Genomic DNA, 56479 nt, shown 5'->3' with positions numbered 1-56479 from the left:
CAACACCCCTCGCGGTCCACCGAGTCGCGCTCCGTCGCCAGCACAAAGAGCGTGGAGTTCGTTCCGCCCCGTCGTCGCCGAGGGGACAAGGCCCGGGAGAACAGCCCTCAGCGCGTCTCGTTGCCGCATCGCGCTGTCGATAGCGGTTCGGGAGGGACACACCATCACCGAGTTATAAACTGCTATCCGCGATATAGAATCAGACATCGTTCGGCCACCCCGTCCTGCGAACCGGCGCGAGCAGAAGGCGTTTGGCCGTCCCGCCCGTACGACCGGTCGATGGACGCAGGTCGGCGAGTCGTGCTGGCGATACTCGGCGTCGCGTCGCTCGTCCTGTACGTCGCGGCTGCGGTGGTCGGCTATCGATTTCTCAGAGCGGTGTGGGCGTCCCGGCCGTCGCCGGTGGTACTGGCAGGGGCGCTCGTCGGGACGATGCTCGTCCTCGGGGTGGTGAGCTACTGGGTCGGGACGGCGCGGCTGAAACGGTCGCTGGACGCGGTGGTGCTGCCGCGTTCGCGTGCCCCCGAGACGTACCGACGGTTCGACGCGCTCACGGCGCGGATGAGCGCCGGAACGCCCACGTTACTGGTCGCTCGGCTGCCGGTTCCCAACGCCTTCGCCGTCGGCGGGTTCGGGGCGGCCATCGTCGTCGACCGGCGGCTGTTCGGGTACCTCTCGACCGACGAGATGGAGACGCTGTTGGCCCACGAACTCGCCCACCTGGAGCGGCGGGACGCGCTGGTCCAGACGCTGGCCTACACCCTCACACAGGGACTCGTCGGCGTCGTCAGCGGGGTGCTGTTCCCCGTCGTCGTCCTGATCGGCGGCATCGCTCGGGCGTGGGCGCTGATACGCGGACGCCCCGAAGACTGGTCCCGCTCGTGGCTCGCTCGCACCCAGCGCACCGCCTTCCGACTGGTCGCACTGCTGGGACTGGCCGTGACGCTGAGCGTGCTGGCGTACGCCAGACGGCGGGAGTGGGCGGCCGACGACCGTGCCGTCGAGGTGACCGGGAAGCCACTGGCGCTTGCGCGGGCGCTCCGGACGATAGAGCGCGTCTCCACGCCGGATATGGGCCCGCTGACGCCGCTGTACGTCCACGGCGACGACGACGGCCCGCTGTCGAACCTCCTGTCGACGCACCCGCCGATGGACGACCGGGTGAAGCGACTGCGCGAACGCGCCCGACAACGGCAGCCACCCGGGCCGCGGCGGTCCTGATCACTCCGCGAGGAGGTCCGACAGCGTCCGTCGGAGGTCCGCGCTCCCCGGACTCTGGGGGACCTGTGCGAGGATGTCTGTCCGGAGGCCCGACAGCGCCTCGTCGACGCCGAGACGGTCCAGGCGATGGCCGTGTTTCAGCGCGACCCGCGGCGAGACGTCGAACAGGAGGTCCTGCTTCCCGATCGTCGAGTGCGTGATAGCGAGCGTCTCGACGGCGCTCTCGACGAATCGGTCGCGAGCGTCGGGCGCTCCGACGCCGTCGAGTGATGCGGCCAGCAGGCGTTCGAGGCGCTCGGTTCGGTCCTGCAGTGCGGGCGGCGCGTCGAGGACGGTGGTCCCGTCTGGCTGTTCCGGGGTCATGCTGTCGCGGGGGGCGTACGAGAGGACGGCGCCGCTGACCGGTTCCGTGGCGTCGGGAAGCGGCGACGTCAGGCGCTTCGAGGGACGCGTGTCCGTGAACACGACGAGGGCGTTGGCCGGGTCGCCCGACACCGGGTCGCCGTCGCCTGCCGACTGGGGTGGCTGGTCGTACCCCCGCCGGAGTGCCTCGCGGAGCGTCCCCGGAATCGGGCCGGTGTCGCCCCGGAGTTCGACGTGGACGACGACCGGGCCGTCGGCGCTCCCGTCGAGGACGCGCCACAGCGTCGCCACGCCGTCGCGGGCGAGCGCGGACAGTCGGAAACACGGACAGTCGCGGTCGGCGGCGAGCAGTCTGGCGAGCGTGATGCCGCGCCAGCCGGTGAGGTCAGGGACGTAGAACCAGGGAACGGCGTGAACGGGGCCGACGGTCGGGTCGCCGGCACCGGGGCCGAAGCGGTCGGGGACCAGATCGAGGTACGCGTCGAGCGTCCGGCGTTCGCGGGCGAAGTAGTCGGCGACGGCGGCCGGAAGCGTCGTATCGAGGCGGTCGTGCTGTGGAACCGGAGCCATGTGTCCACGCGTTGGATCGACGGGTGGAAAACAGTGGCTCTAGTGAACCTGCCGCGTCTCAGGGTCGTACTCGACGATATCGGAGGCGGCCAATCGAGGGAGGTGGTTGTGATGGAGTGCGATAGCCGCGCGTTCGACGGCGGACGGGTCAGCCATCGCCGTATCGGATTCCCGTGTCGCGACTTCCGTCGCTAGTTCGTCGAGGTGGACCGGGCCGGGCCGGTCAGAAAGCACGTCGAGAGCGATGCGGCGACGCTCGTCGGTCAGGAGTCGGTGGCGGTCGCTGTCGGTCAGTTCGACCGCACCCACGAGTGTACCGTCGGTGTCGCTGTGTATCTGAGTCATGAGTCTCTCGCCAATCCAGTCGGATTGTGGGCGTACGCTGTCCAACGCACTACGCGGGGGTAAGGATGGTCTAGAAGATTTTAGGGCGGTACTGTGGACACCGCGCGGTTTTGGCGGCGGACCACACCGCTCCGCCCACGGACTGTCGCGCACGCCGACACGAATCGGTCGACCGCCGACGCACCGCGGTATGACTCCGCCGGCGGAGTCTATAACGGGCTGGCGTCGCTACCCGAGAACATGACTCGACACTCGTTGACCGAGGCCCTCCGAGAGACGCTCGCACTGTTCGACGGAGCGGGGACGCCCGTGACGACCACGGAGGCCGCCGAGCGACTCGGCCTCGGTCGGCGGAGTACCTACGACCGCCTCGACAGACTCGTCGACCGCGGTCGTCTCGATACGAAGAAAGTCGGCGCGAGCGCCCGCGTCTGGTGGCGACCGCCGTCGGACGACCCCGCCGGAGAGGCGGACGCCGACAGAGTGTTCGAGACGGCCCCCGTCGAACTGGTGGCCGTCGCCGCCGACGGGACCGTCGACCGCGCCAACGCGCGAGCGAGGCGCGCGCTGGGCCTCGACGGGTCGGCGGGGTCGGCGACGACGGCGTTGGAGTTCTACGACGAGGGCGGCGACTCGCTCCCGCCGGCTGATCATCCCATCCGGACTGTCCTCGAAGACGACGCGACCGTCACCGATCGGCTACTCGGACACGAGACGCCGAACGGGGACCGTCGGTGGGTACGGCTCACCGCGTCGCCGGTCGCGGCCGGGGACAGCGACGGAGCGGTCCTCGCCTGTACGGACGTCACGTCGCTGCGGCGGACCCAGGCCGAACTCGAACGCCACCGCGAACGGGTCGAAGACGAACTGCGAGAGGTGTTCGAGCGAATCGACGACGCCTTCTTCGCGCTCGACGAGGAGTGGCGGTTCACCCACGTCAACGACCGGGCCGCGACGCTACTCGACCGTTCGGCCGACGAACTGGTCGACGAGAGCGTCTGGGACGCGTTCCCGGAGGCGGTCAATTCCCAGTTCCAGACGGAGTACGAGCGGGCCTTCGAGACGCAGGAGTCCCGGTCGTTCGAGGCGTACTACCCGCCGCTCGCGACGTGGTTCGAGGTCACCGCCTACCCCTCCGAAACCGGGCTCTCGGTGTACTTCCGGGACGTGACCGACCGCGTCGAGCGCGAGCGGGAACTCGAACGGTACGAGACCATCGTCGAGACCGTCGAGGACGGCATCTACGTCGCTGACGACGACGGCCACTTCACCCACGTCAACGAGAGCTACGCCTCGATGGTCGGGTACGACCCGTCGGAACTCGTCGGGAAACACGTCTCGGCGGTCGTCGACGACGACGGCGTCCTCGCGGAGGCCAAGCGCCTCGAACAGGAACTTGCGACGGGCGAACGGACGCAGGCCGTCCTCGAAGCGGAGTTGGAGACGGCGGACGGCGATACGTTCGCCGGCGAAGCGACGTTCGCGCTGTTCGAGACGGAGGACGGGTACGAACGCGTCGGCGTCGTCCGCGACGTCACCGACCGCACGGAACGCGAGCGGGAGCTAGAACTGTACGAGAGTATCGTCGAGACCGTCGACGACGGTATCTACGCGGTCGATACCGACGGCGAGTTCGTCCTCGTCAACGAGCAGTTCTGTGAACTGACGGGCTACGAGGAGGCGGAACTCCTCGGGGCAGACGCGACGACAGTCCACGGCGAAGTGGTGTCGGCGACGGCCGAGTCGATAGCCGACGAAGTCGTCTCGGGCGGCCGGGGCGTCGCGGGGTTCGAACTCGACGTCCAGACGAGTGACGGGGACACCGTCCCCTGTGAGAGTCGCTTCTCGCCGTTTCCGCTCGACGATGGGTTCGGCCGCTGTGGTGTCGTCCGGGACATCTCCGACCGCCTCGACCGGGAGGACGAACTCAAGCGTCGGGTCCACCAGCAAGAGGTCGTGACGGACCTCGGCCAGCGAGCGCTCGCAGACCGGGACGTAGACGCACTGATGGCGGAAGCCACCGAACTCGTCGCCGAGACGCTCGACAACGAGTACTGCAAGGTCCTCGATCTCGACGCCGAGGCCGAGGAACTGTCGCTCAGAGAGGGCGTCGGCTGGGACGACGGACTCGTCGGGTCGGCGACGGTGTCCGCCGTGGCCGACGACTCGCAGGCGTCCTACACGCTGGCGTCGTCCGCTCCGGTCGTCGTCGAGGACCTGACGACGGAACGGCGCTTCAGCGGTCCCGACCTGCTGACCGACCACGACGTCCGGAGCGGTATCAGCGTCATCGTCGGGCCGCAGGACGACCCGTGGGGGATTCTCGGGACCCACGACACCGCCCGCAGGGAGTTCACCGACCACGACGTCAACTTCGTCCAGTCGATCGCAGCCATCCTCGCCTCGGCAATCGCCAGACACGACGACGAACAGGAACTGGTTCGCCAGCGCGAGCGCCTCGACGCGCTGAACAACCTCAACGAGGTCGTTCGCGAGATCACCGAGGCGGTCGCCACCCAGTCGACCCGCGAGGAGATAGAGCAGACGGTCTGTGAACACCTCGCCGACGCCGACTCCTACCAGTTCGCGTGGATAGGAGAGGGCGAGAGCACCTCACAGCGCGTGGTCTCGCGGACCGAGGCCGGCGTCGACGGGTACCTCGACGGCATCGAACTCTCCGTCGACCCGGACGACGACCGGATCGAAGGCCCGACTGGCGAGGCGTTACGCACGGGCGAGGTCCGGACCCGACAGGACATCACGACCGCCAAGCGCTGGGCGGACCACGCCGACGCCCACGGTTTCCGTGCCTCGGCCGCCGTCCCGATTACCCACGAGGACACGATGTTCGGCGTCCTGAACGTCTACACGGCCCGCTCGAACGCGTTCGAGGGCGAGGAGCGAGTGGTCATCGGACAACTGGGCGACATCGTCGGACACGCCATCGCCGCCACCCAGCGAAAGCAGGCGCTGATGAGCGACGAAGTCGTCGAACTGGAGTTTCACGTCCCGGATATCTTCGAGACGCTCGACATCGGCACCGGGACGTGTGGGACCATCAGTCTCGACCACGCGATTCCCGTCGCCGACGACGAGTACGTCGTCTACGGGTCGGCGACACCTGACGCCACCGAAAGCGTCCGTACAATCACCGACGCCGTGCCACACTGGGAGTCGGTGACGTTCCGGGAGAACGGGGACGAGTTCGAGGCCCGTCTCTCGGAACCGCCGGTGCTGTCGGTGGTCGCCTCAGTCGGGGGGTTCGTCGAGTCGGCGGTCATCGAGGACGGCGACTACCGGATGACGATTCGCGTCTCGCCGACGGTCGACGCACGCCAGATCATCGACGTCGTCACGGACGCGTATCCCGCGGCGCAACTCCTCAAGCGTCGACAGCGAACGCGGGACAGCGACGACCGCCTCCAACGAGAACTGACCGAGGCGCTCACCGACAGGCAGCGAACGGCCCTCGAAGCGGCCTACCACGCCGGGTTCTTCGAGTGGCCGCGGGACGCCTCCGGACAGGACGTGGCGGACTCGCTCGGCATCGCCGCGTCGACGTTCCACCAGCACCTCCGCAAGGCCGAGCGCAAGGTCCTCGACCGGTGTCTCACCACCGCGATACCGACCACGGCGTAGGCCGTCGGCGGCGGGCAGGTCGGAGGTCCGTGGTCGACCCTCACAAAATAGGCGCGTTCCACTTCCACGATGAACCCAAATGGATAATACATGAGTATCAATCAGGGACAATCTGCGCGCCGTGTCCTCTACGTCGGCGCCGAGTCACTGTGGGCCGACGGGTTGCGGTCCGCGGTGGGCGACGCCGGCGAGGCGCGCGCCGAACGTACCGTCAGGACGGCCGCGGACGCCCTCGAGGCCGTCGAGAGCGAGTCGGTAGCGGCCGTCGTCGCACAGTACGACCTGCCCGACGGAGACGGACTCTCGATGCTCTCTCGCTGTCTCGATGCACACTCCGGCGTCCTCACGATACTGGTCGCCGAGGAGTGCTCCCGGTCGCTGCTCGAGCGGGCCTACGAGGCCGGCATCGACGAAGTCGTCCACTACACCGGGCCCGAGAAGCGGCGCCTCCTCAGCCACCACCTCCAGAACTACCTCGGGACCGACGAGTCCGCCACGTGGCAACCGCGGTTGAGCGAGCACATGACGTCGCTCGCCACGACGATGTCCGACGCGATACTCTCGGTCGACGAAGAGAGCGTCGTCCGCTATGCCAACCCCGCCGTCGAGGACGTGTTCGGCTACGAACCGGAGGCGCTGCTCGGCGAACCGCTGACGGTACTGATGTCCGACGAACTCGCGGCGCGACACGTCGCGGGGATGCAACGCTACCTCGCGACGGACGAGCGAACCATCGACTGGGACGACGTCGAACTGGTCGGCCAGCACAAGGACGGCCACAGTATCCCGCTCAGCATCTCGTTTTCGGAGTTCCGCGTCGGGTCCGACCGGTACTTTACGGGCGTCATGCGTGACATCACCGACCGCAAACGGCTACGGGCAGAGCGGGAACTGTACCACGATACCACTCAGCGAATCCTCCAGGCCGATTCCTTCGAGGACGGCCTGCACGTCGGCCTCGAGGCGGTCGGGTCGGCGATGGACTGGCAGTACGGGGAAGCGTGGGTCCGGTCTGCGGAGGACCACCTCGAACGCGTTCCCGGATGGTACGTCGCGAGCGAGTCGGCCGAGGCGTTCGCAAACGCCACGTCACCCATCTCCTTCGAACCGGGGTCCGGCCTCGTCGGCCACGTCTGGGAGTCCGGGTCGCCCGAGTGGGTGACCGACATCACCACCGACGAGGCGCCGTTCGTACGGGCGTCGGCCGCCGACGACGCCGGTCTGCGGGCGGCCCTCGGCGTCCCGATACTGAGCGACCACACTGTCGTCGCGGTGATGGCGTTCTTCCTGGACGAGACTCGGGAACCCGACGAGGCGATGATCGAAGCGACGACGACCGTCGCCGCGGACCTCGGTCGATTGCTGCGGCGCCTCAAGACGGAGACGGCCCTTCGGGAGGAGCGAGAGCTGAAAGACCGCATCCTAGAGACGAGTCCGGTCGGTATCGTCATCGTCGACGAGGACGACACCTTCCGGTACATCAACGACCGGGCGGCCGACATCATGGGCATCGACGCCTACGAGGGGCCGGTCACGGAGGCGGCGCTGGACGCCGAACTGTTGGGCTTCGAGGGCGTCCCCGTAGACGAACACCGGCGGCCGCACGACCGGATCATACAGGACGGCGAGACGATCGGCGGCGAAGCGCTGCTCAGAATCGACGGCGAGACGCGGTGGCTGTCGGTCCGCGGGGCACCGTTACGCGGCGAGGAGGCCGCGGTGACTTCCGCGGTGTACTCCCTGCAGGACGTAACCGACCGGAAAGAGCGAGAGCGCCGCCTCCAGCGACAGCAGGCGGTGATGCAGACGGTCCGTGACGGCCTGTACGCAGTCGACGCCGAGGGGACGTTCGTCGCCGTCAACGACGCCTACACCGAACTCACCGGGTACGACCGCGAGGAACTCGTCGGAAGCCACGCCAGCGAGTTCGTCGATGCGCGAGTCACCGACGAGGCGCGTTCCCTGCAGGCAGACACCGATGCCAACGGACACGAGAGCGCCACGTTCGAAGCGGTGTTGACCACGGCAGACGGCGGGCAGGTCCCTATCGAGACCCACATCTCGCCGTTCGAGTTCGACGACGAGGGCGACGGATGGGTCGCCGTCGTCCGGGACATCACGGACCGAAAGCGCCGCGAGGAGCGACTCGCCAGCCTCAACGAGATCGGACAGGCCCTGACCGCCGCCGAGACGGCGGGCGAAGTGGCCGACATCGTCGTCGGCGGGGCCAGAGAGATACTCGACCTCCCGCTGACGACCGTCCAGTACTACGACGAGGCGGCCGGACGGCTTCGTTCGGCCGCCCAGACGGCGGCACTCGAAACGCTCGTCGGCGACGGGCCGGTGTTCAGTTCGGACTGGGGCGTCCCGTCGCAGGTGTACGCGGAGAGTGAGGGGCGGGTCGTCGCCGACCTCGAACAGGACGACAGCCTCGACGAGGACGAGACGCCCCTAGAGAGCGCCATCATCCTCCCGGTCGGGACCCACGGCGTCTTCATCGCTGGAGCGACGGAGACTGACGCGTTCACCGACGCCGACGTGATGGTCGCGAAGATCCTCGTGGCGAACGCCGTCGCCGCCCTCGACCGGGTCGACCGCGAGCGGGAACTGCGGGAGAAGACCGCCCGACTGGCGGAACACAACGAGTCGCTCCATCGCATCAACCGACTCAACGACATCATCCGCGGGTTGACCCAGGAACTCACACAGGCCGCGACGCGTGACGACATCGAGCGGGCCGTCTGTGAGAACCTCACCGACGCCGATCCGTACGTCTTCGGGTGGATAGCCGAGCAGCGAGCGAGCGGCACCGACGTGGTCCCGCGTGCGAGTTCGGGCGACGACGAGGGGTACCTCGAGTGGTTCGTCGACGCGGACGCGCCGGCGAGCGACGAGACGCCGACCGAAACCGCCATCAGAACCCACGAACCCGTCGTCGAGAACAACCTGCACGCAGACCCGCCCCTAGAGCCGTGGCAGACACAGGCGCTCAAGAGCGGCTATCACGCCAGCATCGCCGTGCCGCTGATGTTCCGTGAGACGGTCTACGGTGTTCTGAACCTCTATGCGGACGAAACCGGCACCTTCGACGGGATGGAGACGGCGGTACTCGCCGAACTGGGCACGATGATAGGGTACGCCATCAACGCGATAGAGCGCAAGAAGGCCCTCGTCAGCGACGGCGCCGTCGAACTCAGGTTCACTGTCGACGACGAGACGATCCCTCCACTCCAACTTTGCAAAGCGACCGACAGCGAGTTCGAGTTCGACGAACTGGTCCAACACAGTGACGGCAGCATCCGGGTGTTCTTCACCGTCACCGGGTCCGATCCCGAGGCCGTCTACCGGTACAGCGACGAGATACCGTCGGTCCACGAGGTCAACTTGCTCACGAAACACGACGACACGTGTCGGTACGAGGCCATGGTCGGCGATTCGGGGTTCCTCGCGGAACTCGTCGCGTACGGCGCGCACCCGACGGCGGTGACCGCCAGCGCCGACGGCGGAGAGGTGTGTGTCGAGCTACCACAGAGTGGCGACGTGCAGTCGTTCGTCCGGATGTTCCTAGAGCGCTACGAGGGGAGCGAACTGGCCGCGCGAACCGAACGAGACACCCCCGTCCAGACGCTCGCGGAGTTCGAGGCGAACTTCCGGGACCGACTGACAGAGCGACAGCGAGAAGTGCTGGAGACGGCGTACTTCAGCGGGTTCTTCGAGTGGCCGCGGGAGACGACCGGACAGGAGTTGGCGGAGATGCTCGACATCTCGCAACCGACAGTCAGCCGACACATCCGAACCGGGGAGCGAGAGCTGTTCGAGTTGGTTTTCGACGGCGACGATTAACCGAGGCTAGGTATCTAGCACCCGGATTCGGCTCGGCGGTATATCCTTATCGAGAGCGGCTATGTAAGTAGGGACAGTACACTGTAGTATGATCGGAACCACCCCCGAACCGAACGAGAACGTCGTCGCCGACGACCCGGATTCCCTGGTCGTCACCATCAGCGAGAAACTCGCTGCCGAACGTGGGGTGTCACCCCGAGAACTGCCGCCGCTGAACGACTACGTCAACGTCGACGCGCTCGCGTCCCTGTTCAACTCGCCCGGAAGCGCCCACCTGACGACGTCCGGGCGCGTCCGTTTTCAGGTCGAGTACAACGAGATACAGGTAGACCACGACGGGACCGTCTCGGTCAGGACGCTCGGTGCCGAACCGTCGCCCGTAGAGACCGTACAGGACTGAACGGCAACCGATGCGAGAACACCACGACCGAGATTCGACCATGATTGCGAACGAAGACGACCAAGAAGAGACGACCCTAGAGCGATACCGTGCCATCGAATACCGCGGCGAGAACGGCCTCGTGACGATCATCCAGGACACCGAGAACGAGGGTGCCTGGATACAGTCCGACGTCAGACGGGACGTCCTGCCGTAGCGACCGCCGCTGGCAGTCCTGCCGACTCTCGATTGCTGCCGAGTGCCCCCACGACCGCCGTGGCGGGATTCTGTATAGCGGTATGTGATTTAATCATAGGGTCAGCGTAGCCTAGCGGAGAGCGACAGTCGCACACTCTCAGCGGCCAGCGACGGCCGCATCGACGTGTCGAGCGACGGCGTCGGGATTCTCCCGGGGCGCCCAGTGGGCGCAGTCGTCGAGGACGTGGAGTTCGGCGTCGGGAATCCCCTCGGCGGCACGTTCGGCCCACGCGACCGGGAACAACTCGTCGTGGGCGCCATGGAGCAACCGGGTCGGAGCCACGAGGTCGTCGTAGCGGTCGGTGAACGTCGTCCGGTAGCCGTGTCGGCTCACCTCCGCGTCGCGGAACCGCCGGAACGCCGCACCGGCGGCCGGTCGCTTGACCTCCTCGTAGACGGCGTCGACGGCGGCCGCGGGGAGCGCATCGAGGTCGTGGACGAGACCACCCAGACTCGCACGCGTGAGACGGCGACTCCGGCGGAAGGCCGCGATAGCGATGCGGTTGAACACCTGCACCCGCGCGAGGAACAGCGAGAGGCGGCCGTTCGGCAGGTCGCGTCCGAGACCGAACGGATCGATGGGCACCAGCGTCTCGACGAGGTCCGGTCTGTCGAGGGCGAGTTGGATGGCGACACCGCCCCCGAGCGAGAGGCCCACCAGCGTCACCGGCCCGCAGTCGAGAGTGTCGAGGACGCCCGCGACTATCTCGGCGTGTCGCGGAATCGAGTAGGTGTCGTCGATCAGGTCACTCTCGCCGTAGCCGAGCAAGTCCGGCGCGAGGACGTAGTACTCGGGAGTGAGACGGTCGAACACCGGCGGCCACGAGACGCGGGCCGCGTCGATGATACCCCCGTGTAAGAGGACGACAGGGTGGCCGTCACCGGCCGCTCTGTAGTGGATGCGCGCGCCCTCGACCGTGACCGCTCCCTCGTCGACCATGGCGGACGCTCGTCGGCCATCCACTGAAGCGTTTCGTCGTCTGAACCGAATTCGACTCGTTTGGGACTGTTCGGGCGATCTCGTCGCCGATTCTGTGCGCCGGACCGTCGATCTGATAAATCGTATTACGCGATATCAAAGTTCGTTGCGAACGCCACCTTCCTTCTCCGGTCGTCGACGGGATAGCGGTATCCCGCTATTTCGAGATGGACTGCTGATTCAACGGCCGTCTCTTCGCCGTCCGCGGCCACCTTTTCCGGAGCCTCCCGCTCGTTGGGGCCGATTCGTGTTGGGTGCAGAGAATTCGTGCCGAGGTTCGAGAGCGTCTGGAACACTCGTTTGGAATCGGACTCCCGATCGATCGGAGTCGATCGTATCGTCGGTTTTTCATCGCGTGAAAACAATCAGATGTGTTTTCGTCGTGGCCGAAAATATCGAAGCATGACGCTGGTTGTTCCGTTCGATGGGTCAGAGCTAGCTGAAGCAGCACTCGTCCGCGCCACGGAGTTCGGGAACGTGTTCGACGAAGACGTGTTAGCTGTAAGCGTAATCCCGGCGGGAAAGGCGGACTATGCCAGAGAACACGGCTGGATCGAGCAGGACGAAGCGTTTGATATGGCGTCTGTCGTTGCCACGTTACACGAGCAAGTGACAGAGTTATGCCCAAGTGCCGATTTCCGACACAAAGTCGTAGATCGGTACGCTCCATCCGGCACTATAGCGAAACAGCTGCGGAGAGTGGCGCGGGAAGAAGACGCATCGATGGTCTTCATCGGCAGTGAAAACGCCGGGCATCTCGTTACAGGAGTGAGCAGCGTAGGGGGAACCGTTGCAGCAGACGAGTCCTACGACGTCGTCATCGTCCGACATCGAAGTCCGGCCAAGATCGCCAAACTCAAAAACGCCTCGCCGTACAAAAAGTCGAAGTCTGATTTTTACATCCCCGAGTGAGGAGAGCACCTGTCGGCGTTGGCGGGTTTCGACGAATCGGCAACGTTGCGTGGGTCAGTGGCGGCTGGAATCTCGTTGGCGAGCAATGAGACCAGACGTCGTCGCCGCAAACGGCACACACGCTGCGGCGGGTGAGAGCCGACATCGTCGCTCGACAGACGCTGGCTAGAGCGCTAGCCGGCGGACCCCGCCGGAGAGAAACGCGGTTAGCTAGCTCGGTCGCCGCCCGTCACCGACAGGACGGCGTCGGTGATGCCGTCGGCCCGGTCGACGAGGACGCTCCCGACGACGCTCATCACGAGGACGTAGCCGACGGCGAACGCGGGGATGACGGAGCCGAGTCGGCCGGTGCCGATGCTGGCCGCGAGTGCGACGAGGACCAGCGAGAACTCGCCGCGGGGAACCAGTCCCAGTCCGACCCGGAGCGAGCGCCGCTGGTTCAGACCGTACACCCGGCCCGAGAGGGTCCCGCTGAAGAGTTTCCCGGCCGTCGTCGCCACCACCGCCACCGCGAGGAGGCCGGCGACGCCCGCGAGCAGCGTCACGTCCGTCGAGAGACCGATGGCGAAGAAGAAGACGGCCGCAAAGAGGTCCCGGGCCGGCGCGACGATGTGTTCGATGCGCTCTACGTGGGTCGTCTGGCTGAGGCCGGTGCCGAGGAAGAAGGCGGCGACGGCCTCGCTGACGCCCAGTGCCAGCGCCGCCCCCGCGACGACGGTGGTCAGTCCGACGACCCGCAGGACGAACTGTTCGTCGGAGCCAGTCGCAAAGAACCGCTCGAACCACCCGGCGCCGTACCACGCGGCGACCGAGAGGCCGCCGAGAAAGAGGAAGGCCACGCCGACGGAGGTGGCCGCCGACCGCAAGCCCCCGCCGCCGGTGATGGCCGCCAGCAGGGCGAGGTAGACGGCGATGAGGATGTCCTCGAACACGAGGGTTCCGAGGATGGGACTGGACTCCGCGTTGGCTATCCACCCCGTCTCGATGAGCGATTTCGTGACGACGGCCGACGAGGAGATGTAGACGATACCCGCCAGAAACAGCGTCTCGACGAGCGTCCACCCGAAGGCGAGGCCGATGACCGCGCCGATGCCGAAGTTGACGACGAAGTCCAGCGCGCCGACGGCGGATATCTTCCGGCGGTCCCGGAGCAACTGGTCGACGCTGAACTCCAACCCGAGGAAGAACAGCAGGAAGACGACGCCCAGTTCCGCCAGCACGTCGATGACCTCCCCCTCGTTCACGAGGGCGACGGGGACGCCCAACAGCGCCGTCGGCTCGTTGGGACCCAGTAGGACGCCGACGAGGATGTACGCCGGGATGACCGAGAGGCCGATACGCCCCGCCAGCATGCCCGCGAGGGCGACCCCGAGGACGGCGATACCGACTTCGAGAAGGAGTTCAGCCATCGTCGTCGGGGGTGATCAGGTCTTCGAGCGCCGACTGTTCGTCGCGGGTCCCCAGCGTCACGAGGATGTCGCCAGCGGTGATGGTGTCGTTGGGGTCGGGATTCGGGAGCGTCTCCTCGTCGCGCTGGATAGCGATGATGGACGCCCCGGTCTGCTGGCGGACCTTCGCGTCGGCCAGCGTCTGGCCCGCGAGCGGCGAGTCGGCCTCGACGTCGACCCACTCGATGATGGCGTCGCCCAGCGGGACGTCCACCGAGTCCGTCTCGACCGGCTGAAAATACGCGCCCTGCAGGATAGCACCTATCTCGCGGGCCTGCCGACCGGAGAGCGTGAACAGGCGGTCGGCGTCGACGTCCGGCCCGTCCTTGTGGAACACTTCGCGTTTCCCGTCGTGGTGGATGACGATGACGAGTCGCTCGTCCCCGTCGAGTTCCACCTCGAACTTCTTGCCCACGCCGGGAACGTCTGTCTCGTAGACGGTCATACCGGGGTAACCACCGCGAGGGAAATAAGCGTCGGGCCGCGAGGCAGGTGACCACAAGCTATTAGTGCCCGCGTTCCATCGTCAAGGCAACAATAGTTTGGCTAAATCAATCTGACTTGATTTAGTCCGCAGAGAACCCATGCCTCACGAAACACTCCTGCTCATCGGTCGAGAGACTGCCCGCGCGACGACCGCGTTCGAGACGCACGCCCGGCGGCTCCGGGACCGGGACCTCGTGGACGACGTTCGGTTGCTGACCTACGGCGAGGAGCCACGTCGGACGCTGACCGATGCCGTCGCCGACCTCGACACGGACCGGGTCGTCGCGGTGCCGCTGACGGTCGCACACGATCACACGACGCTCCGGACGGTGCCGACGCTGCTGGACGACCTCGACGCGACGGTGCGGTACTGTGAGCCCGTCGGTCGGAACGCGCTCGTGACCGCCGCCATCGAAGCCCGGGCGGCAGCAGCCGCCCCGACCGACCCCGGAACGTCGGTGGCACTGGTCGCGGCGGGGTCGAGCAGGCGACCGTACCAGCGACAGGTCACGGAGTACCACGCCGAGCGACTCCGTCGACGGTCCGCGTTCGGCGAAGTCGTCCCCTGCTACCTGCGGCAGAACCCCGCGGTAGAGTGTGTCCGCTACAACCTCACCGGCGACCACGCCGTCGCGGTGCCGCTCTTTCTCAGCGAGTGTCCCGCCACAGCCGACTACATCCCGGAGAAGCTCCAGCTCGGCCGTGGTGGGCTGACATACGCTGCCCCGCTCGGCGACCACGAACACGTCACCGAAGCCATCGTCTCGACCGTCGAGACCGAACGCGCCCTCGATACGGGTCCGACGCCACAGACCTTCGAGGAGACGTTGACCGCGACGGCACGCGCGATGGCGACCGACGGCGAGGGCCGGTAGTCAGTCCCGCCGGACCACGAGCACCGAGAGGTCGGAGAAGGGCGTCCCGTCGGCGCCGTCACCGCCGGCGTGGTCGGCGAGACCCGCGAGTGTCGTCGCGGTTCTGGCCTCGTCGTCGTGTGTCAGTCGCTCGTAGACGATGGCCGTGAGGTCGGGGGCCGCGCCCGACTCCAGGAGGTCGGCGGCGGCGTCGCCGGGCATCACGTCGTAGGGACGGGGTAACACCAGCAGGTGGCGCTCGCCGACGGCGCGGCGGAGTCGCTCGCGGTCGGCCGAGAGGTCGCCGCTCTTGTGGAGCGTGACGAACGTCGTGTCTTCCATCGGCGTCCGGGCGCGACTCGCCGCGACCTGCAGCGAGGAGATGCCGGGGACGACCCGGACCGGCGCGTCGACGGTGCGCTGGACCTTCCCGACGAACTGATAGCCCGAGTGGTTCGGGTCGCCCATCAGGACCGCCGCCCCGCGCTCGCCCGACGCCACCCGCTCGGCGAACGTCGCCAGCGTCTCGCTCTCGTCTCGATACCCGCAGGTCAGCAGGTCGGCGTCGGTGCGGTCGGCGACGAACTCGACGACCGTCTCGAAGCCGACGACCACGTCGGCCTCGCGGATGGCTCGTTCGCCCCGCGGCGTGAGGTAGTCGAGGTTCCCCGGGCCGATGCCGACAGCGTAGACCGGGCGGGCGGCGTCGGGGTCCTCAGGGGCCGCGGCCGCGAGGGTCGCCGGGTCCGGTCCCGAATCGAGGTCGTAGTCGTCAGCCATCGAGGTCGACCGCCCCCTCGCGGCTCGCGGGTCCATCCTCCCCGCTCGTTCTTCCCGAGGGAGCGGTCACAGATCGACCGCCCCCTCGCGAGCGTCCGAAGCCACGTGAATCAACTCGTTCGTGAGTCCCGCCGCGAGTCCGGACCCGCCGCGACGCCCGACGTTCGTGATGGCCGGGACGCCGTGATCGGCGGCGACCTCGCGGAGGCGTTTGCGGCTCTCAGCGGCCTTCACGAATCCGACCGGCGTGGCGACGACGACGGCGGGACGGGTCCCGTCCTCGATGCAGTCTGCGAGTGCGAGCGCCGCCGTCGGAGCGTTACCTACGACGGCAATAGATCCGTCGTAGACGCCCTCCCTGTCGAGTTCGAGGACCGAGGCGGCGGTCCGGGTCATCCCCGTCTCGGCCGCGAGGTCGGCGCCGTTACCGATTGCCTTCCGGACCGGACAGTCGTGGCCTCGGCCGGTGATACCGGCTTTCACCATCGTGATGTCGGTGACGACGGGGGCCGTATCGAGGACCGCACGCGCGCCCGCCCTGACCGGTTCGTCGTCGTCGACGCCGGTGAACCGGACCAGATGCTGGAACTCGGGGTCGCCGGTCGCGTGGACCGACTTCTGTCGAATCCGGTCGGCCAGCGTCTCGTCTGGGACCAGTTCGCGCACGCGGTCCATCGACGTCTCCGCGATGTCCATCGCGTTCTCCGTAGTCGCGCCGAGGTCGGCGTAGTCCTCGAAGTCGTCGGCGGCGGCTTCGCCGCCTCCGTCTCGCGAATCCTCCTGATTCGCGCTATCAGTCGTCATCGCTCGTCACCTCCGTGGGGTCGCCGCCGGGACCACTCCCGGCACGCGCCTCCAGGTCACCGTCGACGTCGAGATGCAGGTCGCGCAACCGCTCCTCGGTCTCGGCGTCGGCGTCCCAGAGGCCGCGGTCAATGGCCTCCAGCAAGGTGTCCGTAATCGAGTCCAGCGCCCACGGGTTCACGTCCCGGAGCCACTCCTGTCTGTCCTCGTCGAAGGCGTAGCGTTCGGCAACGTCCGCCCAGAGCGTGTCGCTGACGACGCCGGTGGTCGCGTCCCACCCCAACACCACGTCGACCGTCGTCGAGAGGTCGCCAGCACCCTTGTAGTCGTGTTCCTCCATGGAGTCGAGCCACGACGGGTTGAGGACGCGGGCGCGCATCGCCTTCCGGACCTTCTCCTCGTTCGTGTAGACGTCGACGTTATCTGGGTCCGACGAGTCGCCCACGTAGGAATCTGGTTCCTCGCCGGCTATCTCGGTCACGGCGGAGATGAACCCGCCGTGGAAGGCGTACCAATCAGAGGAGTCGAACTCGTCCTGTTCCGCGGTGTCCTCTATCTTGACCGTCGCCTCGACGGAGGAGAGGCGGCGCTCGAAGGCGTCGTGGGCGTCGCTGACGCGGCCCCGCGACCCCATCGCGTAGCCGCCCCACTGGACGTACACGTCGGCGAGGTCCGATCGGTCCTCCCAGTTGCCCTCGTCGACGGCCTTGTTCGTCCCGGCACCGTAGCCGCCGGGTCGGGTCGTGAACACGCGGTGCGTCGCGGCGTCGCGGGCGTCGCCTTCGGCCATCCCGTCGGCCACGAGGTCGTCGGTCTCTTCCTCGACGTGCTTCTTGACGTAGTTCATCTCCGGTGGTTCGTCGAGGTCCACGACGGCCTCGACGGCGTCGTGAACGACGCTCGCGGCGGCGGGGAACGCGTCACGGAACAGACCGGAGACCCGCGTCGTCACGTCGATTCGCGGCCGACCGAGTTCGTCCAGCGGAATCGGGTCGACGTCCTCGACGCGGCCGGCGTCGGACCAGACCGGTTCGACCCCCATCAGCGCGAGGACCTGTGCGATGGTCTCCCCGCGGGTGCGGACCGTCGGCGTGCCCCAGACGACGACGCCTATCTCTTCGGGGTAGTCGCCTTCGTCGGTCTCGTCTCGCGGTTCGTCGGACTCTCCGCTCGACTGGTCCGCGGCGCTTCGCGCCGCGCTGACGTGTCTGTCGAGGACTCCCTCGGCGACCTCGCTCCCGACCTCCCACGCGGATTTGGCTGGGACCTTCCGTGGGTCAAGCGTGTAGAAGTTCCGCGCCGTCGGGAGCAGGTCGACGCCGCCGCGGGTCGGTGCGCCGGAGCCACCCGGCGGGACGTACTCGCCTTCGAGGGCATCTGCGGTTCGGGGTATCTCGTCGGCCGCGCCGGCGACCCGCGGGGCGGCCTCCTCGCAGACGTAGGAAAGCACCTCGCGCAGGTCGTCGTGAGCGCCCGACCGGGCGCGTGCGTCCCCGAGCGGGTCGATGTCGACGACGAGCAGGTTCATGTTGACCTCGCTGTCCCCGTCGTCGAGTTCGCTCTCGGGCACGTCGAAGTCGTGGTCGGCCAGCGTCCGGACGAGGTCCTTGCTCGTCTCGTGGACGTGGTCGGCGGCCTCGGCGTAGGTCATCCCCAGCGCCTCGTCGTACTCGCCGGGGGCGTTCCGGAGTTTGTCGTAGTCGACGCCCAACACACCCGCGACACTCTCGCGCAGAGAGGGCGCGCCGGGGTTCTCCAGTCGCGTGAGCGCGACGAGGTAGTCGACGAGGCGGTCGTCGGCGGGCGGTTCGCCCATCGTGTGCAGGCCCTTCCGAATCTGGGTCGTCTTGACGTCGGTGAGGTACTCGTGGACGCGCTCGACCAGTTCGTCGATGGAGAGGTCGTCGCCCTCGACGGCACCCTCGGCGAGGGTCGTGCCCGCCTCGTCTCGCGGGTCGCTGCGCTCCCCGCTCGACCGTTCCGAGGCGCTGCGCGCCTCGCCCTCGATACCGAGTTCGACGGCGAGGTCCAGTTCGTCGACCGTCTCCCGAATCAGGTCGGCGAGATGGTCGCCGTCGTCCGTTCGGGCGTCCTCCATGCCGGCCTCGCGGTAGCGGTCGGCCAGTTCCTCCAGTTCGGCGAGGTCGTCGTAGGTGCCGGCGTTGGCCATCACTGGCGTGAGGTAGTCGACGATGGCGGCGTAAGAGCGCCGCTTGGCCTGGGTCCCCTCGCCGGGGTTGTTGACGATGTAGGGGTAGACGTTCGGCAGGTCGTCGATGAGCTGGTCGGGCGCGCTCTCGCCGTCCAGCCCGACGGTCTTGCCGGGGAGCCACTCCAGACTGCCGTGGGTGCCCAGATGGACGACGGCGTCGGCTTCGTAGGCGTTGCGGAGCCAGCGGTAGAACGCGACGTAGTCGTGGGGTGGCTGGAGGTCCGAGTCGTGGTACACCTTCGAGGGGTCCATCCCGAACCCGCGCGGAGGCTGGACGGTGACGAGGACGTTGCCGAACTCGACGCCGGGGATGGCGAAGGGGCGGTCCGGCGGGTCGCCCCACTCCTCGGTGACGTTCTCGCGGAAGCCCGAATCGAGGGCGTCGAACCACTCGGCGTACTGGTCGGGCGAGACGGTGTCGACACTCAGCTCGCGGACGTCCTCGGGCGCGACCCAGCGGTCGTCCAGCGTCAGTTGAGCAGTCAAGCGCTCGACGAGCGACTGGCCGGAGTCGGGCAGTTCCCCTCCGGTATCGTACCCCCGCGCGTCGAGTTCGTCTAAGAGATTCACCGTACTCTCCGGCGAATCGAGGCCGAAGGCCGTCCCGATGCCGTCGTCGCTGGGCGGGTAGTTGTGGAGGACGACGGCCACGTTCTTCTCGCCGTTTGGCGTGTGGCGCAGGTCGGCCCAGTTGACCACGAGGCGGGCGACGTGGTCGACCCGGTCGTCGATGGGGAAGTGCTGTTTGGGGGCGCTTCCGATGTCGGCGTCGTCGTCGGTGCGTTCCTTCCCGGAGATGGGGTGGGTAATCACGTTGCCGTCGAACTCCGGCAGGGCCACGGAGAGGGCGAGTTCGAAGCCCATCACGCCGGTGTCGCTCGAATCGTACCGGGAGCGCGAGCGCATCGTCGTCACCGTCTGGAGGACCGGGACGCCCAGGCGGTCGAGGAACACATCCTCGGCACCGTCGCCCTCCCCGTCGGCGCTCCGCCCGCGTTCGTCCATCGACAGCGAGAACATGAACGACGAACAGACGGCGTCCACGCGCGGGTTCCCGTCGGCGTCCAGCAACCACTCCTCGGTCACCTGTTCGGCGTTCCACTGCCCCTCGGCGTCGGTCGCCGGTTCACAGAAGACGGGGAGCGCGTTCGCCCCCTCGCGTTCGATGGCCCGCACCTGCGCGTCGACGTAGCGGGTGTTCTCGTGGGTCCAGTGGGACTCGTAGAACCAGACGGCGACGGTCGGTTTCTCGGGGTCGAAGGTGGCGTACAGGTCCTCGAACCCCGCGGCGGGGTGGTCCGGGTGGTAGACCCCCTCCGTCGGGAGATGGACCGGGTCGTCGTAGGCGGGGTCGGCGTCGCCGTACTGCGCGACGAGGTAGCGCGCGCAGTTGGCGACGTTGCTCGCCCCGCCCCGCTCTAAGTACTCGTAGACCGTCTCGCGGTGATCGTCGGGGACGGACGTGTCCTCGAACGCGAAGGCGTCGCCGGTCGCCTTCACGACCAACGGGACGCCCGCCGCCCGCAGTCGCTCGACAGCGCGTTCGTACCCCGGCATGCTGTCCTCGGCGCCGTGAAGCCAGAGGACGACGGCGTCGGCCGTCTCCAGTTCTGTGAGGAACGACTCGACGGCCGGTTCGTCGTCTAAGTCGCTCTCCGAGCGCACCGTGAGGTCGGCGTCGACCTCTGAGGCGGCGCGCTGGACGGCCCCGAGTTCGTTCTCCGTCGCGGTGTAGAGTCCGATGTGTGGCATAAGGTTGTTAAACTCCCGTTTGCACTAATACAAGTATGGTTGTATTCGGTGCGGGCAAAAAAGCTTCGCAGGGGCCGTCGTTCTCCGGCGTGGTCGGCCAGCGCGACCTCAAGGACGGACTGCTGGCGGTCGCGGCCGACGACAGCCTCGACGGGTTGCTGATTCGCGGCGAGAAGGGCACCGCGAAGTCGACGACGGTGCGGGCGCTGGCGGACCTGCTGCCGAGCCAGCGCGCCGTCGCCGACTGTCCGTACGGCTGTCCGCCCGACGACGCCGCCCGGCAGTGTGCGGACTGTCGAGAGCGCGCCGAACCGACGGTCGAGGAGCGGTCGGTGCCGCTCGTGACGCTGCCGCTGGGTGCGACGCGGGACCGCGTGGTCGGGACGCTCTCGGTGGCCGACGCGCTGGGCGGCGAGTACGAGTTCGACGCCGGCCTGCTGGCGCGAGCCAACCGCGGCGTCCTCTACGTCGACGAGGTGAATCTGCTCGACGACCACCTCGTGGACGTCCTGCTGGATGCGGCCGCGAGCGGCGTCAACCGCGTCGAGCGCGACGCCGTGACGGTGACCCACCCCGCCGAGTTCACCCTCGTCGGGACGATGAACCCCGAGGAGGGCGAGTTGCGGCCCCAACTCCGGGACCGCTTCGCCCTCCAGACCGAGGTCACGGCCTGCGAGGGTGTCGACGACCGGGTAGCCATCATCGACCGTGCGCTGGGCGACGAGACGGTCGACCCGGACGACCCAGACGAGGACGAGTCCGCTCGGGAACGCCTGCTGACGGCCCGCGAGTTGCTCGGTGACGTCGACATCGCCCGGGAGTTCCGCGAGCAGATAGCCGAACTCTGCCGGGACGCCCGACTCGACGGCCACCGCGGTGACATCGCGACGGCGCGGGCGGCACGGGCCTTCGCCGCACTCGACGGACGGACCACGGTGCTGGAGTCCGACGTGGAGCGGGCCGCCGAGTTCGCGCTCCCGCACCGCCTGACCTCCGAGCCGTTCGAGGAACCGCCGGACGTCGACGACGTGCTCGACGACCACTTCGAGGGCGAGGAGGGAGAGAGCGAGACGGACGAGGGGAGGAGCGACGGCGCAAGCGACGACGGCGACGCCGAGGCCGACGAGGGCGACGGGACGGACGAGTCGACCGGTGACACGTCTGCGGACGACGACAGTCACGAGGACGACGCCGGCGGTGGCCCGGACGAGAGCGACCGGGACGGGTCGCCAGCGCCCGCCGAGGCCGGCGACGGTGAGCGCGACGACGACGAACGGGAAGGCGACGACGGCCCAGAGAGCGACGACGAGGACACCGAGGAGGCGGCCCCGCCGCTGCTCCCCGGGCAGTCCCGTGCGGACATCGGAGAGAGCGACGCCCCGACGATGACAGCCCCGTCCGTCGACACAGACGGCGGCGCGGCCAGCGGCCGCGCGAGTGCGACCGGGACTGACCGCGGGGCGACGGTGCGGACCGAGCGGGCCGGTGCCGGTGACGAGGTGGACGCGGCGGCCTCGGTTCGGGCGGCCGCCAGACGCGGCGCCGACGGCGTCGGGTCCCGTGACCTACGGCAGTCTGTCAGGGCGGGCGACGCCGAGACGCTGGTCGTGTTCGCCGTCGACGCGAGCGCGTCGATGCGGTCGGCGATGCGGGCCGCGAAGGGAACCGTGCTGGAGTTGCTGAAAGGCGCGTATCAGGCCCGCGACGAAGTGGCGTTCGTCACCTTCGCCGGCGAGGACGCCGACGTGGTGTTGCCGCCCACCGACAGCGTGACGCGGGCGGCCCGGCACCTCAAGGACCTGCCGACCGGCGACCGGACGCCGCTGCCGGCCGGTCTGCGAACTGCGGGCGAAGTGATAGCCCGGGCGGACCCGGACGCGGCAGTCGTCGTCCTCGTCACCGACGGCCGGGCGAACGCCGCCGACGGGAGCCCGGTCGGTGAGACCCGCGAGGCGGCGCGAGCGCTCGGGACAGTCGCCGACCGTACTCTCGTCGTCGACGTCGGTGACGGCGGACACGCGGGACTGACAGACCTCGTCGCCAGCGAGACGGCCGCCGACGTGGTCCCGCTCTCGGCGCTGAGCGCCGACCGAGTGGACGCCGCAGTCGACGGGTGAGAGCAGCCGGAAGTTTTACAATCTGACTTGCTCTCTTAGCAAGTAGAGTTTCAATGCAGCCAACCGACGACAGCGTCTACGACCGTTTCGAACGCGCCAGAGCCAGTCTCTCGGGGACACAGGTCGCCGTGGGGGTCGCACTCGTGGCCGCACTCGGGTTCGCGCTCCTGTTCGTGCAAGAGCCGATGCTCCACGACTCGCTGCACAACTTCCGTCACAGCGCCGGTATCACCTGTCACTGATGACGACCGACCACCTCGAACGCGGCGCACTCGCCGGCGTCGGCGGCGGCCTCACCTACGGCCTGTTCGTCGCGACGGTGGGCAACAGCTTCACCGCCGGACTCGAGACGTTCGAACACGGCCACGGCGGGGGCGGTCCCGTCGTCTCGGGGCTGACGACGACGCTCGCGAGCGTCGGCGGCGGCGTCCTCTGGGGGCTCCTGTTCGGCGTCGCCGTCTTCGGCGTGGGCTATTACCTCCTCGAACCGGCGCTGCCCGGCACCGGCGCGACGAAACGACTGGCGCTGGCCGGCGCGGGCTTTCTGACCGTCTCCGGCGCGCCGTGGCTCGTTCTCCCGCCGCAACCGCCGGGCGTCGAGCAGGCCCTTCCGACGGAAACGCGGCTGGCGTGGTACGGCGGCCTGATGGTCGTCGGCGCGCTCGTCGCGGTGGCTTGCGGGCTGGCGTACCGGTGGACGGCGGGGCGGTCCCGTGTCGTTACCGCCGCGGCGACGCTGGCACCGCTCGCGTTGCTGGCCGTCCCAGTCGTCCTCGCACCGGCGAACCCGGTCCACGGCGACGTGCCGGCGGCGCTCGTCGCGGCCTACCGCTGGACCGTCGTGTTCGGGCAGGCCCTGCTCTGGGCGACCCTCGCGGCGGTCCACGCGTGGCTCGGCGACCCAGCGACCACGCAGGTCGACACCGACTATCCGGCGACGGCCGACTGAGTCAGTTCCCGTCGGTCGCGTCGGCCCCACACTGGGGACACTCCTCGGCGTCGTCCGGAACCGACTCTCCGCAGGCCGGACACTCCGCCGTCCGGTGCTCTTCGGCCGCCTCGCTGGCCGTCTGCTTGAACTTCTCGACCTTCCGACCCGCTTTCTCGAAGAAGCCCACGCTAGGCACCTCCGGTCGCGTCGCCGTCGGCCGTCGGACTGTCCATATCTGTCCCACGGGCGGTAGCGGCAAAAGAGTCGGGTCGGTCGGCGGGCAGACGCTCACCGAAGACGATTGTTTCGGGCGAACGACGGCGTCGTGACGGTCGGTCCGTCACTCGGCGGAAAACCGATGGAGGCGGTACGCGCCGCGTTCCCGGCCCTCGTCGTGGTAGACGACCGGTTCCTCGACGGCGGCGACCGTATCGCCCTCGACGGCCGCTGCGGTGACGACGCCCGCCGTGTCGTGGGTCGCCACCCGGCCGCCGAGCGTATCGTAGACCCGGACCGCGTGGGCGTCGGCGTCGCGGTCGCGGAAGTGCTGTGCGCCCGGGACCGCGACGAGCGAGCCGTCGGTACCAAGTCCGCTGGCGAACCCGCCGACCGGACCCGTCCAACGTTCGGTCCCGTCGAGCGAGACGCCCACGGCGGTGTGTTCCCGGGGATGACGGGCGTCAGTCTGGCGGCCGTCCTCGGGGTAGGTGTTGCCGGTCACGAACACCGCGCCGTCGTCGGTCGCGTGGACGTGGTTCGGATAGGCGTACACTGCCTCGCCGTCGACGGTGCGGGACGGTGCCAGCGAGACGCGCCAGCGCTCCGCGCCGTCCGCATCGAGGTGGTAACCGCAGTAGTCACCGTGGCTGGCGACGACGGCACCCGAATCGAGGAGTGTCGCGTCGCCGACCCGTCGCTGGCCCGCGGTGCCGGGGTCCCACATCCATCGGGGAGAGCCGTCGTCGGCGTCGAGGACGACGAGGCCGTGCTGGTGGTCGCCGGGACAGCGGTTGTACGCGACGGCGAGGCGGTCGTCCCGGACCGAGAGGGAGATAGGCGAGGCGTCTGTCCGGTAGGTCCAGTCGACCCCGCCGTCCGGCGCGAACGCGTAGACGACGCTCTGGAACGTTCGGTCCCCGTCGACGCGCTCGTAGCGGCGGGCGGCCGCATACAGGCGGTCACCGTCGGTCGTGAGGCTGGCGACGAACGGCAGGAGAAAGCGAGTGTCGTCCTGTGGCGTCCCGACGTCCTCGCGCGTCTCGTAGCGCCACCGCACGCTCCCGTCGACGTCGTGACAGCGTATCTCACCGCGGGCGCTGCGCTCGCCGACGGCAGGTCCACCGCCGAACGGTTCGACCGCGACGACGCTCTGCCCGTCGTCGCCCTCGTGGTGCCAGCGGACCGTCGGCCGAGGCCCCGAGACGTCGACCGCCCGCAGGTCGCCGTCCGCCGTGCCGACGACGGCGACGCCGTCGGCCAGTGCGACCGCAGAGCGGCGGCCCTGTTGGCGTGAGCGAGCCGGCGCCACGTCGCCGAGCGTGACGGTCGACGCGTGTTCACTCATCGACTGGGAACGCCTCGTGGAGGACGTCGTGGGCCTCGCCGAGACCCGCGAGGACGTCCTCGCCCTGTGTCGTCAGTCGTTGTACCGCCCGTTCGGCGTCACGCACCGCGACGAGTCGGCCCCGCAGGTAGTCGTACTCGGGGTCGTCGCTGTCGGTCCGCGCTATCTCCTCTTCTAAGTCGACGAGCGCCGCGTCGAGGTGGCGCTCGATAGCTGTGAGCGTCCCGGCGTTCGCGAGTGCCTCGATTGGGCCGGTCATGTGGCCCTCCAGCTCCTGTTTCGCGTGCTGGCGCGCGTGGTCGTCTTCGGTACCGAGAACGTTCATGAGGCCCAGTCTGAGGGCCTCGATTTCGTAGCAGCTCATGGGTGTATCGTGTTACAGTGTCTGGTCGACGAGTTCGGAGACGATGCGGTCGCGGTCCAGATGCGACGAGACGATACTGTCGGCGTCGCCCTCGGCGACGCCGCCGTACCAGACGCCGTCGGGGTAGACGGCGACCATCGGCCCCTCACCACAGCGCCCGAGACAGGACGACCGGGTGATGCGAGCGTCGCACTGGTCGCTGTCGCGGGCGGCCTGCCGGAGGCGTTCGAGGACGGCGGGCGCGCCGTCCTGCGCGCAGGTCTGGTTGGTACAGACCGCGACGTGTTTCTCCGGGGCGTCGTGGACGTGCGGGTCGTCGTCGACGTCCTCGCGGTCAGCGTGTTCGGCCTGATGAGTCAGCGCCCGGAGCATGGCGCGGGCACCGCCCTGATCCGCCTCGTAGCCGTCGAGTTCCACCTTGTACTTGCAGGTGTCACAGGACATCTCGACGCTGCCCGTTCGCGCTTCCTGCCAGCGGTCGCCGAGCACGTCGAGCAGGCGCGGGTCGGTCCCCAGCGGTTCGCCGTAGGCGGCGTCGACGTAGGGGTACTCGGCGTCGAACTCCTCGGCCCCGTCCTTGATGCGCCCGGTCAGCACGCCGTCGCCGAGCATGTACGGCAGGACGACGACGGCGTCGGGCCGGGTCTTCGCGAGGTCGTGGAGCGTCTCGTCCAGCAGCGGTTCGGTGACGCCGACGAACGACGCGTCGACGCGCGAGAACTCCCGGCCCTCGTACAGCAGGCGGGCGAGTTTGTGGACGTCAGCGTTGGCGTCGGGGTCAGAGGACCCGCGGGCACACACCACCACGGCCACGTCGTCGGCCTCGCGGTCGACGCCCAACTCGGCCTCGACGGCGGCCGCCCGGTCGTCCAGCAAGTCCAGAATCGCCGGATGGACGCCCAGATGCGCGCCGTTGTTGATAGTCAGCCCCGGGTGAGCCTCGCGGGCCTGCTGGACCGCCAGCGGCACGTCGTTCTTCACGTGGCTGGCGGCGAACAGCGAGAGGTGGACGACCGTCACCTGCGACACCGTCGAAGCCAACCCCGCGATTGCCTCGTCGATGGCCGGTTCCGCGAGTTCGAGGAAGGCGGCGTCGACAGGGATGCCCAGCCGTCCTTCGAGGTCGGCTGCGAGTTCGCGCACCTGTTCGTTGGACTTCTCGCGACGGGAGCCGTGGCCGGCCAGCAGGACCGCTTCGTCGTCGAGGCCGTCGGGGGCGGCGGTCGCTTCGCTCATCGGACTCGCTCGACGCTCTTTCGGAGCTTTCGCCGCCGACTCGGCGCGAACAGCCCCGTCCCTTCGCTCCCGTCGTAGACCCAGTCCGCGAGGTCCGGCACCGCGTCGTCCGCGACGCCGAACCAGTAGCCCGACGAGGCGTCGGCAAGGTCGTCGTACGGCGCGTCGACGGGGGCGCTGTCGAGCAGTGACTGGACCGTCCGGAGGAGGCGCTCGTCTTCGTGGACGAAGGAGACGCCCACCGCCTCGTCGTCGGACTTGAAACACACCGTGCCACACCCCTCCAGCAGGCCCCGGAGGAGTTGCCGGTCGTGGGCGGCGAGCGTATCGAAGCGGTAGCCCCCGGCCTGCCCGTCGAAGGGCAGGCCCAGCGCGGCGCTGGCCCGGTCGGCGAGCCCACCGAGGACCTGTACCGTGTACTCGTCCTCGGTCCGAGTTATCGACGTGTCGTGGGCGTACTCTCGCTCGACGATGCGGTGGTCGGCCCGTTCGGCCCCAGCGATGGACGCCAGCCGTCGGGCCGCCGTCTCGTCGCTCGTCCTGACGGTGACACAGCCGTCCTCGCACTCCCCGTCGGCGGCGACCCGGCCCCAGAAGTACGCCGTCTCGGGATGGGCCGAAAGCAGGTCGCCGGGCGCGCCGGTCTCGATGCTCATTGCTCGGCCTCCTCGGTCGCGGCGGCCGTCTCGCGGTCGACGGACTCGACGCTGATGGCGTCCAGCGGACAGGCGGCGGCCGCCTGTTCGGCCGACTCACGCCGGTCGTCGTCGAACGTGGCGGCGACGGCTTCCGCGCCGTCGACCTCCAGCACGGCGAGGCCCTCGCTGTCTTCTCGCGGGCGCTGCCCGCTCGACTGGTCCGCGGAGCTCCGCTCCGCGCTCTCCTCCACGAACCGGTCGTCGCGCACGAGACAGGCGAAGACGCCGTCGCAGGCCTCGCGGTCGATGGTGATTCGGTACATGCTCAGTAGTCGTACTTCGTCTCGTAGCCACGCGGCGTGACCATCCGTCCGTCCCAGACGTAGGTGTCCTCGTTGCCCACGAGCAGGGTCGTCGTCATGTCGACGAGGTCCGTCTCGCCCAACTCGGGCAGGTCCTGTAACTCGACGATTTCGGCCCGTTCGTCCTCGCGGCCCGCGGCGTGGACGACGCCGACCGGCGTCTCGGGGTCGCGGTGTTCCAGCAGGATCTCGCAACATTTCTCGTAGTTCTCGCGGCGCTTGCGGCTCCACGGGTTGTAGATGGTGATGGTGAATCCCTCCTTGGCGGCGGCGTGGAGGCGTGACTCGATGGTCGGCATGTCCGTGAGGTGGTCCGACAGCGAGATGGAGACGGTGTCGTTGACCAGCGGCGCGCCCACGCGGGCGGCACACGACTGGGCCGCCGGGACGCCCGGCACGACGTCGAAGTCCAGCATCGACGCCGTCGCGCCCTTCGATTCGACGATTTCGAGCGCGAGGCCGGCGAGCGCGTAGACGTTCGGGTCACCGCTGCCGATGATGGCGACGTCGTTGCCGGCGAGCGCCCGGTCGATGGCCTCCTCGGTTCGGGAGACTTCGCCACACATCGGCGTGTCGTAGATGTCGTCGGCGCGCTCCGTGATGTCGTCGGGGAGCAGGTCGACGTAGGTCGTGTAGCCGACGATGTGCTCGGCGTCGGACAGGGCCGCCTTCGCGCGGGCGGTCATCCCCTCCGGTTGGCCGGGTCCGAGGCCGACCGCCACGAGTTGTCCGGGGTCTGCGTCGAAGTCGTCGACGGTGGCGCCGACCTCCTCCTCGTCGGCGTCGTCGGTGGACGCCCCGCACCCGCTACTGCTGGACGACGACGACGCGCCGCACTTCGAACTACCGTCGTCGGTCTCCGCGCTCGTCTCCGTCGACGTGCTCGCTCCGCATTTCGATTCGGTGTCTGTACTCGCGTCGGTGGTGTCGTCAGTACTCATAAGTCAGAAATCCTCCACGTCACGCCCGCCGCGCGGGGTGACGAGAAAGTCGCGGTAGTCGTTCTCCCAGACGTCGGTCTCGTGGGTGCCGACGAGGATGGACGACCCCATCCCGCCGACCTTCTCGTCGTGGTCGGGCAACGCACCCAGCGTCGTGATGGTCTGTGTCTCGCCGTCGACGTTGCGGCCGGCCTCGCCGCGGCCGGCGTCGTTGATTATCGCGGCGGGCACGTCGTCGGCCCGTTCCTCGCGCAGGACCGAGACGGCCCGCTCGTAGTCGCGCCAGCAGTTGTAGAGGACGACGACGAACCCGCTGATTGCGGCCGCCCGCAGTTTCTCCTCGATTTCGTCCCAGCCGCGCCACTTGTCCGACAGCGAGACGGTGCAGAAGTCGTTCGAGAGGGGCGCGCCGAGGTTGGCCGCCCCGCCCAGCGCCGCCGTCACGCCGGGGACGATTTCGATGGGCACGTCGCCGGCGTCCTCGGCCTCCGCCATCGTGAAGAGGAGGTCGGACTTGCCGTAGACGTTCGGGTCGCCGCCGGAGACGTGGGCCACGTCCTCGCCGTCTCGCACGCGCTCGAAGGCCTCGCGGGCCAGTTCGACCTGCCGGCCCATCGAGGACCGGACCAGCGTCTGGTGGGTGCCGTCGGGCCGTTCGAGGACGGTGCCCGCCTCGTCGACGCCGGTGTCGGCGCTGGCCTCGAGTTCGGCGCTCTCGGGCGGGAGGGTCCCATCTCGCCGGAGGAACTCCTGATACAGGTTCGAGGCGATGACGCAGTCGGCGGTCCGGATAACCTGCTTCGCTCGCTGGGTCATGTCGTGGGGCAGGCCGGGGCCGATGCCGACGACGGAGAGCGTGCCGTACGCCGACCGCCGCCCGTCGGTCGTGGTCGCGGCCGACGCCTCGTCGGCCTCGCTCATTCGCCTATCGCCACCGTTACCGCCTCGTCGTAGCGCGTCTTCTCGGCCAGCAGGTCGTGGTCGCGGCCGCCGGCGATGGCCGACGCCTCGGCGATGCCCGGCCACCCGATGAGTTCCTTCGACCGCGAGGGAGTGGGCCCCTCGAACTCCGAGAGGGTCTCCTTCTCGAAGGCGACGACGCCGAGGTCCCACGCCTCGGCGGCTTCGAGCATCCCTTCCTCGTCGGCTTTCCGGGTGCCGGTGGCGACGAAGTCGACGTCAGTGCGGTCGAGGCCCGCCTCGTCGAGGGCGCGGTCCCACGCGGCGTGGAACTGCTCGACGTCGGCCCCGGCGACGCTCCCGGTCCCCAGCACCACGCCGTCCTCGCCGTTGCGCTTCAGGACGGTCACGTCGTCGTCGACCAATACTGCTCGCGGCCCGTCGAGTCGCTCGACGGGGCCGAGTTCGTCGTCCAGCACCGCGAGGTTGGTCGCCACCGTCGAGTCGCCGTTGACGACGTGGGAATCGAGGGCCTTCGCCTGCTTCTCGACGCCCTGCTTGCCCGCCGCCTCGCTGGCGGTGGTCATCGCCGGCACCGCGCCCATGGAGGCGAGGTCGTCGGCGACCTGATTCGCGCCGTGGTGGCCGCCGGTGATGGGAATCGCCCACGTCAGTTCCTCGTCGACGACGCAGATGGCGGGGTCGTCCCACTTGTCGTCCAGCAGGTGGGCGGTCTTGCGCATCGCGATACCGCTTGCCATCAGGCCGACGAAGCAGTCGTACTCGCCCCAGTGCTCCTCGAAGACGTCACCGTGGTACGCCAGAATCTCGATGGAGTCGTAGCGGTCGCCGATGCCGTCGACGATTTGCTGGGCGGTGTCCATCTTCCGCTCGAAGGCGACGATGGCGATGTCCTCGGCCACCTCGCCGTCCGAGTCGGGCGCTTTGCAACTGTTCGAGCCGCTGTCTGTGTCGTTGTCCGTACTCATGAGAACCTCTCGGCCGGTGACGCGACCGCACGTGACTGCCGGCCGGTCAGCCACGCAGGGTGGACTGAAAGGGGCCGGGCGCTGGAGGAAGCACGACGACGCGAGGACCGCAGGCCGACGGCCGAGGACCGCGGCGAGTCGCGCGACTCCAGCGTCCGGGGGCTTTCTGGCTGTACGCGGTAGCAGTGGACCATCCTAATCGTCGGCCTCCCCCGTCGAATCAGACGACCCATCCGCGGAACGGTTCGCCCAGTCGCCGTAGAGGAACGAGCGCTCGTAGTTCTCGCCGCCGACGGCGTCGCCGACGACGACCATCGCGGAGGCGCGGTACCCCGCAGCTTCCAGTTTCTCGCCGATGGTGGCGATGGTGCCCTCCACGACGTCCTCGTCGGGCCACGAGGCGTGGTACACCGCCGCGACGGGCGTCTCGGGGTCGTGACCGTCCGCCAACAGTCGGTCCATCGTCTCGCTGACGGCGTGCGTGCCGAGGTAGATACACGTCGTCACGTCGCCCATGCCGACGAACTCCGAGATGTGGTCCTCGTCTTCGCTCAGGGTCTTCCCCTGCGGGCGGGTAAAGGCGACGTGGTTGGCCACCTCGTTGAGCGTCAACTGCGTCCTGAGGGTGGCGCTCGCGGCGAAGGCGCTCGTGACCCCGGGGACGATGTAGGTCGGGACCCCCTCGTGTTCCAGCGCGTCCATCTGTTCCAGCGCGGCCCCGTAGATGGCCGGGTCGCCGCTGTGGAGGCGGACGACCGTGTCGCCGGCCTCGTAGGCGTCCCGCATCAGCGGAATCAGCTCCTCTAGGTCCTTGCCGATGGAGGTCACCGTCTCGGCGTCGGCACAGTACTCGTCTAAGAGTTCGCTGTTGACGAGCGACCCCGCGTGGACCACGAGGTCGGCGTCGGCGAGCAGTTCACGCCCGGCGACGGTCAGCAGGCGCGGGTCGCCCGGCCCGGCACCGACGAAGGGAATCCCCTCCTGTTCGTCGCCGGCGCTGTGGTCGTACACCCGGTCGTCGCGGTTGCCGGCGACCGAATCGATGGCGTCCTGCGGGTCCGTCTCGTCGCTCACTGTCGGTCACCCCCCGGCTCGTCGCCACACAGGACGCCTTCGGAACGTTCCTGTCGGGCGATATCCTGCGCACCGCCGTCCGAGACCAGACCGCTCTCGTCGCTCGCTTCGAGGAACGCGTCGGTCGCCTGTTCGACGCGGGCCTCGGGTTTCTCGGCGTAGGCCAGCGTGTAGTAATCCCGTTCGTCGATTGCCGTCGGGTCGTCGGTGACGAGCGTCTCGCCCTGTTCCATGAACAGGCGGCGGCCGTAGGTCACGTCGTAACCGGCCTCGACGAGGCCAGTGTGGGTCGACGGCGCGTCGGTCACCTTGAACAGCACCATGCGGTCGGGACCGGTCGGCGACCGACCGCCGTCGGCCTCTCTGAGTGCGAGACTGGACCCGGCGGTTATCTCGACGCCCAGCGCCGTCGCGAACGCGGTGACGGCGCTGACTCCCGGGACGACTTCGAGGTCGACCTCGGGGTGGAAGGCCGCGAGCGTCCGGCGGAGGTGGCCGAAGGTCGAGTAGACGTTCGGGTCGCCCAGCGTGACGAAGGCCGCGTCGCCGTCGCGGGCGGTCGTCGCTATCTCGGCGGCCGCCTCCTTCCACGCCGCCCGCAGTTTCTCCTCGTCGCGGGTCATCGGGAAGTCGAGGTCGCCGATGCGCGCCTCGGGGACGTGTTCGGTCGCCACCGACCGGGAGAGTCGGCCGGGCGAGTAGACCACGTCGGCGTCTTCGAGGGCGCGTTTCCCGCGGACGGTCACGAGGTCGGCCTGTCCGGGACCGAGGCCGACGCCGTAGAGCGTCATCGGTCGCCCTCCGTGCGGCCGCCGTCTGCGGCGACCGCCTCGCTCGCGCTCCCGACGAGCATGTACACCGGGTTCTGCGAGTCGAAACTCGTCGCGCCGGCGAGTTCGTAGCCGTGACTGACCTGGAACTGGAGAACCCCCTCCAGCAGGTCGCGGTCGCGAAACGCCTCGGTCGCCGCGCCGGCGACCTCCAGCCGTGAGACGTTCATCACGACGCGGTCGACGCCCGTCTCGACGGCGTGGTCGAGGACGGCCTCGTAGTTGCGCGACCCGCCCAGAAAGAGCGCGTCGGCGTCCGCTGGCAGGCCGTCGGGGGCCTCGGCTCCGCGCAACTCGACGTCGGCGCTCGTCTCGTTTGCCGCGAGGTTCTTCCGGGTCACGTCGAGACGGTCGGGCTTCCGTTCGAGGGCGGTGACCCGACCGGCGCGGCGCGCCGCCTCGACGGTGACCGCACCGGTACAGGACCCGACTTCGACGAAGTGGTCGTCCGCTGTGAGCGCGAGTTTGCTGGCGAGGACGGCCCGGACCTCCGATTTGGTCGGGCCTGCCTTCGCGTCGTGGGGAAGCGAGACGCGGGACATCACGCTATACAACTGCAGTAGCGCCTAAAACAATTTTGGTTGTATTAGTGCAAGTCGAGGTTGGTTACTCGTCCAGCCACCGCCGGCCGTGACGGTACAGCACCGCGAGGGTCAGGCCCCACAGCAGGTGGCTGGCGAGCGTCGTGGCGGCGACGTTCGGCAGCGGTGCGGGGATGCCGACGAGGCGGAGCCACAGGGGCATGACCAGACCGGCCGCGACCAGCCACAGCGCCACCGCCCAGCCGACGGCAGTCCCGTAGTAGCGGACGCGGGCGTCGACCGACCGCGGGACGAGTTGGACGAGTCCGGCGTACGTCAGCCCGAAGACGACGCTGTGGAACTCGTGGGTTATCCAGCCGACCGTGGCGTCCGTCGTGCCATAGAGCGCGCCGATAATGGGGACGGCGCCGCCGAGGACCTGCATCAACAGCCCCATGACCGCCCCCGCCAGTAGCGACGCGCCGGCGACGAGTCCGAGTCCGCGGCGCGAGAGTCCGTAGGATGTCCTCGGGTCGGCCCCGGTGGCGGCGTCCGTATCCGCCCGGCGTAAGGTCAGCGTGACAGTCGTCCCGGCCTCGTCGACCGCCGCGTCGACGCGCCCACCGTAACTGCCCGCGAGCAGGCGGACGAGATTCAATCCGAATCCGGTCGAACGCTCCTCGTACACCGCGACCTCGCCCCGGTCGACGAGTGCCTGCTGGTCGGCGGGGAGTCCGGGACCCTCGTCCGCGACGGCGATGGCGACGGCCGACTCGTCGGTGGTCACTCGGACCGCCACGACCGGCGCCTCGGCGTCGTCGTAGACGACGGCGTTCTCGACGAGATGGACCAGCGCGTCCTCCAACAGCGGGTTCGCCCAGACGGTGGCGTCCTCGGCCGTGGAGACGTCGGCGGTGATTCGGGCGTCGGGGTACCGCTGCCTGACAGTCTCCATGGCCGCCACCACACAGTCGGCCACCGGTATCGCGTCGAGCGCCCCGACCGCGTCCCCGTCGCGGGTGATGTGTTTCACGTTCTCGACGGTGGTCGCCACGTCGTCGGTCCGGCGCTCGATGGCGGCCGCGGAGTCGACGTCGTGGGTCCGCTGTAACACCTCCGCGCGGCCGCGGATGACGGTGACGGCGTTGAGTACCTCGTCGCGAAGGAGGCGCGTCACCATCTCCAGCCGACCGGTCTGGCGTTCGAGTTGGCGGCGCTGGCGGGCCGTCTGTGCCGCGTAGACGCCCGTGAGCGCGCCGCCAGCGCTCCCGCCGATGAGGAAGTTCGCGAGGTACGTCTGTGAGCGGACCGGTTCCATCGCGAGGTTCGTGTCGTTGGCAACGAGCGTCAGGACGACGAGGACGAGCATCGCCCCCACGCCCGCGACACACCACACTGCCACCGTGCGGACGAACGACCGCTCGAAGTCCCCGACGGCGAGGGCGACTCCGAACACCGAGAGTCCGAGCCCCAGCGCTAAGGGCACGAGACCGCCGACGAGGAACCGGAGCGGGTCGTCGTACGCCGCGAGCGTCACGGTGAACCGCGTCAGGAAGAAGCCGAGGGCGGCGACGACCAGTCCGCTCGGGGAGACTCGTCGGGAGAGAGAGGAGACATCCATAGTGAGCGTCGACGGCCAGTCGCTGACCGCCTCAGTTACACGTAGTTAGATGTATGACTGTTGATAAGTGTTGCCCCAAACTGTGCGCTGGCGGTCAGAACTCGTCGGCTCTGGGCGCGGGAACGCTGCCGTCGTCGGCCTCGGGCGCGTCGAGGTCGAACTCCGCGCGCAGGTCGCGGATGCGGTCGCGGATGTCCGCGGCGAGTTCGAACTCCAGATTGTTGGCGGCCTCCTGCATCCGCTCTTCGAGTTGGTCGACGCGGCGGGCCGCCTCGTCCTCGTCGGCCGGCCCGTCGCCGGCCACGTCGCCGGTGTCGGTCTTGCTCCCGGGGAGGTTCGTCTCGCCGACTTCCTTCTCGATGGTCGTCGGTTCGTAGCCGTGTTCCTCGTTGTACTGCTGCTGGATGCGGCGGCGGCGCTGGGTCTCCTCGATGGCCGACTGCATGGCGTCGCTCCGGTCGTCGGCGTAGAGGACGACTTCGCCGTTGACGTTTCGCGCGGCGCGACCCATCGTCTGGACCAGCGTCGTCTCCGAGCGCAGGAACCCCTCTTGGTCGGCGTCGAGGATGGCGACCAGACTCACCTCGGGGATGTCCAGTCCCTCCCGCAGGAGGTTGATACCGACGAGGACGTCTATCTCGCCCAACCGGAGCGAGCGGATGAGTTCGTGGCGCTCCAGTGTATCGGTCTCGTCGTGCATGTAGGCCACGTCGACGCCGGCCTCTTCGAGGAACTCCGTGAGGTCCTCGGCCATCCGTTTGGTGAGGGTGGTGACGAGGATGCGTTCGTCCCGTTCGATACGGTCGTCGATGCGGTCCATCAGGTCGTCGACCTGTCCGGTGGCGTCGGCCACCTCGACGGCGGGGTCGACGAGGTGCGTGGGTCGGACGATCTGCTCGACGACCTGCGCACTCTCCTCGCGTTCGTAGTCGCCGGGCGTCGCCGAGACGTACAGCGTCTGGTCGGTCTTCGCCTCGAACTCCTCGAAGGTGAGCGGACGGTTGTCGAACGCGGTGGGGAGGCGGAAGCCGTTCTCGACCAGACTCTCCTTGCGCGATTTGTCGCCCGCGAACTGGCCGCGAATCTGCGGGATAGTCTGGTGGGACTCGTCGATGACGGTGAGGAAGTCATCGGGGAAGTAGTCAAGCAGGGTGTAAGGTGCTTCGCCGCTCTCGCGGTCCGAGAGGTGGACCGAGTAGTTCTCGATGCCCGAACAGTAGCCCGTCTCCCGCATCATCTCTAAGTCGAACGTGGTCCGCTCCTCGATGCGCTGGGCGGCGACGGCGTCGCCCTTGCGGTCGAAGTAGCGGATGCGTTGTTCGAGCAGTTCCTCTATCTCCTCGATAGCCCGCTCCAGTCGTTGCTCGGGAATCGAGTAGTGTTCGGCCGGGTGGATGAGCGCGGCGGGTTCCTCGCGGACGACCTCGCCCTGTAGCGGGTCGACCTTCAGCATCCGGTCTATCTCGTCGCCCCAGAACTCCACGCGCAGTGCGTAGCGGCCGTACATCGGGTATATTTCCAGCGTGTCCCCGCGCACGCGGAAGGTGCCCTGCGTGAAGTCCACGTCGTTGCGCTCGTAGTTCAGGTCGACCAGACGGCCCAGCAACTCGTCGCGCTCTATCTCCTGTCCCACTTCCAGCGAGAGGGACATGTCGACGTAGTTGCGCGGGTCACCGAGGCCGTAGATGGCCGAGACGCTCGCGACCACGATGACGTCGTCCCGGGTGAGAAGCGACCGGGTCGCGGAGTGTCGCAGGCGGTCTATCTCGTCGTTGATGGAGGCGTCCTTGTCGATGAACGTGTCCGTCTGCTCGACGTAGGCCTCGGGTTGGTAGTAGTCGTAGTAGCTGACGAAGTACTCGACGGCGTTGTCCGGGAAGAGGTTCCGGAACTCCTCGTACAACTGGGCGGCCAGCGTCTTGTTGTGGGCGATGACGAGCGTCGGTTGCTGTATCTCCTCGATGACCCACGAGACGGTGTTGGTCTTGCCCGACCCCGTCACGCCGAGCAGGGTCTGTCTGTCCATCCCCTGCCGGTAGCCCTCGGCCAGTTGCTCGATGGCCTCGGGTTGGTCCCCGGCGGGGTCGAACGGCGCGTCGACGCGGAACTCGCTGTCGGCGTCCGGGCGGTCGATGGAGAGGGGGCCTCCGGCGTCGCTCATTGTGTGGGGGTAGGGCTGGAGCGACTTGAGGCTAGCGAGGGACCGAGTGAAACGAGGTCCCTCGGGATGAGCGAGCGGCGAAGCCGCGAGCAGTAGCGAGGGTCTGAGCGAAGCGAAGACCCTCGACGAAGCGCAGCGGGGAGCGAAGCGACGCGGTGACCGGAGACCGACGAGTGATGACGAGTTACATCATATCGGTATGTAGTGCTACGTGCGTGAGACGGTCCCTATAAATCATATTTACAGTAGGATTTTATTACCCCGAATTACGGCGCATTTACCATGTCAGGCACCGATACAGGTGGGGGAATAAGCCGAGTCGTCCCGGACGTGGTCCGGCGGCGGTTTGTCCGCAAGTACTTCGGCATCGTCGTCGTGGCGATGCTGTTGACGGCGGTCGTCGGCGTCGCCCTCGGCGCGAGTGCGACGGCGACGCTGAACGGACAGGTCGAACAGCAGGTGGCGTCGACCGCGGGGTTACAGGCTGACAGTCTCGAAGGATGGATCGACGGGTTGCGCCACCAGACGCGCACCATCTCGGAGGCCCCGCCGTTCCAGACCGGTCGGACCGACGGGGTGGCGGCGTACCTGCTGAATCGACTGCAGAACGCCCGCTCGGACATCGTCGCCATCCACTACGTGAAGAGTAGCGACGCGACGGTCGTCGAGAGCACCGAACAGGGGATGAGCGGGACGGACCTGCAAGCGGCGGGCGTGCCGTGGGCGACGCGGACCGAAGAGATAGACGCGACGACGGACACCGTCTCGACCGTCGTCGTCGCGGACACGCCCTACGAGTCGGCCACCGACGAGACCGTGGTCGCGTTCATCAGTGCGCCGCCGCAGAACACCGAACACGTCGTCGTCGTGGAGGCGGCGCTGTCGGCCGGGGGCGCGTTCCAGCAGACCACCGAAGGGGCGTTCACTACCGTCCACAACGGGGACGAGTCGCTGGTCTACGGGCAGGACCACGCCGACGCACCGGTACCCGACGGAGCGATAGGGAGCGAGTCGACCGGAGTGGCGGCGCTGTCCGGGTCCGTCGTCGGCTACGCACCCGTCGAGGGGACGGACTGGACCGTCGCCACGCACGTCCCGTCCCGACAGGCCTACGCGCTCCGTGACCAGTTGCTGACGACCATCGCCGCCCTCGTCCTCGTTCCGCTGGTGGTACTGGGCGCGGCGACGGCCGTCTTCGGTCGGCGGACCGGGTCGGCACTCGAACGACTGACGAAGAAAGCCGAACGGATGGAGGACGGGGACCTCGACGTGACGTTCGACCGCCAGCGGGCGGACGAAATCGGTCGACTCACCGCCGCGTTCGGGAACATGCAGGCCGCGCTGAAAGAGGAGATAGCGACGGCCGAGCGGGCACGCGAGAAAGCGGAGGTGTCACGCGCGGAGGCCGTCGCGATGAACGACTACCTGCAGGAACGGGCCGACGAGTACTCGGAGATACTGGCGCGGTGTGCGGCCGGTGACCTGACGGTCCGGATGGACCCCGACGGCGAGAACGACGCGATGGACCGAATCGCCGCGGACTTCAACGAGACGCTGTCGGAACTGGAAAAGACGACCGGTCAACTCAAGCGGTTCGCCGAGGAAGTCGCCGAAACCGGCGAAACCATCGAATCGAGCGCTTACAGCCTGCAGGACGCCTCCGAGCAGATAGCCGAGTCCATCCAGACCGTCTCCATCGACACCGACGACCAGCGAGCGAAACTGCAGGCGGCCACAGAGGAGATGGACGCCGCCGCCGCGGCGCTCGAACGCCACGCCGACGAGCGAGACATCGACGTCACAAAGCCGATAGCGAACGTCGAGCGCGCGGCGGCGACGCTGTCAGACGTCGCCGAGGGCACCGACCAGACGACTGCCGAGGCCGAGACGGTGGCGGGGGCCGCCGAGGAGCAGGCCGCCGAACTGACCGAGGTGACCCAACAGGCCGATAAACTCCGGCGGTACGCGACACCGCTCGGCGACGTCCTCGGTCGGTTCAAGACCGACGCGGAACGGGAGTTCTACTTCCCGAGCGGTCCCGGGAACGTCGAGGACGCGCCGGCACCGGAGGAGTAGCGAGCGGCGAAAACAGCGAGGGACCGTCGGTCCCTCGGGCAGTCGGGCGGCACCGTCGCCAGACGACGAAGTGAGCGGCCCTCGAAGACGCACAGCGGCGAAGCCGCGAAGAGAGCGCGGACCGTCGGCGTGACGCGGCGACCCGAGGGTCTCCGGAGAGCAGTGGCGAAACGGGGCTCAACAGACCGGCTTCGGGTTGACGCCCAGTTCTTCGAGCGTCTCGAAGTAGTCGTCGTAGGCCGCCGAGACGACGTCGACGGCGGCGGTTTCGGCGGCGTCCCAGTCGTCTCCGTCGGCACACGTCTCGTCCAGCAGTTCGGCGGCGTCCTCACGCAGGGCCTCGACGTCGTTGCCGGCGCTCCGGAACGTGCTGGCGGTCTGGGGGTCGGCCTGTCCCGTGAAGAACCCGGTTAGCTGGCCCTTCGTCTTCTCGTCGACGAGCGTCCAGCCGACGAGGCCGCCCAGTCGCTCGACGGTGTCGGTCAGGTCGGAGAGCGCGTCGTGCATCGCGAAGTCGCGGTCGGCCGGGTCGGCGCCCACCCCGTCCAGTCGGCCGGCGGCGTCCTCGGCCGCATCGGCAAAGAGGCCGGCGGCCGCGGTGTCGCTCTCGTCGTCGGCCCACGCCGAGAAGGTGTCGTGGGCTGCCTGCTCGCGCGCGGCAGCGGCCGCACGCACGGCGGCGGGTTCCATCTCGCCGCGAGTGTCGGCGTACAGCGTCTTCGAGGAGCCGAGTCGGGAGAGTTCTGTCTGCTGGTCGTCGCGGACGGATTCGATGAGATCGTCGGCGGTCATAGGGGCGACTCCGCCCGGCGCGGGCTTGAAACCGTCGGACCTACCCGTGCCACGCGCCCCGGCGCTGCTCGTAGCTGGCGTCGGTGAGACGGGCGGGCAGGCCGTCGTCGCCGAGGACGCCGAGCAGTTGCCGGGCGACGTGCCAACTGGTCGCCTCCGTATCGAGGTCGACGAGCAGAATCTCGGCGCGCGTGTACGTCTCGATAGCGCCGTCGCGGTCCGGGTCCGCCCCTTCGACGAGCAGGCAAGAGCCCGCGTCGCTCCGGCACTCGCTCGACGCGACAGGTCCGACCACCACGTCAGCGTCCTCGGGGGCCGCCACCAGTTCGACGGAGACGTTCGACGGGACGGCGCCGTCGGCACCCTCGGTCACGTACGCAAGCGCGTAGGCCACCTCCTCGCGGTAGGCCGCCCGCTCCTCGGCCGAGAGACTCTCGTTTCGAACCGCGACCGTCAGCGTGGTGTCGTTCCACGGGACCGGGCGCTCGCTGGCGTTCGGTCGCGGGAGGGTCGCCAGCGTTCGCTGGTGGCGCATCACGTCTCTCGGCGGGTCGCCGTGGCGCAGGCCTAGCAGGTGCCCCACCTCGTGTTCGACGATCAGTCGCGTCGACTCGTCGGCGAAGCCGCGTCGTATCGACACCTCTGCCGGGCGGTCGACCCGCGTGGAGGCGGTGAGCCGCGGCGCACACCCCGCGGAGTAGTCGGACTCGCCGCAGTCGGTGACCGTCTCGACGAAGGTTATCTCGACGTCGGGCGGTCCTTCTGTGGGCGTCTCGCCCGATTCGAGGACGCGAAAGTCGACGGTGAAGCCGGCGTACTCCGGTGCATTCGCTTCCCAGTAGGCCAGTCCGTCCGCGGCGAGCGCTCGCTCGCGGGCGGTTCCGTCGACGGCGACGGTCACCGTCTCGTTGGCGAACGGGTGGCCGCGCTCGACGAGTTCCGACGTCGAGTCAAGCGCCTCGGACGCGGCGCTACACCCGGCCAATCCGCCCAGCACCAGACACAGCGCTATCGCACCCGCCAGTCGTCGGTCCATCGTCTGTTGGTCGACCTGTCGCTATTAGTCGGTTCTGGCCACAAATCGGCTGCGGGGAGTAAGCCCCCTTCTGTTCGGGCCGGCATTCGGCTCAGCGGCCGCGTCCAGCGCTCGCGCGCGGTACCGGACTACCTGTCGACGCGGCCTTGCACCGGTGAGGATTCGCCGTTCCATCGGTCCGTCACAGGCGTCGGACACCGGACGGTGCCCCACGGTGGCCCTCGGTGGGTTATCTCTCCCTCGCTTCCGGGTCGAGGCGGTGTCACCGCCTCGAATCGCGGCACGGAGTGCCGCACACGCCCCGTCGCTCGGGATTCGCGCACCTCATCGGTCCTGTGACGACGTGTCGTTGCTGTTCCATAGCCGACGGTCTCCCGCCCCGGACTTGCGTCCGGTCACCCGTCCAGCAGGTGGGGGGACTTTCCTCATGCCTCTCGGCACGGGAGCCGGCCTCCCGCTGCCGGGCGAACGTAGGCGACTGCCGCCGATAAGGCTTACCACCCCGTCCCGCGACGAGATATCGTGCGTTGAGTCGTCCCACATGCTTTTCATGTCAGGGGTATTCGCATGCGTCAGACAGCAACTGTGGACGCGAACCGAGTGCTATCGGTGACGCTGGCACTCCTCTGTGTCGCGAGTTTCGGTCTATCGGCACCCCTGCTGAGTTCCGGGCCAGTCGCGACGCCGTCGGCCGCCGGAGCGGGACCGTCCGGCGACGCCGTCGGCGCATCAAACGGGGACAGCGCGGCGACGCCACCGTCCGGGGGGCAGTCGAGCGACGCCGACAGCCAGCCGACCGGAGACAGACAGAGCGGGGACACCAGCGGGACCGACGGGGCGGACGACGAGAACAGTGCGGAGACGAGCACGACGTGGGACGAATCGGGCCTCGAAGGAGCGCTGTCACAGTCCGCGGACGGCGGCCTCGGTGCCCGAAGTCAGTCCGAGACAGGGACGTCCAGCGGTGAGAGCGGACAGTCCGGAGCGGGCGGGTCCGGCGGATCCGGGTCGGCTGGAGCGGCCGGTGCGGTCAGCAACTGCACGCGGGCCGACGCCGCTCGACTGGGCCTCAACGACCCCGCCGTCGTCGCCGACGTGGTCGGCCAGACCTGTGCCATCGGCCCGCAGGAGGACCCCTACTGGCGGACCGTCTCCTACGCGCGCTACACCGGGTCGGGGTGGCAGGCGAGCGACGCGGAGCGGTCCCGGCCGGCGAGTGACTACCCGCGGGCCGGACAGCAGGTGCGCCTTCGCTATACGGTCGTCAACCAGACGGCTGCCGTCCCCGTGCCGTGGCGACCGGAGGGCGTCGACGGCCTCGACGCCGACGGCGTCGCGACGACGGGCGCAGGGGTCGAACCGGCCTCGGCCGCGCTTCCGAACGGGACCACCTACACCGCGACGGCGACGCTCCCCGGATGGTCCACCGAGGACCTCCAGACGGCCGGGCGGGCGTACCCAGCGGACGTAGAGCGGCGCTACACGCAGATGCCCGCCGACACGCCCGACCGCCTGCGGACGCTGACCGACGAGGTCACGCGGAACGCGACGACGCCGTACGAGCGTGCGATACTGATCGAGCAGTGGCTCCAGACCGAGAAAGCCTACTCGACGCAGATAGTCCGGCCCTCCGAGCACTACGCGACGACGTTCGCGACGGAGATGGAGCGGGGGTACTGCATGTACTTCGCGAGTACGATGGTGGCGATGCTGCGAACGCAGGGCGTCCCGGCCAGATACGTACAGGGGTACGCGCCCGCCTCGGGCCGGGCCGACGACGGGAGCCTGCGGATAGACCGCTCGAAGGCCCACGCGTGGGTCGAGGTGTACGTCCCCGAAACCGGGTGGGTCACCTTCGACCCGACGCCGGCCGACCGGGAGGCACTCCGGGAGTCCGGGACGACGCAGGCGAGTTTCGACCGCCCGGAGACGGACCCGAACTTCGCACGGACCGACGCCGACCGAGTCCGACAGACCGCGGCCGACCGGCCACCGGAAGTCGACGCGGACGTGCGACTCGACGGCCGGGTCGTCCCGGGCAACGAGATACAGGTCGTCGTCACGCTCGGCGGCCAGCGACTCGGCGACGCGCTCGTCACGTTCAACGGCGAGGCCATCGGTCGGACGGACGGTCTCGGCCGTGTGGACGGCGTCGTCCCTTACGCCACCCAGTTGAACGTGAGCGTCTACAAGGCGCTACGGCAGGCCGAGGGTGGCGACAGCGGGAGCCAACAGGGCGGGTCCGAAGGGAGCCAGTCGGGTGACGACGGCCAGCAAGGCGACGGTGGAAGCGGAACACAGAGCGAATCCGGCGGAAGTGGCGCCGGCCAGTCGCCCTCGGCGGCCGCCGGGAGCAATCCCGAATCGGTCGGCCTCGGCGGTTCGATAACGATTCCCGACTCGAAGGTCCTGTACCACGTCGACGTCGTCGCGGTCGAGAACACCAGCGAGGGCGACGAGACGAACGCCCTCTCCCGTGGGTCGTTCCCCGACGAACGACCGTCGCCGGAGTTCGCCCAGCAGACCGGCGACGGCGGCGGCCGAGAACTGAACACGACCATCGGTCTCTCCTCGATAGCGCGCCGGACGCCGGGGACCAACGCGACGGTTCGAGCCGAGATAGAGGGGGTTCCGGTCGCCGACGCGACGGTCCGCGTCGACGGCGTGGCGGTGACCACGACGGACAGCGACGGCACCGCCTCCGTCCGAATCCCGTATCAGGAGTCGTTCACCGTGACGGTCACGCGCGGCGACGCGGAGGGAGCCCGGACCTACGACGACATCGACACCGACGTCGACGTGACCGCGTCCGGCCTCTCGAACGCGACGACGCAGACCCCCGGCACCGAGACCACCGTTCGGGCCGCTATCAACGGCGTTCCGGTCCCGAACGCGACGGTGCGAGTGGCCGGCGACATCGTCGGCCAGACGGACGCCGACGGCGAGTCGACGGTGCGAGTGCCCTACTACGAGCAGTATCGAATCGTGGTCCGGCGGAGCGGGGCCGACGGGGCAGCGGCGTTTCGCGGCACTGACCTGAACGTCTCGCTCGACGTCGGCGAGGCCCGCCGGCCCGGCGAGACGGTTCGGGTGGCTGCCGCCGTCGACGGCGTGCCGGTCCGGCAAGCGACGGTCACCATCGGCGGACAGCGGGCGGGGCGTACCGACGACGAGGGCGTCGCCGTCGTCACGGTACCGTACGTCCGCGACGGCCCGCTGACCGTCTCGCGGGGCGAGGCGACGGCCGAACGGGCGTTCGCCGTCCGCTCGAACACGTCGCTGACGCTGGCACGGGACCCCGTTCCCGGCCAGCCACACCGCGTGACGGCGACGCTGGCCGGCGACCCGTTCCGCGGCGCGACGGTCCGCGTCGACGGCGAGCGACGGGGGCGGACCGACGAGAACGGGACGGCGACGGTGACGGTGCCCTACCGCGAGCGGCTGAACGTGACCGTCAGGCGCGGCGAACTGAGCGCCGCGGCGGACGCGCCGCTCCCGACCGCGATCAACGTCTCGCTGGAGGGGCGAGCGATTCCGGGACAGCAGGTGACCGGGAACGCCACCATCGCCGGCCATCCGGTCCCGAACGCCACCGTCCTGCGGGGTGACACTGCCGTCGCGCGAACCGACGCGAACGGGCGTTTCGTGGCGACGGTCGCGCTACTGCCGCCGCGGCCGTCGTTCCAGCGGACGGTCCAGCGGGGGGCCACACGCGGGCACACCACTGGGCCGCTGTGGCCCTTCTACGGCGGCGCGGCGGCGCTCCTCGTCGGTGCCGTGGTCGGCCTCACCCGGCGGTACGGACTGGTCGGACAGGCCGCTCGCGGCGGGGCGGCGACGGCGGGGCTGACCCGGCGGACGGTTCGGTGGGTCGTCGACGCCGTCCTCGCGGCCGGTGAGATGGTCGCAGCCGTCGGTCGAACCCTCGTCGACGCCGCCCGCCGAGCGAGCGCGCGAATCGAGGAGGCCATCAGACAGGCACCGACGGTGGTCGCCGCGCTCGGGACGCTCCTGACCGCGCTGGCCGCGTGGCTCCGCGGCCTCCCGGCGGCGCTCCGTGCGCTGCCGGGCCGCCTCCGGGCCGCGCTCGCGGCGTCCCGTACCGCCGGGGGCGCGGACGACGCGGCGACGACGGAGGCCGGACTCGTAGCCGCGGCCGCCGCCGACCCCGACGCGCCCGACGAGACGACGATAGCGACGGTCGTCGAGGCGTGGGTGGAACTGGCCGAGCGGACGCCCGGGGCCTCGCTGACGGAGACGCCGATTCGGGTCGCCTCGGCGGCGAAGTCCCACGGCTATCCGTCCGAACGAGTCGAGCGGATAACCGACGCCTTCCGCCACGTCAGATACGGCCACTACCCGCTTGACACCGACACCCTCGCGGCGGTCACCGAGGCCGCGACCGACCTCGGAAGTGACGACGACGGGGCAAGCGACGGCGCCGCGGCGACCGAGGGGGGAGACGCGTGATCGGAACGGTCTTCCGGGTGTGTAAACTCGCCGTCGTCGTCGGCCTCGTCAGCGCCGCGTCGACGGCGCTGCTCCGACCGGCGCTGTATCCCCCGCAGTTCCAGCGGGCGCTCGCGCTCGTCCCGACGGACTCGGCGTTCGTCTGGCTGGGACTCGGGACCGTCGCCGGCCTGTTCGCCGGGACCGTCGCCGTCTTGCAGGCCCCGACCCGCCGCCCGGCGTTCGACGTCTCGGACCCAGAGACGGCGGCCGCGAGCGACGAGGGAGTGATGCAGCGGGACCTCGACGAGCGCATCGAACGGCTGCGAACCGAGGGGACCCGAGGCGACCTCGACCCGGCGCTCCTGCTCGAAGACGTCCGCGAGGCGGCGGTCCCGCTCGTCGCCGACGCGTATCAGGAACGCCCCGAACGGGCGCGAGCGCGGATCGAATCCGGGGAGTGGACCGACGACGCCTACGCCGCGGCGGTCCTGAGTCCCGACCCCGAGTTCCGGCCGTCGCTGCTGACACGGGTCTGGGAGTGGTTCCTCGGCGACAGAGCGGCCGCCCGTCGAATCGGACGCGTCGAACGGGCGCTGTTGGCGCTCGCGGAGCGAGACCGACAGCGGGAGGGTGACGGATGACCGATCCGACGGCAGAGCGGACCAACCGCTATCGCCACCTCGTCGGCGCGATACTGGTCCCGGTCGTCCTCGGTGTGGCCCTCCAGTCGCCCGTCGTCTACGCGACCGGCGCGGTCCCCATCGTCTACGTGCTCTACGGCGAACTGACCACGCCCGACCCGGCGACCGACCGCCTGTCGGCCGAGCGAACGCTCGACCCCGAGACGCCCGCGCCGGGCGAGTCGGTCACGGTCACGCTCTCGGTCACCAACACCGGTGCCGACGCCGTGACCGACCTCCGCGTGGTCGACGGTGTCCCCGGGGAACTGGGCGTCACCGAGGGGAGCCCCCGGAAGTCGCTCTCGCTCGGCGCCGGGGAGACGGGGACGGTCGCCTACGACGTGATCGCCAAGCGCGGTACGCACGACTTCGGCGACCTCACCGTCGCCTCCGTGGGCCTGAGCGGCGAGTACGACAGCAGAGGGACCGTGCCCGTCGAGACGACGCTCCGCTGTGAGGTGCCCGTCGAGGACGTGCCGCTGACGAGTCAGACCGCCCGGCGGGCCGGCCAGATACCGACGGACATCGCCGGCGAGGGCATCAGTTTCCACAGCACCCGCGAGTACCGGACCTCCGATCCGGCCCGACGCATCGACTGGCGGCGCTACGCCCGCACGAACGAACTCTCGACGGTCGAGTACCAGGAGGAACACGCCGCGACGGTGGTCCTGCTGGTGGACCGGTCGGCGGCCGCCGATACCCGGACGGAAACCGACCGGCCGACCGGGTCGGAACTGTCCCTGTACGCCGCCGAGCGGACGTTCTACGAACTACTGGCCGGCGGCAACCGCGTCGGCGTCGGCCTCTACCCCGATCGAGTTCGGGCGCTCGACCCCGGCGTCGGGGCCGACCACGCCGCCACCGGCCGGGAGCTGTTTGCCGACGCCGAGACGGTTGCGGACCGCAGTTCGGTGTCGCCGGAGCGGGACCTGCTGGCGTGGGTACCGGCCTCGGCACAGGTGGTCCTCGTCTCGCCGCTGCTCGACGACGAGATGGTCGCCCTCGCGAAACGACTCGCGGCCCACCGGCACGACGTCAGCGTCGTCTCGCCGCGACTGGCCGCGACGACGACCGTCGGGAAGGCGGTCAGCACCGCCGAACGGGCACAGCGCGTCCGGGTGCTAGAGGAGAGCGGTGCCCCGGTCGTCGACTGGGACCCCGACGAACCGCTCCGTCTCACGCTGGAGTCGTTCGTCAGGAGGTGGCTCTGATGGGCGGTCACGACCCCCGACCGCGGGTCGGCGGGACCCTGCTCGCCGCGGGTCTCGCCGCGCTCGTCGCCGCCGTCAGTATCGGCTCCGTGGCGACGGTCACGCTGACCGCCGGCTGCCTCGGCGCGGCGGCGGTGCTGGCGGTGGCCGCGCGACTCACGGACAGCGAGACGCGCGTGGCGACACTCGTCGGGAACGTCGCCGCGCCGGTCGGCTACGCCGCCGCCGTCGGTCTCGTCTGTTACTGGTGGTACCTCGGGTTCACCGACGGCGGGGTGTCACAGCCGCTCGTGGGTGTGAAACTGCTCGTCCTCCCCGGCCTCGGTCTGTTCCTCGTCGTGGTGGCGTTGGCCCGCCAACTCTCCTTCGTCGAGGACAGCGAGGGGACCGGTCTCGCCGGCACCCACCGTTCGCTGGTCAGCCAGTCGATCCTCGCCGTCGCACTCGTTCCCGTGGTCGGATGGGTGGCGTACCTCCCGCCGACCCTGCGGCCGACGGCGGTCGTCTCCGTCTGGGAGCGACTGATCGCGGCGCGGGCCGAACCAGTGCTGGCGACGACGCTGGTGCCGGGACTGGTCCTGCTGGTCGTGGTGCTGTGGCGGTTGCTGCTCGTCCGCGTGGAAGCGCTCGACCTCCGGTCGCCGCCGTCGGCCCGCGAGGGCCGTGACTGGGGGCGCTTCGGCAGCAGTCTGGTCGGTCTCGGCGCACTGGTCGCACTCGTGGCCATGTTCGTCCGCCTCGGGTCGCCGACCGTCGGAATCCCGTTCCTCGTCGGCCCGCCATTGCTCTATGACGGCCTCGCCGTCGCCGTCCTCCTCGAAGCGGGCCTGCTCGTCGTCACGTCCGTGCTGGGCCTGATACGCCGTACGCAGAGCGACACGCTCGCGAATCTGGCGACGGAACAGAGCGGGACCGCGGTCGTGGCCGTGGCGGCGTTCACCGCCCCGTTCCCGTCGCGGGCCGCGCCCGTCGTCGACAATCTGGTCCGCACTGTGGACCAGCTACCCAACGAACTCGCGGTCCGGGCACTACTTCTCGGAGCCGTCGGCCTCGCGCTGTTCTCGCTGGCGCTCACCCTGCGGTTGCTTCTCGGCGTGGCCGACGGGTTCACGCGGAGCGAGGGGCACACGGCGCGGGTCCGTGGCGCCGCGGCGCTCCTGTATCTGGGCGTCGTCTTGCTGGCGCTCCGGCACGGCCGGCCGCTGCTGGCACTGGGCGGTGGCGTCGGCGCGGTTCTGATCTGGGACGTACAGGAACACGCCATCGTCCTCGGGCAACAGGTCGGGCGACGGCTAACCGTGACGCGACCGGAGGGAGCGCACTTCGTCGGCAGTCTGCTCGTCGGCGGGGTCGGTGCCGGCGTCGGTTACGGCGTCACCGCGGCCACCGACCGCTCGCTCGCCTCGGCGTTCCCCAGCGTCGTCCTCATCGGGACGCTGGTGCTGGCGATTCTGCTCGCCCTCCTGTGGCTTCCGCGGGTCGAGGCCGACTGACCTACTCGGCGCCGTCCACGTTGGGCACGTCGAGTCGCTCGACGAGTTCCCGGACGATGGCCCGTTTGTCCCGGTCGTCCATCCGGGCCTGTGCGGTCAGGACGAGACGGTGGGCCAGTGCCGCCGGCGCCACCGTCGTCACGTCGTCCGGCGTCACGAAGTCCCGGCCATCGAGGACGGCCCGCGCGCGCGACACCTCGAACAACCGCTGTGTCCCGCGCGGCGAGACGCCGGTGTCGACCGCCGGATGTGAGCGGGTCTCGCGGGCGAGGTCGGTGATGAACCAGCGCAGGTCGTCGTCGACGGTCACCGACTCCGGTAGGCGCTGTATCCGCGTGATCTCCTCGGTCGTTACCACCGGATCGACGGTCGGTGTCGACGACTGTCGGTCCGCCCGTCGGTCGATGAGGTCCTTCTCGCCGCTCCGGTCCGGATAGCCGATGGAGTCTTTGAACCAGAAGCGGTCGACCTGTGCCTCCGGCAGCGGGAAGGTCCCCTCCTGTTCGACCGGGTTCTGCGTGGCGATGACGAAGAAGGGGTCCGGCAGGTCGTGTTCCTCGCCGTCGACGGTGACCTGCCCCTCCTCCATGGCTTCCAGCAGCGCCGACTGCGTCTTCGGCGGGGCACGGTTTATCTCGTCGGCAAGCACCACGTTCGCGAAGATGGGGCCGGGGACGAACTCGAACGTGCTCTCGGCGTCGTTGTAGATGTTCGACCCCGTGATGTCCGCCGGCAGGAGGTCCGGCGTGAACTGGATGCGCGAGAATTGGAGTCCCAGTGCGTTCGCGAAACTGTTCGCCGTCAGCGTCTTGCCGGTCCCCGGCACGTCCTCCAGCAGGACGTGCCCGCCCGCGACGACGCTCGTCATGATGGTCTCCAGAAACGCCCTGTCGCTGATTACCGCGGCCCCCACTTCGTCGATAATCGACTGCGTGTGCGTTCCCGCTTCGGCGACGTCCATATACTGTTGGACGAACGGACCCGGATATACGTACCGACGGTTTCGAGGAGTGTGGCCCTCGCGCGTGACCGTCGAATCGCCGAACGGGTTGATCGGGCAGGTCGTCGGAGAGTGGCGTTCGATACGAAATCGACGGTCCCGAAAACATAACGTAATCGCCCTCGACGCCCCCGTATGCGCGACCGCATCGCGGCGTTTTACTACGCCAACCTGTACGGTGAGTGGGAGTCGATGACACGCTGGGTCTGGGTGTACGGCCACGTCTCCATCCTGTTCGCGACGGCGCTCGCCGGGTATTCGGTCGCTCGGGAGCGGTATCTGTTGGCGCTGTTGCTGGTCCCGTTCCCAGTGGTGTACCTCTACAAGCGTTACGAGAAGGCGAAGACGTACACGGTACAGGCGGATACGCCGGTCTGAGACAGAAGCGTGCGAAGAGAGGCGGCCTGCGATGCCGAGCGAGTCGCCTCAGTCGTCCGAGGGCAGGGGCTCGCCGTCGCCGTTCGTCGGCGCGGGCGAGGACTGCATGTCGTCGTCCTCGACGTAGGGGTACCACGTCATCTTCGTGTTGTGCATGTACGGGTCGTGGTAGTCCGTCTCCTCGGGTTCGACGAGGTCGGCGAGGGTGTCCTCGTCGCGCGCCTCGACGAAGTCACGGAACGTCTCGCCGTCCTCGCGGCGGTCTTTGAAGTTGTTCACGAGGTTCTTGATGGCGCCGGGCACCTCGTCGGCGGGGACGCGCATCTCCACCCAGTCGGCGAAGCGCGGGTCCTCGCCGAGGCCGCCGCCCAGACCGATGTCCAGGGCCTCGACCGGTTCGCCGTCCTTGCGCGTCTTCATGCCGCGCAGGGAGACGTCGGCGATCTGGGGCTGGGCACAGGAGGCCGTACAGCCCGAGAGGTGGATGTGGAAGTCCTCGTGGTCGGCCGGGAGTTCGACGTTGTCCTTGAGCCAACGGGCGTAGCGGACCTGTCGGTTCTTCGTCTCGACGATGGAAAGCGAACAGAACTCCGTGCCCGTACAGGCGATGGAGCCACGCATGAACGGCGAGGGCTCGGGGGAGTAGTCTTCCAGCAGGGGTTCGCTCTTGAGGTCCTCGAGGTTCTCCTCGGGGACGTCCATGATGATGACGTTCTGGCGCTGGGTCAGACGGACCTCACCGGAGCCGTACTCCTCGGCGAGTTCTGCGAGTTCCAGCGTGTCGTCGGCGCCCATCCGGCCGACGAGGACGTTCAGGCCGACGTAGTAGTTGCCGTCGTCCTGTTCGTGGATGCCGACGTGGTCGTCGTGACCCTCGTTGCCGCCGGAGTTGTAGGTGTACTGGTCGCGCATGTCCTCGCCCGCCGTCTCCAGTTCGAAGTCGACGAACTCGTCTTGCAGGACCTGCCGCATCTTCTCGGGGCCCCACTCGTCGACGAGGAACTTGATACGGGCGTTGAAGCGGTCCTCGCGGTCGCCGTACTCGTTGAACAGACCGGACATGCCGGCGGCGACGTCGGCCGCCTGCTCCGGGGGCACCCAAACGTCGATGTCGCGGGCGAGGCGGGCCTCCTTCCGGGAGAGCCCACCGCCGACGCGGATATTGAAGCCGAGTTCGCCGTCCTTCTCGGCCGGTTCGAAGGCGAGGTCGTTGATGTCGCCCTGCCCACAGCCCTCGTCGCAGCCGGTGACGGCGACCTTCCACTTCCGGGGGAGGTTCGCGTAGTCGTCGTTGCCCTTGAACGTCTCGTTGAGTTCCTCGGCGACGGGCCACGCGTCGATGTGTTCGTGCTTGTCCTTGCCGGCGACCGGACAGCCGACGATGTTCCGCCAGGAGTCACCGCAGGCCTGCTGGGTCGAGAGGCCGACGGACTCCAGTTTGTCGAAGATCTCCGGGATGTCCTCTAGCTTGATCCAGTGAAGCTGGACGGACTGTCGGGTCGTCCAGTCACAGTAGGCGTCGCCGAACTCGGGGTTGTCGGCGGGACCGGTGGCGTACTCCTTCGCGACGTCGCCGATGACCTCGAGTTGGCCGGGCTTGATGACACCGTTCGGTGTCCCGATCCGCATCATGAAGTACGACTCCTGCCCGGAGCGCTGGTGATACAGACCCCACCACTTGAAGCGCTCGAACCAGGCGTCGTGTTCGTCCTCGGGGATCGACTCCCAACCCTGCTCTGCGAACTCGAGAAGATGCTCCCGAATCTCGTTACCGTAGACGTCGTCTTTCCATTTCTCTACTTTGCTCGGCATGGCTGATTGTGTACCATCACTAGATACCCAGCCTTATACGACACGCTTTGCCGTCAACCGTCTCCCCCACTCCCCGAAACAGGACAATGTTGCCTAATCCGCCGTGCGGGCCAGACGGGTGCGCTTCTCCGGGAAATGAACGCTCTCGTGGACGACACCGTAGAAATCCCCCGACTTCGGGTCTACGACGCGACCGACGGTCAGCCAGTCTGTGATACCGCTCGCACCACACGCGATACACTGCCCCGCGATGCGAGCCTCGATGTCCGGGTGGTCGACGCCGACCTTGACGAACCCCTCGGCGAGGAAATCGGTCGTCTCACAGTCACAGAAGTCACTTCGCGCCAACAACCACAGATCCGAGACGTTCACCTCTCTGGAGTCGTTGACGGATATCCACGCCCCGTCGTCGAGCTGATGAACGTCGGTCGTCATTACATCTCATTAGGCCCCCCGACTACCTGAGGGCGTCGGCGCTCGCAATTTTCGCCGGGGTCGGACCGAACCCACTCCCGTCTGGCGCCCCCTGTGTCGAGCTATCACGAATCACGTTCTGTCAGGTGTCGTACAAGGTAGCTGCACGCGTTGCCGGTAAGCCGCAGTGCGGGTCACAATTACAGGAGAGTGCGCCCTTATGATGGTAGGTCTATTACGAAGGGATACCGACACGCGGCGACTCGGGTCGCCGTGCCAACAGAAACGATGACGAACGCACAACAGACGCACGACGAAACCGACGCCGAAATCGACGAACCGTCCACCGACCACCTCGACAACGTCGAGGACGGCTGTGGCTGTACGGAGATCTGGGAACACATGAGCGAAGAGCGCGAGAGCGCTTCGGACGACTAACACCTGTAACTCCTTCGAGACATTCGCCACCGAAGCGACGGCGTTCTCGATAGGCGTACAGGCGGCAGTACGGCCCCGGACGGGATACTTTTGTGCGCTGGCCGCGAACGAGGAGACGATGCCAGAGGACGAGCCGTCGACCGACCGCGAATCACCGGTCGGGAAGCCGGTCATCCGTGGTGACCCGAACTTCACCGGCCAGCACGCCGACGAGGCCGTCGAATTCAACCCCGACGACCCAGCGAGCCTCGAACTCGCCGCAGAGACCGTTCGCCGCTTCTCCGAGAACACGGCCGGGGCTGACGACAACGTCTACATGCTCCGTGGCGCAGCGGCGTGTGCAGCGCTCGTCCGCGGCGAAGGGTCGTACAAGGCCGCCGCCGAACGGGCCGGTGGCGAGGCCACCGTCTCGTTCATCCGCAAGTGGTCGCGTGTCCACGACCTCCCGCGCTCCATCCGTATCCACGTCGCCAAGGGCGAAATCGCTCCGACGGCGGCCAAACACATCGCCCGGGTCGCCGGCGAAGCCCGCTTACTGCTTGCGTGGGCCGCACTCGACCACGACCTGACGGTCCGGCAGATCCGCTCGGTCGCGAGCAACGTCAACGACGGCGCGAGCATCGAGGACGCGTTAGCTTCCGAAGGCTACCAGTTAGGCCGTCTCACCGTCACCATCGACGTCGACGCCTACTGCAAACTTCGACGGCGTGCGGCCCTCGACGCCACCGACCCGAGCACCGTCGTCACCGACGCACTGGAGACGACGCTCGACGACGGACCGTAAGGCCTTAATCGCCACTCCCCCCACCGACTATCGAGGGCCGGTAGCTCAGTCAGGCAGAGCGTCTGGCTTTTAACCAGATGGTCGGGGGTTCAACTCCCTCCCGGCCCGTGCAACGAACTGATGAGCGCAGCGAGTCAGTAAGTGAACCGGCAGGAAGGAGTTGAACCCGGGGAGTCACAGCGGCCCACCGTCTCCACTCGGTTCAACTCCCTCCCGGCCCGTGCAGTGAACCGATGAGCGGCGCGAATCGGTGTCGAGCCACGTATGCCGCGGCGGGAGGCTTCTGAAGACCGGTTGATTTACCACGCTTACCACCGAGCGGTCGCATATGAGCACACTCACCGAGCGGTTCGGGACTCCACTCAAACCCTTTGGCGTCGCCGCCGGGACGTTCCTCGTCCTCGCGGCACTGGGGACGATTGCCGGCGCACCGTGGACCACCCACGCCACGATGGCGAGCGCAGTGCTACAGGTCGTCGGCGTGGTACTGATGGCCATCGTCGGCGCCGGGCTCGCCTACCTCGCGCTGGCGGACGGCGAATAAGCCACGAAAAGCGTTCTTCTGCAGTCAGCCGCGAGTCGGGAGGTACGCCATCCCCAGCATCAGGACGGCCGCGATGCCGGCGAGGATGGAGACGCCCCAGAGCCCGTTCTTGCGCTCGTGGAAGTACTCCTGACTGTCGAGTTGCTCCTGATAGGTCGGGTACTCGTCGACGCTGACCAGTTGCACCGAGTCGTGGTTCGGGAAGTGGGCGAAGTACTGCTGGCCCTGCAGCGTGACGTTCCCACCCTCGGTGAGTTCGACAGTGCGGTTACGGGGTGCGACCCACGTGACGGTCGCGCTGTCTGTGGACACCTGCGACAACGTGGTCTGCTGGACGCCACTGTCGCTCTGGTAGGGGATGGTCTCGGACTGCTGGTAGGTCCGGGTCTCCGGTTCCGGAAGCCACTCACTGACCGGCTGGAGCGTTCCGTTCTCCTCGTAGACGACGTACTGCGTGCCGTTCTGCGTCGCCAGCGAGTCCTCGACTGCCGGGTCCTCGATCACGAGTTGGGAGGCGTTTAACTGCTCGGTGAACGTCACCGTGTTGGACTCGTTGCTCGTCGTGACCTGATAGGTGGTGTTGTCGATGCTCGTCGTCGACCCGTTCTCTACGGTTCCAGAGTACTGCCAGGAGTCGTTGGTCCACGACAGGTCAGCGACCATCGAACCGCCACCACCGCCACCGTGACCGCCACCACCACCACTCGACATGTGGATGTTCGAGGCAGTGTACGTCGTTCCGTCGACGGTGAACGTAGTATCGTTTGTCAAGTTAGCGTTCGCTTCGAGTGACACCTCCGGCCGCTGGCTCTCCGCGACGCCAATGTACGCGTAGGCTGCGACACTGACGACGAGGAAGAACGCGAAGTATGCCGCCGCGGCTCGTCGTTGCATATCCGGACGGTCAGTCGGCGCGCGGTTTAATGATTACTTTTCGACCCCACGATGAACGCGTAGCGCGCCAATCAGTAACAGCGACCCACGGCAACCGAGACTGGCGGCCGAGAATACACCCGTCGCTCGCTGTGCAGGCGTCCAAGCAACATTTGCCGGCTGTGAACACTGTCCTCGACGACTGCTGGCGTACCGGCGCCGACCCATCGCCGTCCGCCGGAAGCCGCTGACGACAGTCGGCAAACAGACGGTCGATGAGTATGACACTGCCGACGTTGTAGCCCGTTCCACGAACGTCGTAGTCACACAGTGACCCCCGCGATGGCCGCATCGGTTGTCGAACGGGCCGTCTCGCCAACTGCCGTACCGATAACCGCGAGCCCGATCGTCTCGCAGAACGACCGTCGAAACGCCATACCGTTCTTCATCTGCCATGAGACGGGATATAGACGCAGTAAGACCGGCGAACAGGTGGGACGCCACCCGAACGGATCGTCACGACTCTTGCCAGTACGAAAAGCGTACGGCCTCAATCAAAAAGCCAAGGGCCGGATTTGAACCGGCGATGGGCGGCTCTGCAGGCCGCTGCGTTAGGCCGGACTCTGCCACCTTGGCGCAGTTAGGTATAATGAAGTCGGTCGCTTAAGGGTAGCGAATTCGTCTAGCCCTCTCCCTCGGATTGTCCGGGTTCGCCAACACCCTCCACCGGGACAGCGTTGAAAATAGAGGTCTGTACGTCCTCTGCAGAATCGAACTGTTCGCTCTCGATACGGTCCAGTACCTCCGACATCGATTCCGACCCATCGGCATAGACGAGCGTCACGTCGCCGAACTTCGACTGCACCATCTCGGCCGAGAGCGGATACGACGCCTCCCCGAGGAGGTCCGTCAGTTCGTTCAGTTTGACTTCGCGTGGCATACAGATGTCTCTCTTCGTGGTCCCATAGTTACCTGCAGCCTATGATNTGAAAGTATGAATGGTGGCGGCGAACCAGATTTCCCAGAGGCTCGCGCACTCCAGTACTCCCTGGAACGCTGGCGGGCTTATCTTCCGTGTTCGGGATGGGTACGGGAGGCAACCCCGCCGCTATGGCCGCCTAACGCCGAGTCGTGGAATCGAACCACGAAATCACCAGTCTCGGTCGAATAACCTTGTCTACGTGCGATCCAGTTTGCGCCTGGACTCGTTCAGTCAGCTCGATGGCTGAACTGCGAGTCACAGTGCGTATGAATGATGGCTTCGAGCGCTTAGTGCTCGTGGGCTCAACACTTCGTTACCTCAGTGCGTACACCCCGAGTCTATCTACCCTGTCTTCTACAGGGGCTCTCTGCGGTGTCTCTTTTCCAGGTGGGTTTCGAGCTTAGATGCGTTCAGCTCTTA

At 68.3% G+C, this 56479-nt stretch carries 49 protein-coding genes, 2 tRNA genes, 2 rRNA genes and 1 other RNA gene; 20 read left to right on the top strand and 34 right to left on the bottom strand.

The features are described 5' to 3' along the window. Positions 1–279: 279 nt before the first annotated feature. Positions 280–1221, top strand: a complete 942-nt coding sequence (locus IEY28_RS06940) for a M48 family metallopeptidase (protein ID WP_188995801.1) — start codon at positions 280–282, stop codon at positions 1219–1221. Here IEY28_RS06940 and IEY28_RS06935 read toward each other — a convergent pair whose 3' ends face one another. Beyond that, positions 1222–2154, bottom strand: coding sequence for a hypothetical protein (locus IEY28_RS06935; protein ID WP_188995799.1), 933 nt, complete (start codon positions 2152–2154; stop codon positions 1222–1224). A 39-nt stretch (positions 2155–2193) separates the two neighbouring features. After that, a complete protein-coding gene (locus IEY28_RS06930) occupies positions 2194–2499 on the bottom strand; it encodes a DUF7344 domain-containing protein (protein ID WP_188995797.1) in 306 nt (101 codons plus the stop codon). A gap of 240 nt (positions 2500–2739) precedes the next feature. Here IEY28_RS06930 and IEY28_RS06920 point away from each other — a divergent pair, with 240 nt between their 5' ends. The 4 genes from IEY28_RS06920 to IEY28_RS06905 all read left to right on the top strand — a co-directional run bounded on the left by IEY28_RS06920 (position 2740) and on the right by IEY28_RS06905 (position 10577). Next, the gene (locus IEY28_RS06920) at positions 2740–6138 is read left to right on the top strand and encodes a PAS domain S-box protein (RefSeq protein WP_220639472.1); all 3399 of its coding nucleotides are present in this window, start codon (positions 2740–2742) and stop codon (positions 6136–6138) included. Between the two features lie 90 nt (positions 6139–6228). Then, positions 6229–9981 (top strand): PAS domain S-box protein, encoded by a 3753-nt coding sequence (locus IEY28_RS06915; RefSeq protein WP_188995794.1) that lies wholly within the window; start codon positions 6229–6231, stop codon positions 9979–9981. An 88-nt stretch (positions 9982–10069) separates the two neighbouring features. Beyond that, complete coding sequence (locus IEY28_RS06910; RefSeq protein ID WP_188995792.1) at positions 10070–10381, top strand: HalOD1 output domain-containing protein; 312 nt, start codon at positions 10070–10072, stop codon at positions 10379–10381. A 40-nt stretch (positions 10382–10421) separates the two neighbouring features. Next, positions 10422–10577: a hypothetical protein gene (locus IEY28_RS06905; protein WP_166966847.1), complete on the top strand. Its 156-nt coding sequence runs from the start codon at positions 10422–10424 to the stop codon at positions 10575–10577. A gap of 138 nt (positions 10578–10715) precedes the next feature. Here the strand turns inward: IEY28_RS06905 and IEY28_RS06900 are convergent, their stop codons facing one another. Further along, positions 10716–11558 (bottom strand): alpha/beta hydrolase, encoded by an 843-nt coding sequence (locus IEY28_RS06900; RefSeq protein ID WP_188995790.1) that lies wholly within the window; start codon positions 11556–11558, stop codon positions 10716–10718. Positions 11559–11683: 125 nt separating this feature from the next. Next, on the bottom strand, positions 11684–11893 hold the full coding sequence (locus IEY28_RS06895; RefSeq protein WP_188995788.1) for a hypothetical protein: 210 nt from the start codon (positions 11891–11893) through the stop codon (positions 11684–11686). 106 nt (positions 11894–11999) lie between these two features. On the opposite strand from IEY28_RS06895, the gene IEY28_RS06890 reads away from it, so the two are divergent. After that, positions 12000–12509 (top strand): universal stress protein, encoded by a 510-nt coding sequence (locus tag IEY28_RS06890; RefSeq protein WP_188995786.1) that lies wholly within the window; start codon positions 12000–12002, stop codon positions 12507–12509. 206 nt (positions 12510–12715) lie between these two features. On the opposite strand, the gene IEY28_RS06885 is transcribed toward IEY28_RS06890, so the two are convergent. Both IEY28_RS06885 and IEY28_RS06880 read right to left on the bottom strand, forming a co-directional pair. After that, a complete protein-coding gene (locus IEY28_RS06885) occupies positions 12716–13918 on the bottom strand; it encodes a cation:proton antiporter (protein WP_188995784.1) in 1203 nt (400 codons plus the stop codon). Next, positions 13911–14402, bottom strand: a complete 492-nt coding sequence (locus IEY28_RS06880) for a cation:proton antiporter regulatory subunit (protein WP_188995782.1) — start codon at positions 14400–14402, stop codon at positions 13911–13913. Before IEY28_RS06880 ends, IEY28_RS06885 begins: the two co-directional genes overlap by 8 nt. Before the next feature lie 139 nt (positions 14403–14541). Between IEY28_RS06880 and IEY28_RS06875 the strand changes: the two genes are divergently transcribed. Further along, on the top strand, positions 14542–15318 hold the full coding sequence (locus tag IEY28_RS06875; RefSeq protein ID WP_188995780.1) for a CbiX/SirB N-terminal domain-containing protein: 777 nt from the start codon (positions 14542–14544) through the stop codon (positions 15316–15318). Here the strand turns inward: IEY28_RS06875 and IEY28_RS06870 are convergent, their stop codons facing one another. The 3 genes from IEY28_RS06870 to IEY28_RS06860 all read right to left on the bottom strand — a co-directional run bounded on the left by IEY28_RS06870 (position 15319) and on the right by IEY28_RS06860 (position 20845). Further along, the gene (locus IEY28_RS06870) at positions 15319–16077 is read right to left on the bottom strand and encodes a cobalt-precorrin-7 (C(5))-methyltransferase (protein ID WP_188995778.1); all 759 of its coding nucleotides are present in this window, start codon (positions 16075–16077) and stop codon (positions 15319–15321) included. It lies immediately after the preceding gene. 66 nt (positions 16078–16143) lie between these two features. After that, positions 16144–16881: a precorrin-8X methylmutase gene (locus IEY28_RS06865; protein ID WP_188995776.1), complete on the bottom strand. Its 738-nt coding sequence runs from the start codon at positions 16879–16881 to the stop codon at positions 16144–16146. Beyond that, positions 16871–20845, bottom strand: coding sequence for a cobaltochelatase subunit CobN (locus IEY28_RS06860; RefSeq protein ID WP_188995775.1), 3975 nt, complete (start codon positions 20843–20845; stop codon positions 16871–16873). The genes IEY28_RS06865 and IEY28_RS06860 overlap by 11 nt, the downstream gene beginning before the upstream one ends. A 35-nt stretch (positions 20846–20880) precedes the next feature. On the opposite strand from IEY28_RS06860, the gene IEY28_RS06855 reads away from it, so the two are divergent. Genes IEY28_RS06855 through IEY28_RS06845 form a run of 3 tightly spaced genes read left to right on the top strand, consistent with a single transcriptional unit; the run spans position 20881 to position 23911 of the window. Next, positions 20881–22962, top strand: coding sequence for a VWA domain-containing protein (locus IEY28_RS06855; protein ID WP_188995773.1), 2082 nt, complete (start codon positions 20881–20883; stop codon positions 22960–22962). A gap of 53 nt (positions 22963–23015) precedes the next feature. Further along, complete coding sequence (locus IEY28_RS06850; protein WP_188995771.1) at positions 23016–23204, top strand: CbtB domain-containing protein; 189 nt, start codon at positions 23016–23018, stop codon at positions 23202–23204. Further along, positions 23204–23911, top strand: coding sequence for a CbtA family protein (locus IEY28_RS06845; RefSeq protein WP_188995769.1), 708 nt, complete (start codon positions 23204–23206; stop codon positions 23909–23911). Before IEY28_RS06850 ends, IEY28_RS06845 begins: the two co-directional genes overlap by 1 nt. 1 nt (position 23912) lies before the next feature. Here the strand turns inward: IEY28_RS06845 and IEY28_RS06840 are convergent, their stop codons facing one another. The 14 genes from IEY28_RS06840 to uvrB form a co-directional block, all read right to left on the bottom strand. Beyond that, positions 23913–24080: a zinc-ribbon domain-containing protein gene (locus IEY28_RS06840; protein ID WP_188995767.1), complete on the bottom strand. Its 168-nt coding sequence runs from the start codon at positions 24078–24080 to the stop codon at positions 23913–23915. Positions 24081–24233: 153 nt separating this feature from the next. Beyond that, positions 24234–25457, bottom strand: coding sequence for an outer membrane protein assembly factor BamB family protein (locus IEY28_RS06835; RefSeq protein ID WP_188995765.1), 1224 nt, complete (start codon positions 25455–25457; stop codon positions 24234–24236). Beyond that, positions 25450–25821, bottom strand: a complete 372-nt coding sequence (locus tag IEY28_RS06830; RefSeq protein ID WP_188995763.1) for a DUF3209 family protein — start codon at positions 25819–25821, stop codon at positions 25450–25452. The genes IEY28_RS06835 and IEY28_RS06830 overlap by 8 nt, the downstream gene beginning before the upstream one ends. Positions 25822–25833: 12 nt before the next feature. Next, on the bottom strand, positions 25834–27057 hold the full coding sequence (locus IEY28_RS06825) for a CbiX/SirB N-terminal domain-containing protein (RefSeq protein WP_188995761.1): 1224 nt from the start codon (positions 27055–27057) through the stop codon (positions 25834–25836). After that, a complete protein-coding gene (locus IEY28_RS06820) occupies positions 27054–27713 on the bottom strand; it encodes a cobalamin biosynthesis protein (protein ID WP_188995760.1) in 660 nt (219 codons plus the stop codon). Before IEY28_RS06820 ends, IEY28_RS06825 begins: the two co-directional genes overlap by 4 nt. Then, positions 27710–28018, bottom strand: a complete 309-nt coding sequence (locus IEY28_RS06815; RefSeq protein WP_188995758.1) for a ferredoxin — start codon at positions 28016–28018, stop codon at positions 27710–27712. Before IEY28_RS06815 ends, IEY28_RS06820 begins: the two co-directional genes overlap by 4 nt. Positions 28019–28020: 2 nt before the next feature. Continuing rightward, positions 28021–28998, bottom strand: a complete 978-nt coding sequence (gene cobJ, locus IEY28_RS06810; RefSeq protein WP_188995756.1) for a precorrin-3B C(17)-methyltransferase — start codon at positions 28996–28998, stop codon at positions 28021–28023. Positions 28999–29001: 3 nt separating this feature from the next. Then, positions 29002–29919: a precorrin-3B C(17)-methyltransferase gene (locus IEY28_RS06805; RefSeq protein WP_188995754.1), complete on the bottom strand. Its 918-nt coding sequence runs from the start codon at positions 29917–29919 to the stop codon at positions 29002–29004. Next, on the bottom strand, positions 29916–30887 hold the full coding sequence (cbiG, locus tag IEY28_RS06800; protein WP_188995752.1) for a cobalt-precorrin 5A hydrolase: 972 nt from the start codon (positions 30885–30887) through the stop codon (positions 29916–29918). The genes IEY28_RS06805 and cbiG overlap by 4 nt, the downstream gene beginning before the upstream one ends. 195 nt (positions 30888–31082) lie before the next feature. Next, a complete protein-coding gene (locus IEY28_RS06795) occupies positions 31083–31961 on the bottom strand; it encodes a cobalt-precorrin-4/precorrin-4 C(11)-methyltransferase (protein WP_188995750.1) in 879 nt (292 codons plus the stop codon). Continuing rightward, positions 31958–32752 (bottom strand): cobalt-factor II C(20)-methyltransferase, encoded by a 795-nt coding sequence (locus tag IEY28_RS06790; RefSeq protein ID WP_188995749.1) that lies wholly within the window; start codon positions 32750–32752, stop codon positions 31958–31960. Before IEY28_RS06790 ends, IEY28_RS06795 begins: the two co-directional genes overlap by 4 nt. Continuing rightward, positions 32749–33333 (bottom strand): precorrin-6Y C5,15-methyltransferase (decarboxylating) subunit CbiT, encoded by a 585-nt coding sequence (gene cbiT / locus IEY28_RS06785; RefSeq protein ID WP_188995747.1) that lies wholly within the window; start codon positions 33331–33333, stop codon positions 32749–32751. Before cbiT ends, IEY28_RS06790 begins: the two co-directional genes overlap by 4 nt. Before the next feature lie 64 nt (positions 33334–33397). Further along, positions 33398–34933: an ATP-binding protein gene (locus tag IEY28_RS06780; protein WP_188995745.1), complete on the bottom strand. Its 1536-nt coding sequence runs from the start codon at positions 34931–34933 to the stop codon at positions 33398–33400. A 94-nt stretch (positions 34934–35027) separates the two neighbouring features. Continuing rightward, positions 35028–37094 carry an excinuclease ABC subunit UvrB gene (uvrB, locus tag IEY28_RS06775; RefSeq protein WP_188995743.1) on the bottom strand — a complete coding sequence of 689 codons (2067 nt, stop codon included), beginning with the start codon at positions 37092–37094 and terminating at the stop codon, positions 35028–35030. Positions 37095–37376: 282 nt separating this feature from the next. On the opposite strand from uvrB, the gene IEY28_RS06770 reads away from it, so the two are divergent. After that, positions 37377–39170: a HAMP domain-containing protein gene (locus tag IEY28_RS06770; protein WP_188995741.1), complete on the top strand. Its 1794-nt coding sequence runs from the start codon at positions 37377–37379 to the stop codon at positions 39168–39170. Positions 39171–39347: 177 nt separating this feature from the next. Here the strand turns inward: IEY28_RS06770 and IEY28_RS06765 are convergent, their stop codons facing one another. The 3 genes from IEY28_RS06765 to rnpB form a co-directional block, all read right to left on the bottom strand. Further along, positions 39348–39962 carry a rubrerythrin family protein gene (locus IEY28_RS06765; RefSeq protein WP_166966898.1) on the bottom strand — a complete coding sequence of 205 codons (615 nt, stop codon included), beginning with the start codon at positions 39960–39962 and terminating at the stop codon, positions 39348–39350. A 40-nt stretch (positions 39963–40002) separates the two neighbouring features. Continuing rightward, a complete protein-coding gene (locus IEY28_RS06760) occupies positions 40003–40998 on the bottom strand; it encodes a zinc metalloprotease (RefSeq protein WP_188995739.1) in 996 nt (331 codons plus the stop codon). Positions 40999–41045: 47 nt separating this feature from the next. Continuing rightward, positions 41046–41460: RNase P RNA component (gene rnpB / locus IEY28_RS06755), an RNA gene on the bottom strand. 105 nt (positions 41461–41565) lie between these two features. Here rnpB and IEY28_RS06750 point away from each other — a divergent pair. Genes IEY28_RS06750 through IEY28_RS06735 form a run of 4 tightly spaced genes read left to right on the top strand, consistent with a single transcriptional unit; the run spans position 41566 to position 48834 of the window. Beyond that, positions 41566–45468, top strand: a complete 3903-nt coding sequence (locus IEY28_RS06750; RefSeq protein WP_188995737.1) for a transglutaminase TgpA family protein — start codon at positions 41566–41568, stop codon at positions 45466–45468. After that, positions 45465–46091 carry a DUF7269 family protein gene (locus IEY28_RS06745; protein WP_188995735.1) on the top strand — a complete coding sequence of 209 codons (627 nt, stop codon included), beginning with the start codon at positions 45465–45467 and terminating at the stop codon, positions 46089–46091. Before IEY28_RS06750 ends, IEY28_RS06745 begins: the two co-directional genes overlap by 4 nt. Continuing rightward, entirely contained in the window at positions 46088–47341 is a 1254-nt protein-coding gene (locus IEY28_RS06740; protein WP_188995733.1) for a DUF58 domain-containing protein, read from the top strand. Before IEY28_RS06745 ends, IEY28_RS06740 begins: the two co-directional genes overlap by 4 nt. Further along, on the top strand, positions 47341–48834 hold the full coding sequence (locus IEY28_RS06735; protein ID WP_188995732.1) for a DUF7519 family protein: 1494 nt from the start codon (positions 47341–47343) through the stop codon (positions 48832–48834). The genes IEY28_RS06740 and IEY28_RS06735 overlap by 1 nt, the downstream gene beginning before the upstream one ends. Before the next feature lies 1 nt (position 48835). Here the strand turns inward: IEY28_RS06735 and IEY28_RS06730 are convergent, their stop codons facing one another. Continuing rightward, positions 48836–49795 (bottom strand): AAA family ATPase, encoded by a 960-nt coding sequence (locus tag IEY28_RS06730; protein ID WP_188995730.1) that lies wholly within the window; start codon positions 49793–49795, stop codon positions 48836–48838. 174 nt (positions 49796–49969) lie between these two features. Here IEY28_RS06730 and IEY28_RS06725 point away from each other — a divergent pair, with 174 nt between their 5' ends. Next, positions 49970–50212, top strand: a complete 243-nt coding sequence (locus tag IEY28_RS06725) for a hypothetical protein (protein WP_188995728.1) — start codon at positions 49970–49972, stop codon at positions 50210–50212. Between the two features lie 48 nt (positions 50213–50260). Here IEY28_RS06725 and IEY28_RS06720 read toward each other — a convergent pair whose 3' ends face one another. Further along, a complete protein-coding gene (locus tag IEY28_RS06720; RefSeq protein WP_188995726.1) occupies positions 50261–52024 on the bottom strand; it encodes a nitrite/sulfite reductase in 1764 nt (587 codons plus the stop codon). A gap of 93 nt (positions 52025–52117) precedes the next feature. Continuing rightward, positions 52118–52459, bottom strand: coding sequence for a DUF8134 family protein (locus IEY28_RS06715; protein WP_188995725.1), 342 nt, complete (start codon positions 52457–52459; stop codon positions 52118–52120). 252 nt (positions 52460–52711) lie between these two features. On the opposite strand from IEY28_RS06715, the gene IEY28_RS06710 reads away from it, so the two are divergent. The 4 genes from IEY28_RS06710 to IEY28_RS06695 all read left to right on the top strand — a co-directional run bounded on the left by IEY28_RS06710 (position 52712) and on the right by IEY28_RS06695 (position 54204). Further along, complete coding sequence (locus IEY28_RS06710) at positions 52712–52876, top strand: hypothetical protein (protein ID WP_188996909.1); 165 nt, start codon at positions 52712–52714, stop codon at positions 52874–52876. A gap of 118 nt (positions 52877–52994) precedes the next feature. Then, positions 52995–53660 carry a DUF7119 family protein gene (locus IEY28_RS06705; protein WP_188995724.1) on the top strand — a complete coding sequence of 222 codons (666 nt, stop codon included), beginning with the start codon at positions 52995–52997 and terminating at the stop codon, positions 53658–53660. Positions 53661–53694: 34 nt separating this feature from the next. Next, a tRNA-Lys gene (locus IEY28_RS06700) sits at positions 53695–53768 on the top strand. 220 nt (positions 53769–53988) lie between these two features. Continuing rightward, positions 53989–54204: a DUF8123 family protein gene (locus IEY28_RS06695; protein ID WP_188995723.1), complete on the top strand. Its 216-nt coding sequence runs from the start codon at positions 53989–53991 to the stop codon at positions 54202–54204. 24 nt (positions 54205–54228) lie between these two features. On the opposite strand, the gene IEY28_RS06690 is transcribed toward IEY28_RS06695, so the two are convergent. The 5 genes from IEY28_RS06690 to IEY28_RS06670 form a co-directional block, all read right to left on the bottom strand. Then, positions 54229–55098, bottom strand: coding sequence for a hypothetical protein (locus tag IEY28_RS06690; RefSeq protein ID WP_188995722.1), 870 nt, complete (start codon positions 55096–55098; stop codon positions 54229–54231). Positions 55099–55637: 539 nt separating this feature from the next. Beyond that, positions 55638–55713, bottom strand: a tRNA-Cys gene (locus IEY28_RS06685). 46 nt (positions 55714–55759) lie between these two features. Continuing rightward, positions 55760–56017 carry a DUF5789 family protein gene (locus IEY28_RS06680; RefSeq protein WP_188995721.1) on the bottom strand — a complete coding sequence of 86 codons (258 nt, stop codon included), beginning with the start codon at positions 56015–56017 and terminating at the stop codon, positions 55760–55762. Positions 56018–56076: 59 nt separating this feature from the next. Beyond that, positions 56077–56199: ribosomal RNA gene (gene rrf / locus IEY28_RS06675) — 5S ribosomal RNA — on the bottom strand. A 127-nt stretch (positions 56200–56326) separates the two neighbouring features. After that, positions 56327–56479 (bottom strand): 23S ribosomal RNA (locus IEY28_RS06670); the annotation flags it as partial.

It is taken from the genome of Haloarcula pellucida (assembly GCF_014647235.1).
GTDB lineage: Archaea > Halobacteriota > Halobacteria > Halobacteriales > Haloarculaceae > Haloarcula > Haloarcula pellucida.
The sequence above is the reverse complement of the archived record's forward strand: the minus strand, read 5'-3'. Positions and strand labels throughout refer to the sequence as shown.

What these genes read in the sequence shown, in the direction of transcription:
- IEY28_RS06940 (WP_188995801.1), top strand. Translation starts at nt 280, where the DNA reads ATGGACGCAGGTCGGCGAGTCGTGCTGGCGATACTCGGCGTCGCGTCG.
- IEY28_RS06935 (WP_188995799.1), bottom strand. Translation starts at nt 2,154, where the DNA reads ATGGCTCCGGTTCCACAGCACGACCGCCTCGATACGACGCTTCCGGCC.
- IEY28_RS06930 (WP_188995797.1), bottom strand. Translation starts at nt 2,499, where the DNA reads ATGACTCAGATACACAGCGACACCGACGGTACACTCGTGGGTGCGGTC.
- IEY28_RS06920 (WP_220639472.1), top strand. Translation starts at nt 2,740, where the DNA reads ATGACTCGACACTCGTTGACCGAGGCCCTCCGAGAGACGCTCGCACTG.
- IEY28_RS06915 (WP_188995794.1), top strand. Translation starts at nt 6,229, where the DNA reads ATGAGTATCAATCAGGGACAATCTGCGCGCCGTGTCCTCTACGTCGGC.
- IEY28_RS06910 (WP_188995792.1), top strand. Translation starts at nt 10,070, where the DNA reads ATGATCGGAACCACCCCCGAACCGAACGAGAACGTCGTCGCCGACGAC.
- IEY28_RS06905 (WP_166966847.1), top strand. Translation starts at nt 10,422, where the DNA reads ATGATTGCGAACGAAGACGACCAAGAAGAGACGACCCTAGAGCGATAC.
- IEY28_RS06900 (WP_188995790.1), bottom strand. Translation starts at nt 11,558, where the DNA reads ATGGTCGACGAGGGAGCGGTCACGGTCGAGGGCGCGCGCATCCACTAC.
- IEY28_RS06890 (WP_188995786.1), top strand. Translation starts at nt 12,000, where the DNA reads ATGACGCTGGTTGTTCCGTTCGATGGGTCAGAGCTAGCTGAAGCAGCA.
- IEY28_RS06885 (WP_188995784.1), bottom strand. Translation starts at nt 13,918, where the DNA reads ATGGCTGAACTCCTTCTCGAAGTCGGTATCGCCGTCCTCGGGGTCGCC.
- IEY28_RS06880 (WP_188995782.1), bottom strand. Translation starts at nt 14,402, where the DNA reads ATGACCGTCTACGAGACAGACGTTCCCGGCGTGGGCAAGAAGTTCGAG.
- IEY28_RS06875 (WP_188995780.1), top strand. Translation starts at nt 14,542, where the DNA reads ATGCCTCACGAAACACTCCTGCTCATCGGTCGAGAGACTGCCCGCGCG.
- IEY28_RS06870 (WP_188995778.1), bottom strand. Translation starts at nt 16,077, where the DNA reads ATGGCTGACGACTACGACCTCGATTCGGGACCGGACCCGGCGACCCTC.
- IEY28_RS06865 (WP_188995776.1), bottom strand. Translation starts at nt 16,881, where the DNA reads ATGACGACTGATAGCGCGAATCAGGAGGATTCGCGAGACGGAGGCGGC.
- IEY28_RS06860 (WP_188995775.1), bottom strand. Translation starts at nt 20,845, where the DNA reads ATGCCACACATCGGACTCTACACCGCGACGGAGAACGAACTCGGGGCC.
- IEY28_RS06855 (WP_188995773.1), top strand. Translation starts at nt 20,881, where the DNA reads ATGGTTGTATTCGGTGCGGGCAAAAAAGCTTCGCAGGGGCCGTCGTTC.
- IEY28_RS06850 (WP_188995771.1), top strand. Translation starts at nt 23,016, where the DNA reads ATGCAGCCAACCGACGACAGCGTCTACGACCGTTTCGAACGCGCCAGA.
- IEY28_RS06845 (WP_188995769.1), top strand. Translation starts at nt 23,204, where the DNA reads ATGACGACCGACCACCTCGAACGCGGCGCACTCGCCGGCGTCGGCGGC.
- IEY28_RS06835 (WP_188995765.1), bottom strand. Translation starts at nt 25,457, where the DNA reads ATGAGTGAACACGCGTCGACCGTCACGCTCGGCGACGTGGCGCCGGCT.
- IEY28_RS06830 (WP_188995763.1), bottom strand. Translation starts at nt 25,821, where the DNA reads ATGAGCTGCTACGAAATCGAGGCCCTCAGACTGGGCCTCATGAACGTT.
- IEY28_RS06825 (WP_188995761.1), bottom strand. Translation starts at nt 27,057, where the DNA reads ATGAGCGAAGCGACCGCCGCCCCCGACGGCCTCGACGACGAAGCGGTC.
- IEY28_RS06820 (WP_188995760.1), bottom strand. Translation starts at nt 27,713, where the DNA reads ATGAGCATCGAGACCGGCGCGCCCGGCGACCTGCTTTCGGCCCATCCC.
- IEY28_RS06815 (WP_188995758.1), bottom strand. Translation starts at nt 28,018, where the DNA reads ATGTACCGAATCACCATCGACCGCGAGGCCTGCGACGGCGTCTTCGCC.
- cobJ (WP_188995756.1), bottom strand. Translation starts at nt 28,998, where the DNA reads ATGAGTACTGACGACACCACCGACGCGAGTACAGACACCGAATCGAAA.
- IEY28_RS06805 (WP_188995754.1), bottom strand. Translation starts at nt 29,919, where the DNA reads ATGAGCGAGGCCGACGAGGCGTCGGCCGCGACCACGACCGACGGGCGG.
- cbiG (WP_188995752.1), bottom strand. Translation starts at nt 30,887, where the DNA reads ATGAGTACGGACAACGACACAGACAGCGGCTCGAACAGTTGCAAAGCG.
- IEY28_RS06790 (WP_188995749.1), bottom strand. Translation starts at nt 32,752, where the DNA reads ATGACGCTCTACGGCGTCGGCCTCGGTCCCGGACAGGCCGACCTCGTG.
- cbiT (WP_188995747.1), bottom strand. Translation starts at nt 33,333, where the DNA reads ATGTCCCGCGTCTCGCTTCCCCACGACGCGAAGGCAGGCCCGACCAAA.
- IEY28_RS06780 (WP_188995745.1), bottom strand. Translation starts at nt 34,933, where the DNA reads ATGGATGTCTCCTCTCTCTCCCGACGAGTCTCCCCGAGCGGACTGGTC.
- uvrB (WP_188995743.1), bottom strand. Translation starts at nt 37,094, where the DNA reads ATGAGCGACGCCGGAGGCCCCCTCTCCATCGACCGCCCGGACGCCGAC.
- IEY28_RS06770 (WP_188995741.1), top strand. Translation starts at nt 37,377, where the DNA reads ATGTCAGGCACCGATACAGGTGGGGGAATAAGCCGAGTCGTCCCGGAC.
- IEY28_RS06765 (WP_166966898.1), bottom strand. Translation starts at nt 39,962, where the DNA reads ATGACCGCCGACGATCTCATCGAATCCGTCCGCGACGACCAGCAGACA.
- IEY28_RS06760 (WP_188995739.1), bottom strand. Translation starts at nt 40,998, where the DNA reads ATGGACCGACGACTGGCGGGTGCGATAGCGCTGTGTCTGGTGCTGGGC.
- IEY28_RS06750 (WP_188995737.1), top strand. Translation starts at nt 41,566, where the DNA reads ATGCGTCAGACAGCAACTGTGGACGCGAACCGAGTGCTATCGGTGACG.
- IEY28_RS06740 (WP_188995733.1), top strand. Translation starts at nt 46,088, where the DNA reads ATGACCGATCCGACGGCAGAGCGGACCAACCGCTATCGCCACCTCGTC.
- IEY28_RS06735 (WP_188995732.1), top strand. Translation starts at nt 47,341, where the DNA reads ATGGGCGGTCACGACCCCCGACCGCGGGTCGGCGGGACCCTGCTCGCC.
- IEY28_RS06730 (WP_188995730.1), bottom strand. Translation starts at nt 49,795, where the DNA reads ATGGACGTCGCCGAAGCGGGAACGCACACGCAGTCGATTATCGACGAA.
- IEY28_RS06725 (WP_188995728.1), top strand. Translation starts at nt 49,970, where the DNA reads ATGCGCGACCGCATCGCGGCGTTTTACTACGCCAACCTGTACGGTGAG.
- IEY28_RS06720 (WP_188995726.1), bottom strand. Translation starts at nt 52,024, where the DNA reads ATGCCGAGCAAAGTAGAGAAATGGAAAGACGACGTCTACGGTAACGAG.
- IEY28_RS06715 (WP_188995725.1), bottom strand. Translation starts at nt 52,459, where the DNA reads ATGACGACCGACGTTCATCAGCTCGACGACGGGGCGTGGATATCCGTC.
- IEY28_RS06705 (WP_188995724.1), top strand. Translation starts at nt 52,995, where the DNA reads ATGCCAGAGGACGAGCCGTCGACCGACCGCGAATCACCGGTCGGGAAG.
- IEY28_RS06695 (WP_188995723.1), top strand. Translation starts at nt 53,989, where the DNA reads ATGAGCACACTCACCGAGCGGTTCGGGACTCCACTCAAACCCTTTGGC.
- IEY28_RS06690 (WP_188995722.1), bottom strand. Translation starts at nt 55,098, where the DNA reads ATGCAACGACGAGCCGCGGCGGCATACTTCGCGTTCTTCCTCGTCGTC.
- IEY28_RS06680 (WP_188995721.1), bottom strand. Translation starts at nt 56,017, where the DNA reads ATGCCACGCGAAGTCAAACTGAACGAACTGACGGACCTCCTCGGGGAG.